The sequence below is a fragment of the Streptomyces sp. NPDC037421 genome (genome assembly GCF_055602105.1).
Genome location: NZ_JBVJWV010000011.1, coordinates 103567 through 149725, shown reverse-complemented (window position 1 = coordinate 149725; position 46159 = coordinate 103567). Strand labels below are relative to the sequence as shown.

The 46159-nt window shown below is 72.0% G+C and carries 37 protein-coding genes; 30 read left to right on the top strand and 7 right to left on the bottom strand.

Annotated features, from left to right (window positions below; translation table 11 throughout):
- Nucleotides 1-135 precede the first annotated feature (135 nt).
- Together ACZ7IF_RS18665 and ACZ7IF_RS18660 are read right to left on the bottom strand one after the other, a co-directional pair.
- Entirely contained in the window at nucleotides 136-1164 is a 1029-nt protein-coding gene (locus ACZ7IF_RS18665; RefSeq protein ID WP_470972395.1) for a hypothetical protein, read from the bottom strand.
- A gap of 93 nt (nucleotides 1165-1257) precedes the next feature.
- Nucleotides 1258-1674, bottom strand: a complete 417-nt coding sequence (locus tag ACZ7IF_RS18660) for a hypothetical protein (protein WP_470972393.1) — start codon at nucleotides 1672-1674, stop codon at nucleotides 1258-1260.
- A gap of 62 nt (nucleotides 1675-1736) precedes the next feature.
- Here ACZ7IF_RS18660 and ACZ7IF_RS18655 point away from each other — a divergent pair, with 62 nt between their 5' ends.
- Nucleotides 1737-4358, top strand: coding sequence for a valine--tRNA ligase (locus ACZ7IF_RS18655; protein ID WP_470972391.1), 2622 nt, complete (start codon nucleotides 1737-1739; stop codon nucleotides 4356-4358).
- 76 nt (nucleotides 4359-4434) lie between these two features.
- Here the strand turns inward: ACZ7IF_RS18655 and ACZ7IF_RS18650 are convergent, their stop codons facing one another.
- Nucleotides 4435-5007, bottom strand: a complete 573-nt coding sequence (locus tag ACZ7IF_RS18650; protein WP_470972389.1) for a vitamin K epoxide reductase family protein — start codon at nucleotides 5005-5007, stop codon at nucleotides 4435-4437.
- A gap of 161 nt (nucleotides 5008-5168) precedes the next feature.
- Between ACZ7IF_RS18650 and ACZ7IF_RS18645 the strand changes: the two genes are divergently transcribed.
- Complete coding sequence (locus ACZ7IF_RS18645; protein WP_470972386.1) at nucleotides 5169-6317, top strand: sensor histidine kinase; 1149 nt, start codon at nucleotides 5169-5171, stop codon at nucleotides 6315-6317.
- Here ACZ7IF_RS18645 and ACZ7IF_RS18640 read toward each other — a convergent pair whose 3' ends face one another.
- The gene (locus ACZ7IF_RS18640) at nucleotides 6318-7367 is read right to left on the bottom strand and encodes a rod shape-determining protein (protein ID WP_470972384.1); all 1050 of its coding nucleotides are present in this window, start codon (nucleotides 7365-7367) and stop codon (nucleotides 6318-6320) included.
- Nucleotides 7368-7484: 117 nt separating this feature from the next.
- On the opposite strand from ACZ7IF_RS18640, the gene folC reads away from it, so the two are divergent.
- From folC to galE, 18 genes are all read left to right on the top strand, one after another.
- Nucleotides 7485-9011 (top strand): bifunctional tetrahydrofolate synthase/dihydrofolate synthase, encoded by a 1527-nt coding sequence (gene folC / locus ACZ7IF_RS18635; RefSeq protein WP_470972382.1) that lies wholly within the window; start codon nucleotides 7485-7487, stop codon nucleotides 9009-9011.
- Nucleotides 9012-9018: 7 nt separating this feature from the next.
- A complete protein-coding gene (locus ACZ7IF_RS18630) occupies nucleotides 9019-9378 on the top strand; it encodes a DUF4233 domain-containing protein (protein WP_361601663.1) in 360 nt (119 codons plus the stop codon).
- A gap of 64 nt (nucleotides 9379-9442) precedes the next feature.
- Entirely contained in the window at nucleotides 9443-9853 is a 411-nt protein-coding gene (gene ndk / locus ACZ7IF_RS18625; protein WP_405980701.1) for a nucleoside-diphosphate kinase, read from the top strand.
- A gap of 316 nt (nucleotides 9854-10169) precedes the next feature.
- Nucleotides 10170-11189 (top strand): rod shape-determining protein, encoded by a 1020-nt coding sequence (locus ACZ7IF_RS18620; RefSeq protein WP_030008578.1) that lies wholly within the window; start codon nucleotides 10170-10172, stop codon nucleotides 11187-11189.
- Between the two features lie 167 nt (nucleotides 11190-11356).
- Nucleotides 11357-12307 carry a rod shape-determining protein MreC gene (mreC, locus tag ACZ7IF_RS18615; RefSeq protein ID WP_470972379.1) on the top strand — a complete coding sequence of 317 codons (951 nt, stop codon included), beginning with the start codon at nucleotides 11357-11359 and terminating at the stop codon, nucleotides 12305-12307.
- A gap of 3 nt (nucleotides 12308-12310) precedes the next feature.
- Complete coding sequence (mreD, locus tag ACZ7IF_RS18610) at nucleotides 12311-13006, top strand: rod shape-determining protein MreD (protein WP_470972377.1); 696 nt, start codon at nucleotides 12311-12313, stop codon at nucleotides 13004-13006.
- Nucleotides 13007-13022: 16 nt separating this feature from the next.
- Entirely contained in the window at nucleotides 13023-15185 is a 2163-nt protein-coding gene (mrdA, locus tag ACZ7IF_RS18605; protein ID WP_470972375.1) for a penicillin-binding protein 2, read from the top strand.
- A 9-nt stretch (nucleotides 15186-15194) separates the two neighbouring features.
- The gene (rodA, locus tag ACZ7IF_RS18600; protein ID WP_470972529.1) at nucleotides 15195-16394 is read left to right on the top strand and encodes a rod shape-determining protein RodA; all 1200 of its coding nucleotides are present in this window, start codon (nucleotides 15195-15197) and stop codon (nucleotides 16392-16394) included.
- 113 nt (nucleotides 16395-16507) lie between these two features.
- Complete coding sequence (locus ACZ7IF_RS18595; protein WP_470972373.1) at nucleotides 16508-18031, top strand: CYTH and CHAD domain-containing protein; 1524 nt, start codon at nucleotides 16508-16510, stop codon at nucleotides 18029-18031.
- A 73-nt stretch (nucleotides 18032-18104) separates the two neighbouring features.
- Complete coding sequence (locus ACZ7IF_RS18590) at nucleotides 18105-20030, top strand: TIGR03960 family B12-binding radical SAM protein (RefSeq protein ID WP_470972371.1); 1926 nt, start codon at nucleotides 18105-18107, stop codon at nucleotides 20028-20030.
- 152 nt (nucleotides 20031-20182) lie between these two features.
- Nucleotides 20183-21145 carry a hypothetical protein gene (locus ACZ7IF_RS18585; RefSeq protein ID WP_470972369.1) on the top strand — a complete coding sequence of 321 codons (963 nt, stop codon included), beginning with the start codon at nucleotides 20183-20185 and terminating at the stop codon, nucleotides 21143-21145.
- A gap of 109 nt (nucleotides 21146-21254) precedes the next feature.
- Nucleotides 21255-22034, top strand: a complete 780-nt coding sequence (locus ACZ7IF_RS18580; protein WP_470972367.1) for a TIGR03936 family radical SAM-associated protein — start codon at nucleotides 21255-21257, stop codon at nucleotides 22032-22034.
- Nucleotides 22035-22268: 234 nt separating this feature from the next.
- Nucleotides 22269-26048, top strand: coding sequence for an Rne/Rng family ribonuclease (locus ACZ7IF_RS18575; RefSeq protein ID WP_470972365.1), 3780 nt, complete (start codon nucleotides 22269-22271; stop codon nucleotides 26046-26048).
- Nucleotides 26049-26328: 280 nt separating this feature from the next.
- Complete coding sequence (rplU, locus tag ACZ7IF_RS18570; RefSeq protein WP_007264039.1) at nucleotides 26329-26649, top strand: 50S ribosomal protein L21; 321 nt, start codon at nucleotides 26329-26331, stop codon at nucleotides 26647-26649.
- 13 nt (nucleotides 26650-26662) lie between these two features.
- Entirely contained in the window at nucleotides 26663-26917 is a 255-nt protein-coding gene (gene rpmA, locus ACZ7IF_RS18565) for a 50S ribosomal protein L27 (RefSeq protein ID WP_007264038.1), read from the top strand.
- Between the two features lie 170 nt (nucleotides 26918-27087).
- Nucleotides 27088-28533, top strand: a complete 1446-nt coding sequence (gene obgE, locus ACZ7IF_RS18560) for a GTPase ObgE (RefSeq protein ID WP_470972363.1) — start codon at nucleotides 27088-27090, stop codon at nucleotides 28531-28533.
- A 58-nt stretch (nucleotides 28534-28591) separates the two neighbouring features.
- Entirely contained in the window at nucleotides 28592-30229 is a 1638-nt protein-coding gene (locus ACZ7IF_RS18555) for a glycosyltransferase (protein WP_470972361.1), read from the top strand.
- A gap of 16 nt (nucleotides 30230-30245) precedes the next feature.
- Nucleotides 30246-31265, top strand: coding sequence for a UDP-glucose 4-epimerase GalE (gene galE / locus ACZ7IF_RS18550; RefSeq protein WP_470972359.1), 1020 nt, complete (start codon nucleotides 30246-30248; stop codon nucleotides 31263-31265).
- A gap of 76 nt (nucleotides 31266-31341) precedes the next feature.
- Here galE and ACZ7IF_RS18545 read toward each other — a convergent pair whose 3' ends face one another.
- Together ACZ7IF_RS18545 and ACZ7IF_RS18540 are read right to left on the bottom strand one after the other, a co-directional pair.
- On the bottom strand, nucleotides 31342-32523 hold the full coding sequence (locus ACZ7IF_RS18545; protein ID WP_470972357.1) for a glycosyltransferase: 1182 nt from the start codon (nucleotides 32521-32523) through the stop codon (nucleotides 31342-31344).
- A complete protein-coding gene (locus tag ACZ7IF_RS18540) occupies nucleotides 32520-35390 on the bottom strand; it encodes a bifunctional glycosyltransferase/CDP-glycerol:glycerophosphate glycerophosphotransferase (protein WP_470972355.1) in 2871 nt (956 codons plus the stop codon). Before ACZ7IF_RS18540 ends, ACZ7IF_RS18545 begins: the two co-directional genes overlap by 4 nt.
- Before the next feature lie 159 nt (nucleotides 35391-35549).
- Here ACZ7IF_RS18540 and ACZ7IF_RS18535 point away from each other — a divergent pair, with 159 nt between their 5' ends.
- From ACZ7IF_RS18535 to ACZ7IF_RS18505, 7 genes are all read left to right on the top strand, one after another.
- A complete protein-coding gene (locus ACZ7IF_RS18535; RefSeq protein WP_470972353.1) occupies nucleotides 35550-36533 on the top strand; it encodes a glycosyltransferase family 2 protein in 984 nt (327 codons plus the stop codon).
- Nucleotides 36530-36976 carry a GtrA family protein gene (locus ACZ7IF_RS18530; protein WP_470972351.1) on the top strand — a complete coding sequence of 149 codons (447 nt, stop codon included), beginning with the start codon at nucleotides 36530-36532 and terminating at the stop codon, nucleotides 36974-36976. Before ACZ7IF_RS18535 ends, ACZ7IF_RS18530 begins: the two co-directional genes overlap by 4 nt.
- Nucleotides 36977-37053: 77 nt before the next feature.
- Nucleotides 37054-38181 (top strand): glutamate 5-kinase, encoded by a 1128-nt coding sequence (gene proB / locus ACZ7IF_RS18525; RefSeq protein WP_470972348.1) that lies wholly within the window; start codon nucleotides 37054-37056, stop codon nucleotides 38179-38181.
- The gene (locus ACZ7IF_RS18520) at nucleotides 38102-38659 is read left to right on the top strand and encodes a hypothetical protein (protein ID WP_470972346.1); all 558 of its coding nucleotides are present in this window, start codon (nucleotides 38102-38104) and stop codon (nucleotides 38657-38659) included. The genes proB and ACZ7IF_RS18520 overlap by 80 nt, the downstream gene beginning before the upstream one ends.
- Before the next feature lie 517 nt (nucleotides 38660-39176).
- Nucleotides 39177-40460, top strand: a complete 1284-nt coding sequence (locus tag ACZ7IF_RS18515) for a glutamate-5-semialdehyde dehydrogenase (protein WP_470972344.1) — start codon at nucleotides 39177-39179, stop codon at nucleotides 40458-40460.
- Nucleotides 40461-40537: 77 nt separating this feature from the next.
- Nucleotides 40538-41077: an SCO2584 family spore wall biosynthesis protein gene (locus tag ACZ7IF_RS18510; RefSeq protein ID WP_470972342.1), complete on the top strand. Its 540-nt coding sequence runs from the start codon at nucleotides 40538-40540 to the stop codon at nucleotides 41075-41077.
- Between the two features lie 67 nt (nucleotides 41078-41144).
- On the top strand, nucleotides 41145-42338 hold the full coding sequence (locus ACZ7IF_RS18505) for an SCO2583 family membrane protein (RefSeq protein ID WP_470972340.1): 1194 nt from the start codon (nucleotides 41145-41147) through the stop codon (nucleotides 42336-42338).
- Here ACZ7IF_RS18505 and ACZ7IF_RS18500 read toward each other — a convergent pair.
- On the bottom strand, nucleotides 42307-43425 hold the full coding sequence (locus tag ACZ7IF_RS18500) for a M48 family metallopeptidase (protein WP_470972338.1): 1119 nt from the start codon (nucleotides 43423-43425) through the stop codon (nucleotides 42307-42309). The genes ACZ7IF_RS18505 and ACZ7IF_RS18500 overlap by 32 nt on opposite strands.
- A 140-nt stretch (nucleotides 43426-43565) precedes the next feature.
- Here ACZ7IF_RS18500 and ACZ7IF_RS18495 point away from each other — a divergent pair, with 140 nt between their 5' ends.
- The 3 genes from ACZ7IF_RS18495 (at nucleotide 43566) to ACZ7IF_RS18485 (ending at nucleotide 46065) form a co-directional block, all read left to right on the top strand.
- Nucleotides 43566-43733, top strand: coding sequence for a hypothetical protein (locus tag ACZ7IF_RS18495; RefSeq protein ID WP_470972335.1), 168 nt, complete (start codon nucleotides 43566-43568; stop codon nucleotides 43731-43733).
- Between the two features lie 64 nt (nucleotides 43734-43797).
- Nucleotides 43798-44415 (top strand): nicotinate-nucleotide adenylyltransferase, encoded by a 618-nt coding sequence (gene nadD, locus ACZ7IF_RS18490; protein ID WP_007264023.1) that lies wholly within the window; start codon nucleotides 43798-43800, stop codon nucleotides 44413-44415.
- A gap of 24 nt (nucleotides 44416-44439) precedes the next feature.
- Nucleotides 44440-46065: an LCP family protein gene (locus ACZ7IF_RS18485; protein ID WP_470972332.1), complete on the top strand. Its 1626-nt coding sequence runs from the start codon at nucleotides 44440-44442 to the stop codon at nucleotides 46063-46065.
- Nucleotides 46066-46159 lie beyond the last annotated feature (94 nt).

Here is a 46159-nt window from a genome sequence, read left to right as displayed (position 1 = left end):
CCCAACCCGGCGTTGGTGCCCCGCCTTTTCCGGAAGGACCAGGCCCCGCACGGGAAGTCGGCGCACCCACACGACACCGACGAGAAGGCCCCCCCCCGCCCGCACCCCCCCCTTCTCGTACGTGCCTGCATGCGGTTACTTCTTGACGCGGGCGGTCTTGTAGAGCTTCGAGGTCAGGTCGGCGTCCTGCTCCAGGGTGTAGCCCGGCTTGCTCGCGAGGATGGCGGCGGCGTCGCTGGCGGTGACCGTTGCCAGGGTGCTGTAGTCGGCCCAGATGCACACCGGAAGCGTTATCTCCTTGGGGCCCTTGGTGTTCGGGTCCTTCGAAGTGGCCTTGATCTCCTGGCACTTCATGACGGCGCCCTCGAACCCGTCGGGGGTGAACTCCTTGGGGCTGCCGACGAACTGGGCGTCCGACTTGCCGTCCTTGGTGATCTTCGCCTGCACCATGGCGAAGGACCCGTCGACGGTCTTCTCCGGATCGGCGATGTCGCCGTAGTAGCCGCTGAAGGTGAGGCCCTTGAACGTGAGGGGGTTCTTCGGGTCGCCGACGAAGTAGTCCATCCCCACTTGGGTGGGGTTCTTGATGCCCGCGGCCTCGACCTGCTGCTTGTCGGCGTCGCTGAGCTGCTTGGTCTGGTACTTCGGGTCCTTCTGGAACTCGCCCACCGACTCCGGGGCGACCAGCTTGTAGCCCTTCGTCTCGTCGGAGACCGAGCCTCCGGAGCCGAGGAACCACCAGGCGCCTCCACCGATCACGGCCACCGCCACGACGGCCGCGATGACCGGGACGGCCTTCGACTTCTTCGGGGGCGCCGGCGGCGGGGGGACGTACGCGGGCGCCTGGGGCTGCTGCTGCGGCTGCTGGTAGCCGTACGAGGGCTGCGGTGCCGGCGGGGGCGGGGGAGGTGTCTGGTAGCCGCCCTGCTGGGGGTAGGACGGCGGCGCGGGCTGCTGGGGGTAGGCCGGGGGCGCGGGCTGCTGCGGGTAGGACGGCGCGGGGGGCTGCTGCGGGTAGGACGGCGCGGGGGGCTGCTGGGGGTAGCCGTAGCCGGGCTGCTGGGCGGGCTGGCCGTACGGGTTCGGCTGCTGCGGGGGCTGCTGGCCGTAGGGGCCCGGCTGCTGCGGCTGCTGGCCGTACGGCCCTGGCTGGTTGTAACTCATCCCGCGTCCCCCTGTGAGGTTTGCTTATCCGTTTCACACATCCTGGCGGAAGGGCTGGGCTGCGGGGGCATCGGGGTCCCGGCCGTTACCGAACTACGACCGCGCCGGTACTTCCATCGCGGCCCGCAGGGCGCGGGTCCGTTCCGCCAGGGCCTCGACCGTGACCGGGCCGTTCTCGACGGGGACGGTGACCGTCACCAGGGAGCTGCTGTGGTCGGCCCGCGTGCACAGCGTCACCGGCGCCGCCCCGGCCGCCAGGGTGCCGCAGCGCATCGCGCCGCCCGCGGGCGTGCCGGAATCCTGGGTGACGGCCCTGTCGGCGCCCATGGCGTGGAGCCCGCGGGTGAGTTCTTGCCCGGGGTCCCCGTCCGCGAAGGCGCCCGCCACCCCGCTGACCACCAGCCGCGCGGTCCCCGCCTGGTCGGCATGGACCACGGCCACCGGGTCGGTGCCCGGCGCGGGGGCGCCCTGGCCGGGCCGATGAGAAGGCCTGCGATCCGGGGCGGTCAACGGGAGTGCCCGCGGTGGAATGGATTCGTGACGCGGGCGGCACCCGCCGTATCCTGTGCCCCGTGACCGAGAACACGCAGACACCCAGTGCCCCCAACTCCGAACTGCCGACCCAGTACGCGCCGGCCGAGGTAGAGGGGAAGCTCTACGAGCGCTGGGTAGAGCGTGGCTACTTCACGGCCGACGCCGCGAGCGAGAAGCCCGCGTACACCATCGTCATCCCGCCGCCGAACGTCACCGGCTCGCTCCACCTGGGCCACGCCTTCCAGCACACCCTCATGGACGCCCTGACCCGCCGCAAGCGCATGCAGGGCTTCGAGTCCCTGTGGCTGCCCGGCATGGACCACGCCGGCATCGCCACCCAGAACAAGGTCGAGCAGCAGCTCGCCGAGGAGGGCAAGTCCCGCCACGACCTGGGCCGCGAGGAGTTCGTCGAGCGCGTCTGGCAGTGGAAGGAAGAGTACGGCGGCAAGATCCTCGGCCAGATGCGCCGCCTCGGCGACGGCGTCGACTGGAGCCGTGAGCGCTTCACCATGGACGAGGGCCTGTCCAAGGCCGTCCAGACCATCTTCAAGAAGCTCTACGACGACGAGCTGATCTACCGCGCCGAGCGCATCATCAACTGGTGCCCCCGCTGTCTGACGGCCATCTCCGACATCGAGGTGGAGTACCAGGAGGACGCGGGCGAGCTCGTCTCCATCCGGTACGGCGAGGGCGAGGACAGCCTCGTCGTCGCCACCACCCGCGCCGAGACGATGCTCGGTGACACCGCCATCGCCGTCCACCCCGACGACGAGCGCTACAAGCACCTGGTCGGCCGCCTCATCAAGCTGCCGCTCACCGACCGCTCGATCCCGGTCGTCGCGGACGCGCACGTCGACCCCGAGTTCGGCACCGGCTGCGTCAAGGTGACCCCGGCGCACGACCCGAACGACTTCGCCATCGGGCAGCGCCACAACCTGCCCAACATGACGATCATGGACGAGCACGGCGTCATCACCGTCCACGGCCCCTTCCTCGGCCTGGACCGCTACGAGGCCCGCTCCGCGGTCGTCGGCGCGCTGCGCCAGCAGGGCCGGATCGTCGCCGAGAAGCGCCCCTACCTGCACTCCGTCGGGCACTGCTCGCGCTGCAGCACCACCGTCGAGCCCCGCCTGTCCCTCCAGTGGTGGGTCAAGGTCGAGACCCTCGCCAAGAACGCCGGTGACGCGGTCCGCGACGGCCGGGTCGCGATCCACCCGGTGGAGATGGAGAAGCGGTACTTCGACTGGGTCGACAACCTCAACGACTGGTGCATCTCGCGCCAGCTGTGGTGGGGCCACCGCATCCCGGTCTGGTACGGCCCGGACGGCGAGGTCGTCTGCGTCGGCCCCGACGAGGAGGCGCCCACCGGCGAGGGCTGGACCCAGGACACCGACGTCCTGGACACCTGGTTCTCCTCCGGCCTGTGGCCGTTCTCCACGCTGGGCTGGCCGGAGAAGACCCCGGACCTGGCGAAGTTCTACTCCACCGACGTCCTCGTCACCGGCCACGACATCATCTTCTTCTGGGTCGCCCGGATGATGATGTTCGGCCTGTACGCCATGGACGGCGAGGTCCCCTTCAAGACGATCGCGCTGACCGGTCTGGTCCGCGACGAGCGCGGCAAGAAGATGTCGAAGTCCTTCGGCAACGTCGTCGACCCGCTCGACTGGATGGACAAGTACGGCTCCGACGCCGTCCGCTTCACCCTGGCCAAGGGCGCCAACCCCGGCACCGACGTGCCGATCGGCGAGGACTGGGTCCAGGCGTCCAGCAAGTTCGCCAACAAGATCTGGAACGCCACGCGCTTCGCGCTGATGAACGGCGCCACGATCGAGGGCGAGCTGCCGCCGGCCGAGCAGCTGTCGGCCACCGACCGCTGGATCCTGTCCCGTCTGAACAAGACGGTCGCGCAGGTCGACGGCTACTACGAGGACTTCCAGTTCTCGAAGCTCAGCGAGGCGCTCTACCACTTCGCGTGGGACGAGGTCTTCGACTGGTACGTCGAGCTGTCGAAGACGACCTTCTTCGCGGGCGGCGAGCAGGCGAAGGTCTCCAGCCGGGTCCTCGGCGAGGTCATCGACGTCATGCTGCGCCTGCTGCACCCGGTGGTCCCGTTCGTCACCGAGACCCTGTGGACCACGCTGACCGGCGGCGAGTCCCTCGTCATCGCCGACTGGCCCAAGGACAGCGGCTTCCGCGACGAGGCCGCCGAGACCGAGATCGAGAACGTCCAGAACCTCGTCCGTGAGGTCCGCCGGTTCCGCAAGGAGCAGGGCCTCGACGACAAGCAGAAGGTCCCGGCCCGCCTCGACCTGTCCGGTACGGCGCTCGCCGCCCACGAGGCGGCCATCCGCCAGGTGCTGCGCCTCCAGCCGGAGGGTGACGCCTTCAGCGCCTCCGCGACCCTCCCGGTCGCCGGGGCCACGGTCGCCCTCGACCTGTCGGGCACCATCGACGTCGAGGCCGAGCGCAAGCGCCTGACGAAGGACCTGGGCGCCGCCGAGAAGGAGAAGCAGCAGGCCGAGGCGAAGCTGGGGAACGAGGCGTTCATCGCCAAGGCCCCCGACAACGTCGTGGACAAGATCAAGGGCCGTCTCGCCAAGGCCGAGGCGGACATCGTCCGGATCCAGTCGCAGCTGGCCGGCCTGCCCGCCGCGTAGTCGCGCCGCGCAGTCGCGCAAGAAGTACGAAGGCCCCCGCACCGTCTCCGGACGGTGCGGGGGCCTTCGCGTGGGCTCAGAGGAGGCCGGTTCCGAAGCGGGTCACGACCAGCGCGGCCACCGCGAGGCAGAGGGCGGCCGGGACCAGCCAGTGGGGGAGGGCGCGCAGCGGGGAGCCGGGGCGGGCCAGGTGCCGGGTGACGTACCAGAACAGCGGGATCATCACCGCCCAGACGGCCGTGCACCACGGGCACAGCGCGCCGATCACGTACAGGCACTGGCCGATCAGCCACAGCGTGAGGGCGAAGCCGGCGGCGAGCGCCGCCCACAGCCCCTGCCAGAGCCGGCGCGGGAGCCGGGCCCCGGCGGCCGCCGCCAGGCCCAGGCCCGCGAGGGCGGCGAAGGCGGCGAGGCCGAGCAGGGCGTTGGGCGGGCCCAGCAGGTCGCTCTGCCAGGCGGTCATCACGTCGCCGCAGCTCAGCACCGCGTTGATGTTGCAGCCGGGGGTGAAGAGGGGGTCCTCCAGGGTGCGCAGGCGGTCGTGGAGGAGCGCGCCGGAGGCGAGGGCGCCGATCAGGCCGCCGGCGAGGAGGAGCAGCCCGGTCCGGCGGCCTTCGGCGGAGCGGGCGGGGGCGGCTTCGGTGGTCATTCCTCCGACGCTAGGGCGGCCCGGCGGGTGCGGGCAGGGCGGAAGGTCGCTGTGGGGAGGGGCTTTGGGCCCCTTTCCGGGGATAAGCGGAGTGCCGTATCTCACTTCATCCGCCCCACCCGCCGATCCGATCCCGTCCGCGGACCACGGATGATGGGGAGATGCACGTCAAGCCCGCCCTGTCGGCGTTCCACCGGCTCGTGGCCTCCGGCCGCCGGATGACCGAGGGCCGGGGCGCCTCCCCGCGGGCGCAGGACGTCCTCGCGGCGCTGAGCTGCCTGGCCCTGATGGCGCTGGACCTGCCCGGGCTGGCCGCCGCCGACAACTCCCTCAACGGGGCCGGCGCCGCCGTCGTGCTCACGGTGGGCTGCTCGACGCTGCTGCTGCGGCGCCGGATGCCGTGGGCGGCGTACCTCACGGCCCTGCTGTTCATCGGCTGGCTGCACGAGCTGACCCTGATCCAGTTCGCCCTGTACTCCGTCGGCCGCTACCGGGGGCGGCGCGCCGCGGTGCTGGCCACCGTCGGGTACGTGGCCTTCGCCGTCGCGGTGTTCTGCGTGCCGGGCTGGCCCGAGCCGAGGGCCGCGACGCTCAGCTCCTTCCTCGGCCTGGTGGTGCCCATCGGGGTGCTCGCCTCGGCCGTCGGGATCGCCGCCTGCCGGCACGACCTGGTGCGCGAGCTGGAGGCCAGACGGGCCGAGTCGGCGGTGCTGAACGCCGTGCAGGAGGAGCGGACCTCCGTCGCCCGCGACGTCCACGACTTCGTGGGGCGGGAGCTGACCCTGCTGACGGTGCGCTCGGAGGTGCTGTCGATGCGGGCGCGCGAGACTCCGTACGCGAAGGACTTCGAGGAGCTGTCGGACACCGCCCGGCGGGCGCACCTGGTGCTCAACGAGATCATCGTGCAGCGCGGGGAGCGGGCCGCGACGCCCGGCGTGGATGGGCTGGCGGCGCTGGCGGAGGAGAGCGGGCGGGCCGGTTCGCCGGTCCGCCTGGAGATGGACCCGCAGGCGCACGCGCTGTCGCCGCTGCGGCAGGCGGCGGTGTACCGGGTGGTGCAGGAGTGCCTGACCAATGCGGCCAAGCACGCGCGCGGCGAGACCATCGAGGTGTCGGTCCGGGAGGACGGCCCGCACGTGCGGATCGCCGTCAGCAACGGCCTGCCGGCCGGCGCCCCGGGCCGGGCCCCGGTCTCGGCGGGCTCGGGCACGGCGAGCATGGCCGAGCGGGTCCGCAGCCTGGGGGGCACGCTGACGGCGACGCGGACGCCGGACTCGTACGAGGTCGTGGCGGTGCTGCCGCGCGGCTGATCAGGCCTTCGCGGGGGCGAGCAGGCCGTTCAGGGTGTCGAGGTCCTCGACGCAGCGGCCGGAGCCGAGGGCCACGCAGTCCAGCGGGGCGTCCGCGACGAACACCGGGATGCCGGTGGCGGAGGCGATGCGCAGGTCCAGGCCGGGCAGCAGGGCGCCGCCGCCGGTCAGGACGATGCCGTGCTCCATGACGTCGCCGGAAAGCTCCGGCGGGCAGTCCTCCAGGGTGGTGCGGACGGCGGCGATGATCGCCTCGACGGGCTCGTCGAGGGCGGCCCGGACGTCGGGTGCGGTCAGCTCCAGGGTCTTGGGCATGCCGCCGACCTTCTCGCGGCCGCGCACGGTGAAGGTCCGGGTCTCCAGCTCGGGCCGGTCCGGGACGGGCCAGGCGGAGCCGATGGCGACCTTGACGTCCTCGGCGGTGCGCTCGCCGATGAGCAGCGCGTGCTCCTTGCGCACGTAGTCCATGATCGAGGCGTCCAGCCGGTCCCCGCCGACCCGCAGGGACTGCGAGGTGACGATCCCGCCGAGGGAGATGACGGCGACCTCCGAGGTGCCGCCGCCGATGTCCACCACCATGGAGCCGCGCGGCTCGGCCACCGGCAGGCCCGCCCCGATCGCGGCGGCCATCGGCTCCTCGATGAGGTGGACGGTCTTGGCGCCGGCCCGGGTGGAGGCGTGGATGATGGCCCGCCGCTCGACGGGGGTCACGCCGGACGGCACGCAGATCACCATCCGGGTGCGGGGGCGGCGGCCGGGCACCGCCTTGCGCACGAAGTGCCGGATCATCTCCTCGGCGGCCTCGTAGTCGCAGATCACCCCGCCCTTGAGGGGGCGGATGGCGGTGATGGAGCCCGGGGTGCGCCCGATGGTCTCCTTGGCCTCGGCCCCGACCGCCAGGGCGGTGGTGGTGCCGGCCTTGACCGCCACCACGGACGGCTCATTGAGGACGATCCCGTGGCCGCGGGCGTAGACGAGGGTGTTCGCGGTCCCCAGGTCCATCCCTATGTCGCGGCTGGAAGCGGTCGTGGTGGTGCTGGCCTGCGGCATTTGTTCCCCTATCTCCTGCCCGCAAGGCTTGCATAACGATCAGGTCGCTTTCGCGGCCGAAGGTCCTGAAACGGCCGGGCCGAAAGTCCTGCGGGGCCCCGTCCGTAGACTGGACCCGTGAGTGAGCAGCAGCCCGAGAGCCACGACCGCGACCGCGACCGTCCCTTCGACGAGTTCGACCAGATCGTGGTGGAAGAGTCCGACCGCGACCCCGACCTGGCGGTGATCGAGGCCGGCAGCCGTACCCTGCGCGCCCAGGCCGGGCCGCCCTCGGGCGACCCCGTGCCGTCCCGCCCCGAGGACCCGGAGGTGGCGAAGGCGCTGCTGGAGGTGGAGCAGGAGCTCGCCACCCGCTGGGGCGAGACCAAGCTGGAGCCGTCCGTCAGCCGGATCGCCGCGCTGATGGACGTGCTGGGCGAGCCGCAGCACGCGTACCCGTCCATCCACGTCACCGGCACCAACGGCAAGACCAGCACGGCCCGCATGATCGAGGCCCTGCTGAACGCCTTCGACCTGCGCACCGGCCGCTACACCAGCCCGCACGTGCAGTCGGTGACCGAGCGGATCAGCCTGGACGGGGCGCCGATCAGCGCCGAGCGCTTCATCGAGACCTACCACGACGTGAAGCCGTACGTGGAGATGGTCGACGCGGCCGAGGAGTACCGGCTGTCCTTCTTCGAGGTGCTCACCGGCATGGCGTACGCGGCCTTCGCGGACGCGCCGGTCGACGTGGCCGTCGTCGAGGTCGGCATGGGCGGCAGCTGGGACGCCACCAACGTGCTCGACGGGACGGTCGCGGTGATCACCCCGATCAGCCTGGACCACACGGACCGGCTCGGTTCCACGCCCGGCGAGATCGCCCAGGAGAAGGGCGGCATCATCAAGCAGGACGCCACCGTGATCCTGGCGCAGCAGCCGGTGGACGCGGCGCAGGTGCTGCTGAAGAAGGCCGTCGAGGTCGACGCGACGGTGGCCCGCGAGGGCATGGAGTTCGGCGTCGTCTCCCGCGAGGTGGCGGTCGGCGGCCAGATGCTGACCCTGCGCGGGATGGGCGGCGAGTACGACGGCATCTTCCTGCCGCTGTACGGCGCCCACATGGCGCACAACGCGGCGGTCGCGCTGGCCGCCGTCGAGGCCTTCTTCGGCGTCGGCGGGGAGCACGCGCGGGAGCTGGACGCGGACACGGTGCGGCAGGCCTTCGCCTCGGTGACCTCGCCGGGCCGAATGGAGGTCGTGCGCCGCAGCCCGACCGTGATCCTGGACGCCGCGCACAACCCGGCGGGCGCGCGGGTCACCGCGGAGGCCGTGACCGAGGCCTTCGGCTTCAGCCGGCTGATCGGTGTCGTGGCCGCGAGCGAGGGCAAGGACGTCAAGGGCGTCCTGGAGGCCTTCGAGCCGATCTTCGCGGAGGTCGTGGTCACCGAGAACACCAGCCACCGGGCCATGGGCGCCGATGAGCTGGCGGCGGTCGCGGTCGAGGTCTTCGGCCCGGACCGGGTGCAGGTGGAGCCCCGCCTGGACGACGCCCTGGAGGCGGCCGTCACCCTTGCGGAGGAAGAAGCCGAATACGGAGGGGCCGGCGTCCTGGTGACCGGTTCCGTGATCACGGTGGGCGAGGCCCGCCTGCTGTTCAAGAAGGGCTGAGGGATCGATGCGCACGCTCTGCGCGAGCACGCTGATCGGTGAATTCTTCATCGTCGGCTTCGCGGGCCTGGTGGCCATGAAGAACCCGGACCTGACCCAGGCCCAGGTGTGGACGGTCTGCGGTGTGACGATGCTGGTGTCGGTGCTGCTGTGCGGGATGCTGTCGCGTCCCGGCGCGGTGCAGCTCGGCTGGGCGCTGCAGATCGGGCTGATCGCGAGCGGCTTCGTGGTCCCGACGATGTTCTTCCTGGGTGCGGTCTTCGCGGGCCTGTGGTGGTGCTCGGTGCACTACGGCCGCAAGATCGACGCGATCAAGGCCAGCTGGGCCGCGCGTCAGGCGGAAGCGGCCGCTCCTGACGCTGCGTGACGGTTCACCGTTTCGGCCCTGTAGATTCGTCGCACCGCACCCGTATGCCGCAAGGAGTTAGACCATGACCCAGCGCACGCTCGTCATCCTCAAGCCCGACGCCGTCCGTCGCGGCCTGGTCGGCGAGATCATCGGCCGCATCGAGCGGAAGGCCGGCTGGACCATCCCCGCTCTGGAGCTGCGCACGCTGGACGCGGAGACCCTGGAGGCGCACTACGGTGAGCACAAGGGCAAGCCCTTCTACGAGCCCCTGATGGGCTTCATGGCGAGCGGTCCCGTCGTCGTCCTGGTCGTGGAAGGGGAACGCGCGATCGAGGGTGTCCGCCAGCTGGCCGGACCCACCGACCCGATCGCCGCGGCGCCCGGCTCCATCCGGGGGGACTTCGGCACCATCGTGCGCGAGAACCTGATCCACGCCTCGGATTCCGAGGAGTCCGCGGAGCGCGAGCTGAAGCTCTTCTTCCCGGCTCTCTGAGCGTAGCGGAGCATTTCCGAGAGCGCTTTCCTGACGAGACATCAGCCAAATAGCGCTCATGACCTGGGGCGACCGAAGTAATTTCGGTCGCCCTTCGGTATTGCGGGAACCGTGCGGGAACGCATGGCAAGGACACGACGTCACCACTAAGGGGGCGGGTTGCCCGTCCGGCGCCATCGCCGGAGTCCCGTCGCGCGGTACCGGTACTCGCGGCCTTACGATGGGGCCTCCACCCACACACCCACCTCGCCGACCTGACAGCAGCCGCTATCAACTGGAAGGCCAGACGCTCCTCATGGGGAACAAGGGGAACAACATGTCGTTCATCGGCCGTGACATGGCGATCGACCTCGGGACCGCCAACACGCTGGTGTACGTGAGGGGCCGGGGAATCGTTCTGAACGAGCCGTCCGTGGTCGCCATCAACACGAACACCGGTGGAATCCTGGCGGTCGGCTCCGAGGCGAAGAAGATGATCGGGCGCACGCCCGGCAACATCGTCGCCGTACGGCCCCTCAAGGACGGCGTGATCGCCGACTTCGAGATCACCGAGCGCATGCTCCGGTACTTCATCCTCAAGATCCACAAGCGCCGCTACCTGGCGCGCCCGCGCGTCGTGGTCTGCGTGCCCTCCGGCATCACCGGAGTGGAGCGGCGCGCCGTCATCGAGGCGTCCACGCAGGCCGGCGCCCGCCAGGTGCACATCATCGAGGAGCCCATGGCCGCCGCCATCGGCTCGGGCCTGCCCGTCCACGAGGCCACCGGCAACATGGTCGTGGACATCGGCGGCGGCACCACCGAGGTCGCCGTCATCTCCCTCGGCGGAATCGTCACGGCGCAGTCCATCCGGGTGGCCGGCGACGAACTGGACAACGCGATCATCCAGCACATCAAGAAGGAGTACTCGCTCCTCCTCGGCGAGCGCACCGCCGAGCAGATCAAGATCACCATCGGGTCGGCGTACGACCTCGACAAGGACGAGCACACCGAGATCCGCGGCCGCGACCTGGTCTCCGGCCTCCCGAAGACCGTCGTCATCTCCGCCGCCGAGGTGCGCAAGGCCATCGAGGAGCCGGTCAACTCCATCGTCGACGCCGTCAAGACCACCCTCGACAAGTGCCCCCCGGAACTCTCCGGCGACATCATGGACCGCGGCATCGTCCTCACCGGCGGCGGCGCCCTCCTGCGCGGCCTCGACGAGCGGCTGCGCCGCGAGACGGGCATGCCGATCCACATCGCCGAGGACCCCCTCGACTCCGTGGCCCTCGGCTCCGGCAAGTGCGTCGAGGAGTTCGAAGCCCTCCAGCAGGTCCTGGACGCCCAGCCCCGGCGGTGATCAAACCCCCTCCAACGGGGCATGCGGAACACAAGGATCCGCCGTACGGGTGCTACCGCGCCCGTGCGGCGGATCGTTGATATACAGGCACAGTCCGGTGCAGCCCCGGCTCCGCCGGAGCGGCTCCGCCGCACGGGTTTTCTACGAGGAAGGCACGGCCGCCGCACGTGAGGGACACACGAGAGAGCCGGCTGCTCCTGGTGCTGCTGATCGCCATCGCGTTCGCATTGATCACGGTGGACATCAGAGCGGGCGAGGAGTCACCGGTCGACGGTGCCCGCAAGGCCGCCGCAGCGGTCTTCGGCCCGGTCGAGAAGGGCGTCGCGACCGCCGTGGACCCGGTCGCCAACGCCATAGGGGCCGTACGCGACTCCGACGAGCGCCACAACCGCATCACCCGGCTGGAGCGCGAGAACACCCTCCTGAAGACCAGGATGGGCAGCGACGAACGGGCCAAGAGCCGCATCCGCGAACTCGACGAGATGCTCAAGCGGGCCGGCGCCGGACAGTACGGCATCAAGGGCGCCGAGGTCATCGCCATAGGAGCGGCCCAGGGCTTCTCCTGGACCGTCACCATCGACGCCGGCAGCAAGGACGGCATCGAGCGCGACATGACCGTCCTCAACGGCGACGGACTCGTCGGCCGCGTCACCACCGTCGGCCCCGACACCTCCACCGTGCTGCTCGCCAACGACCCCGACTTCACCGTCGGCACCCGCCTGGAGCAGAGCGGCGAACTCGGCTTCGCCACCGGCCAGGGCGACCGCGCCCTGTCCGTCCAGATGCTCAACGGCCGTGCCAGGGTCAGCCCCGGCGACCGCCTCGTCACCTTCGGCTCCCGCGCCAACAAGCCCTTCGTGCCCGGCGTCCCGCTCGGCGAGGTCGTCCGCGTCGACCCCTCCAACGGCGGCCTCACCCGCACCATCCACGTCCGCCCCTTCGTCGGCTTCTCCCGCCTCGACATCGTCGGAGTGGTCGTCATGCCGCCCCGCGACGACCCGCGCGACGCCGTCCTGCCCCCCAAGCCCGAACCCCCCAAGCCCACGCCGACGGTCACCGTCACGGTCACGCCCTCCCCGAGCGTCTCCGGCCGGCCCGCGGACGAGGAGGAACGCTGAGCCATGCGCTTCAACCGGATCCTGCTCTCCGCCACCCTCGTCGTGGTCGCCCTCGTCATCCAGGTCACCATCCTGGGAAGGCTCCAGCTCCCCGGCGCCGTCCCCGACCTGATGCTGCTCACGGTCGTCGCGCTGTCCCTGGTGTACGGGCCCACCTCAGGCGCCCTCCTCGGCTTCGGCGCCGGACTCCTCGCCGACCTGGCCCCGCCCGCCGACCACGCGGCCGGCCGCTACGCCCTCGTCCTGTGCATCATCGGCTACCTCGTGGGCCTGGCCCGCCCCGACAGCGGCCGGTTCCGCTCCGCCTGGGGCCCCATGCTCACCGTCCTCGCCGCCGCCGCCGGCTCGATCATGCTCTACGTCGGGGTCGGCGCCCTGGTCGGGGACACCGCCGAACGCCACGTGGGCCTCGGCGGCCTGCTGTTCACCGCCGTCCTCTACGACCTCCTGCTCGCCCCCTTCACGGTGCCGTGGATCATGGCCCTGGCCCGCCGCGCCGAGAACGACCCCATGGCCGTCGAGGCCAACGGCGGCCCGCCACAGGGCGCCGACGTGTCCACCGGCTGGCTCGCCGGCGGCACCGGCCTCAGGATCGGCAGCCAGCGCGGCGGCCTGCGGCTGCGCACCGCCCGCGGCCGCGCGAACCGGGCCGGCCGGATAAAGGGCGTCAAAGGCGTGAAGAACGTCAAGAAGCTGTGACGGGGGAGCACCAGGCATGACCAACATTCCCGAGACCGGCCGCACCCCCCGGGTGCAGATCCGGCTCGCCATCATCCAGATCCTCGTCTTCTCCCTGCTCATCACCCTCGGCGGCCGGCTCTGGTACCTCCAGATCCGCAACGGCCACGAGTACGCCGACGAGGCCCGCAGCAACCACGTCCAGCGCGTCGTACAGCCCGCGGTGCGCGGCGACGTCCTGGACGCCCGCGGCGTCCCCCTCGCCGACAACGAGACCCGCCTGGTCGTCTCAGCGTCCCGCACCGAGCTGATGCGGATAAAGGACCGGGGCAAGGCCGTCCTGACCCGCCTCGCCGGAGTCCTGGACATGAAGCCGCAGGACGTCATGGACAAGATCCGGCTCTGCGACTCCCAGACCCCCAAGCCCTGCTGGAACGGCTCCCCGTACCAGCCGATCCCGGTCACCATGGAGGCCACCACCCAGCAGGCCCTCCAGATCCGCGAACGCCCCGAGGACTTCCCCGGCATCACCGCCGAACCCACCGCCGTACGCCGCTACCCCGCGGTCGGCGGGGGCCGCGCCGCGCAGGTCCTCGGCTACCTCTCGCCCGTCACCGACGACGAGATCCAGAAGGCCAAGGACACCGACTCGCCGCACCTGCGCTCCGACCAGGTCGGCCGCTCGGGCATCGAGCGCACGTACGACAAGGAGCTGCGCGGCAAGGCGCAGGTGACCTCGTACGAGGTCGACAACCTCGGCCGCGTCATGGGCGAGACGAAGTCCGACCCCGGCATCGCCGGATCCACCCTCATCACCAGCATCGACGCCCGCGTCCAGGCCGTCGCCGAGTACGAGCTCGCCGAGGCGATGAAGGTCGTCCGCAACGAGACCGACAACATCACCGGCCGCAAGTACGAGGCCGACTCCGGTGCCGTGGTCGTCATGGAGACCAAGACCGGACGCGTCGTCGCCATGGCCTCCCAGCCCGACTACGACCCCAACGTCTGGGTGGGCGGCATCTCCGGCCAGGACTACGCGAAGTTCACCAGCAAGGACTCCAACTACCCGCTGCTCAACCGGGCCATCCAGGGCCAGGCCCCCGCCGGCTCCATCTTCAAGGTCGTCTCCGCGAGCGCCGCCGTCCGCGCCGGCTACGCCTTCGAGGACAAGTACAACTGCAGCGCCTCCTACAACATGGGCGGCCGCAGCTTCGCGAACTTCGAGTCCAAGGGCCACGGCCCCATCACCCTCGGCGAAGCCCTCAAGTTCTCCTGCAACACCGTCTTCTACGCCCTCGGCCACAAGGAATGGCAGCGCGACGGCGGCCTCGAACCCAAGAACCCCCACGACTGGTTCTACAAGACCGCCCGCGAGTTCGGACTCGGCTCCGAGACCCATATCGACCTGCCCAACGAGGTCACCGGCCGCATCCCCGACCGCCACTGGAAGCAGAGCTTCTGGGAGGCCAACAAGGACTCCTGGTGCAAGCAGGGCAAGAAGGGCGGCACCTACGTCGAGCAGATCGCCTATGAGAGCTGCCTCGAAGGCAACCAGCTCAAGGCCTACGACAGCATCAACTTCGCCATCGGCCAGGGCGACGTCCTCGTCACCCCCATCCAGATGGCCACCGCCTACGCCGCCATCAGCAACGGCGGCACCCTCTACAACCCCACCGTCGGCAAGGCCGTGATCAGCCCCCAGGGCAAGGCCGAGGAGATCAAGCCCCAGGCCCACGGCAAGCTGCCCGTCGACGCCAAGACCATCGCCGACCTCGACAAGGGCCTGCGCATGGTCGTCGAGCCCGGCGGCACCGCCGCCTGGCGGTTCATCGGCTGGCCCCTGGACAAGATCCCGCTGCGCGCCAAGACCGGCACCGCCCAGGTCTACGGCAAGCAGACCACCTCGTGGCTCGCGACCTACACCGACGACTTCACCATCGTGATGACGATCTCCCAGGGCGGCACCGGCTCCGGCGCCTCCGGCCCCGCCGTCCGCAACATCTACAACGCGATGTACGGGCTCACCATGGACGGCAAGGAGACCGGCAAGGCCCTCCTGCCCAAGCCGCAGGCGCAGCTGCCCACCGTCCACCCCGACGGCACCATCGACTCCCCCGAGATCAAGCCGTACGTGCCCCCGTCCCCGGAGGAGCTGGCGCCGCCCGCGCTCGCCGGCCCGCCGCCCCTGCGGCATGACTGAGACGTGATGATGCAGACCGCCAACAACTTCTCCGTATCCCGGTACGCGCCCCAGAAGGGCACGCTCGCCCGGCTGACGGCCCGCGACTCGGTCCTGCGCCGGCTCGACTGGCCGATACTGCTGTCGGCGCTCGCCCTGTCCCTCATCGGCGCCCTGCTCGTCTGGTCCGCGACCCGCCACCGCGACACCCTCAACCAGGGCGACCCGCAGTACTTCCTCTGGCGCCACCTGCTCAACACCGGCATCGGCCTCGTACTGATGATCGGGACGGTCCTCCTCGGCCACCGCAACCTGCGCGGCGCCGTCCCGGTCCTCTACGGCCTCTCGCTCGTGCTCGTCACTGCTGTGCTCACCCCGCTCGGCGCCACCATCAACGGCGCCCACGCCTGGATCGTCATCGGCGGCGGCTTCTCGCTCCAGCCCTCGGAATTCGTGAAGGTCACGATCATCCTGGTGATGGCGATGCTGCTGGCGGCCCGGGTCGACGCGGGCGACCTGGAACATCCCGAGCACCGCACCGTGGTCAAGGCCCTGTGCCTGGCCGCCGCGCCCATGGGCATCGTCATGCTGATGCCCGACCTCGGATCCGTCATGGTGATGGTCGTCATCGTGCTCGGGGTACTGCTGGCCTCCGGCGCCTCCAACCGCTGGGTGCTCGGCCTGATCGGCACCGGCACGGCCGGAGCCGTCCTGATCTGGCAGCTGGGCGTCCTCGACCAGTACCAGATCAACCGCTTCGCCGCCTTCGCCAACCCCGAGCTCGACCCCTCCGGCGCCGGCTACAACACCAACCAGGCCCGCATCGCCATCGGCGGCGGCGGCCTGACGGGCTCCGGCCTGTTCAAGGGCCCGCAGACCACCGGACAGTTCGTCCCCGAACAGCAGACCGACTTCGTGTTCACGGTCGCGGGCGAGGAGCTCGGCTTCGTCGGCGGGATCCTGATCCTCGGCCTCCTCGGCGTCGTCCTGTGGCGCGCCTGCATGATCGCCCGCGCCACCACCGAGCTCTACGGCACCATCGTGGCCGCCGGGATCATCGCCTGGTTCGCCTTCCAGGCCTTCGAGAACATCGGGATGAACCTCGGCATCATGCCGGTCGCCGGCCTGCCCCTGCCCTTCGTCTCCTACGGGGGATCGTCGATGTTCGCCGTCTGGGTGGCCGTCGGACTACTCCAGTCGATCAAGGTGCAACGGCCCCTGTCGGCGTAGCCCCGGCCCTGGTGCCGCCAGGCCGGGCCGCACCGGGGCGGTGCCGGGCAGAATCGCGCCGAATCCGCGGTTCCACCCCCACGCCGTGGACCGTTCGGGACTAGATTCGATCCATGGCGGACACGAAGCGCGAAGTCGAGCGGAAATTCGAGTTCACGAAGCCCAAGGCGGAGCGGCGCGGGGTCCCGGACCTCACCGGCACGGCCGGCATCGCCTCCGTGGTCGACCGCGGCACCGCCGACCTCGACGCCGTCTACTACGACACCCCCGACCAGCGGCTCGCCGCCGACGGCCTCACCCTGCGCCGCCGCACCGGCGGCCACGACGCCGGCTGGCACCTCAAACTCCCCGTCGCCCCCGGCATCCGCGACGAGGTCACCGCCCCCCTCGGCGACACCGTGCCCGGCCGGCTCGCCGCCCTCGTCCGCTCCCGGGTCCGGGACGGCCGCCTGGAACCCCAGGTCCGGCTGGTCTCCTCCCGCCGGATCAGCCACCTCCTCGACGCCGACGGCAGACTCCTCGCCGAACTCAGCACCGACGCGGTCACCGCCGAACACGAGGACACCACCGCCACCTGGACCGAGGTCGAGGTCGAACTCGCCGACGGCACCGACCCCGGCCTCCTCGACGCCGTCGAGGAAGCCTTCACGAAGGCCGGACTGAAGGTCTCCGACGCCCCCTCCAAACTCGCCCGCGCCCTCGCCGAGACCGGCAACGAGCCCCCCGCCCGCCCCCGGACCGACCCGGCCGCCGAGGGAACCGCCGGCGCCTGCGTCCTGGCGTACCTGCGCCGGCAGGTCGACGCCCTGATCGCCTACGACCCCGCCGTGCGGCGCGACCAGCCCGACTCCGTGCACCAGATGCGGGTGGCCTCCCGCCGGCTGCGCAGCGCCTTCAAGACCTACCGCAAGGTCCTCGACCGCGAGGTCACCGACCCCATCGGCGAAGAACTGCGCTGGCTCGGCGGAGAACTCGGCGTCGACCGCGACCGGGAGGTCCTCCACGACCACTTCCGGACCGCCGTCGCCGGCCTCCCCCGCACCCTCCTCGCCGGACCCGTCCGCAAGCGCCTGCGCACCTGGAACAACACCCGCCGCTCCGCGTCGCGCCGCCTCGCCCTCGGGGCCCTCGACAGCCAGCGCCACCTCGCCCTCCTCGACACCCTGGAAGGCCTCCTCGCCGACCCGCCGCTGCTGCCCGGCGCCTGGAAGCCCGCCGGCGATGCCCTGCCGAAGGCGATGCTCCGCGACTACGGCCGGCTCGCCTCCCGCGTCGACCACGCCCTCTCCCTGGGCCCCGGGGAGGAGACCGACCGCGCCCTGCACGCCGCCCGCAAGGCCGCCAAACGCGCCCGCTACGCCGGGGAGGCCGCGGAAGCCGCCCTCGGGAAGCCCGCCAAGAAGTTCGCCAAGGCCATGCAGGCGGTCCAGAACCTGCTCGGCGAGCACCAGGACAGCGTGGTCGCCCGCAGCGCCCTGCGCGCCCTGGCCCACGAGGCCCACGCCGCCGGCGAACCCTCCTTCACCTGGGGCCTGCTCCACGGCCGCGAGGAGGCGCGGGCGGAACGCACCGAACGCGACCTGGCGGACACCTGGGCCAAGGCCGCCGACCCCGGGCTGCGGGCCGCCCTGAAGTGATCATGTGGGCGGAGGGCGTCCGGGCCTCAAGGTACGCTTGAGAGTCGCCCCCTGCCCGCTTCACGAAAGTCGCGTGATGTCCGAGTCGGTCTTCCCACAGCTCGAAGCTCTGCTCCCGCATGTGCAGAAGCCCATCCAGTACGTCGGTGGTGAGCTCAATTCCACCGTGAAGCCGTGGGAGTCCTGTGACGTCCGCTGGGCGCTCATGTACCCGGACGCCTACGAGGTGGGCCTGCCCAACCAGGGCGTCATGATCCTCTACGAGGTGCTGAACGAGCGCGAGGGCGTCCTCGCCGAGCGCACGTACTCGGTGTGGCCGGACCTGGAAGCCCTGATGCGCGAGCACCAGGTGCCCCAGTTCACCGTCGACAGCCACCGCCCCGTCTCGGCCTTCGACGTGTTCGGCCTGTCCTTCTCCACGGAGCTGGGCTACACGAACATGCTCACGGCGCTGGACCTCGCGGGCATCCCGCTGGAGGCGAAGAACCGTACGGTCGACCACCCCATCGTGCTCGCCGGCGGCCACGCGGCCTTCAACCCCGAGCCGATCGCGGAGTTCATCGACTGCGCGGTCATCGGCGACGGCGAGCAGGCCGTCCTCGACATGACCGAGATCATCCGCACCTGGAAGGCCGAGGGCCGCCCGGGCGGACGCGAAGAGGTCCTGCTGCGCCTCGCGAAGACCGGCAACGTCTACGTGCCGGGCTTCTACGACGTCGAGTACCTGGAGGACGGCCGCATCGGCCGTGTCGTCCCGAACCGCTCCGGCGTTCCGTGGCGCGTCTCCAAGCACACCGTCATGGACCTCGACGAGTGGCCCTACCCCAAGCAGCCCCTGGTCCCGCTCGCCGAGACCGTCCACGAGCGCATGTCCGTGGAGATCTTCCGCGGCTGCACCCGCGGATGCCGTTTCTGCCAGGCCGGCATGATCACGCGCCCCGTGCGGGAGCGAAGCATCACCGGCATCGGCGAAATGGTCGAGAAGGGCCTCAAGGCGACGGGCTTCGAGGAGGTCGGCCTCCTCTCCCTGTCCTCCGCGGACCACACGGAGATCGCCGACATCGCCAAGGGCCTCGCGGACCGCTACTCGGACGACAAGGTGGGCCTGTCCCTCCCGTCGACCCGCGTGGACGCGTTCAACGTGGACCTGGCGAACGAGCTGACCCGCAACGGCCGCCGGTCGGGCCTGACCTTCGCCCCCGAGGGCGGCTCCGAGCGCATGCGCAAGGTCATCAACAAGATGGTCTCGGAAGAGGACCTGATCCGCACCGTCGCCACCGCGTACGGCAACGGCTGGCGCCAGGTGAAGCTGTACTTCATGTGCGGCCTGCCGACCGAGACCGACGAGGACGTCCTCCAGATCGGCGACATGGCGGTCAACGTCATCGCCAAGGGCCGCGAGGTCTCCGGCCAGAACGACATCCGCTGCACGGTGTCGATCGGCGGGTTCGTGCCGAAGCCGCACACCCCCTTCCAGTGGGCCCCGCAGCTCTCGGCCGAGGAGACGGACGCCCGCCTCGGCAAGCTCCGCGACAAGATCCGCGGCGACAAGAAGTACGGCCGCTCCATCGGCTTCCGCTACCACGACGGCAAGCCGGGCATCGTCGAGGGCCTCCTCTCGCGCGGCGACCGCCGCGTCGGCGACGTCATCCGCGCGGTCTACGAGTCCGGCGGCCGCTTCGACGGCTGGCGCGAGCACTTCTCGTACGACCGCTGGATGCAGGCGGCGGAGAAGACGCTGCCGGCGTACGGCGTGGACGTGGCCTGGTACACGACCCGCGAGCGCACGTACGAGGAGGTCCTGCCCTGGGACCACCTGGACTCGGGCCTGGACAAGGACTGGCTCTGGGAGGACTGGCAGGACGCCCTCGACGAGACCGAGGTCGAGGACTGCCGCTGGACCCCGTGCTTCGACTGCGGCGTGTGCCCGCAGATGCAGACGGAGATCCAGATCGGCCCCACCGGCAAGAAGCTCCTGCCGCTGTCGGTCGTGAAGTGACCTCGGCCTCCGGCTGAGCCGTGCCGGACATGCCCCCCACCGCCTCTGGCGGTGGGGGGCATGTCCGTTCGGTACGCCGGCAGGTGTTCGCCGGGCACTGACCGGCAGGGCACCGGCGCAACGGATGCGCCGGTTCTGGTGTCCTTAGCGGCATGCAGATCGAGAAGTCGCAGGCCGCGCCGGGTGGGGACGGGTGTCTGACCGGGGTGGTCAGGGTGCCCGTGAAGGTCGTGGCCGTGCTGGTGGTGCTGCCGGTGCGGGCGCTGTGGGACCTGCTCGTGCTGGGGGCGCGGGCCGCGCGGCGGCACGTGCTGGCGCCGCTGGGGCGTGCCGCCGGATGGGTTCTCCTCCAGCTGTGGCTCTACGTCCTGCGGCCGCTGCTGCTCGTCGTCTTCTACTGGCCCTGGGCCGGGTTGTGGCGGTACCTCGTCGTGCCCGTCGCCACGGTGCTGTACCGGTACCTGCTGCGGCCCCTCGGGCTGGGCACCGCCTGGCTGTGCGTGGCCTTCGGGCGGTACGTGCTGGTGCCGCTCGGGACCGGGACCGCGTGGGTGCTGCGGCACCTGGTGGTGCTGCCGGCGGGGTGGCTGTACCGGGAGGTGCTGACGCCGGCCGGGCACGGGCTGCGGTGGCTGGTGCGCGGGCTCTGCACCCTGCTGTTCGTATGGCCCTGGGTGGGGCTGTGGAGGTTCGTGCTCGTGCCGCTCGGACACGGGCTGCTCTGGGTGGGGCGTCACGTGCTCCTGCCGCCGCTCTCCCTGCTGTACCGGTACGTCCTGCTGCCGCTCGGGGAGCTCCTCGCCGGCGCCTGGCACATCGCCGGCCGGATCCTGCGCGCCCTCGGCCGCGGCCTGCGCCGGCTGTGGCGCGGCTGGGTCGCCCGGCCCGCCGCGTGGGTGTACCGGCAGGTCGCCACACCCGTCGGGCACGCCGTGCGCGAGGTGTGGCGCACATCCCGCGCCGCGGTGCGCGAGGCGCGGGCCGAGGTGCGTCGCGTGCTGTTCGGAGGGCCGCCGGGGGAACCGGCGAGGTCACGGGCGCGTACTCTGGGTAGTACGACAGCCGCCGACGCGGCACCCGCTGCCGAGATCTCCCCGCGCAAACGGCGGGGGTGAGCCGGACGGGTCGACAGACCTCAGGGCGGCGCGCGAGCCGCGACGCCCCGCACAAGGAGAAGAACCACTGGGCAAGCGACAGCCCGAAGGCCCGCCTCCCGCACCGGTGGTGCAGCGCATCCGACTGCGCTACACCAAGCGTGGCCGCCTCCGGTTCACCAGCCACCGAGACTTCCAGCGCGCCTTCGAGCGTGCCCTGCGCCGCGCCGAGGTGCCCATGGCGTACTCGGCCGGCTTCACCCCGCACCCCCGTGTCTCGTACGCGAACGCCGCTCCCACCGGGACCGGCAGCGAGGCCGAGTACCTGGAGATCGGCCTCGCCCAGGCCCGTGACCCCGAGAAGCTCCGCGAGCTCCTCGACGAGTCGATGCCGGCCGGCCTGGACATCGTCGACGCCGTCGAGGCCCGGACCTCCGGGCTCGCGGACCGGCTGACGGCCTCCGTCTGGGAGCTGCGCCTGGAGGGCGTGGAGCCCGCCGACGCCGCGCGGGCGGTGGAGGTCTTCCTCGCCGCCGAGACGGTCGAGGTGCAGCGCCGGACCAAGAACGGCATGCGGACCTTCGACACCCGCGGCGCCGTCGTCAGTCTCGAAGCCCTTCCTGCCCAGGCTGATAGGCCGCTGGACAAAGCCTGTGCGATACTGCGGCTGGTTGTTCGGCATTTGACACCTGCCGTGCGACCCGACGACGTCCTGTCCGGTCTCCAAGCTGTGGCCGACCTGGCGCCGCCGGTCCCCGCAGCGGTGACCAGGCTGGCGCAGGGGCTCTTCGACGAGGAGTCCGGCACGGTGACCGACCCGCTCGCGCCCGACCGCGAGGCTGTCACGGCCGCCCCACCCACGGCCGCCGTGAACGCCGACGCGAAGGCGCCGGAAGGTCCCGCCGCGTAGGGATCGTCGTCGTCGCGCCGCCCTGGCACTCGGGAGCCACCTGGGTCGGGCAGCGCACTGACCTGAAGACTTCCGCCAGGCCGTACGGACAAGACGTACGGAACCGGCGGCCATGGACTACAGCTCCCGTGTGGCGAACGCGCCCCGGAGGCCGGCCCCGCGCCCCGTGCGCGGAGCCGTGCCGGACCGGATGTCAGCCGCGGCGCCCGGGAGCGTGACGGGAGAACCGCCCGCATGCTCAACAACGAAACCGAGAACACCCCCGCCGCCGACAGTGGCAGCCCCAGCGACAACCTGCCTCCGCGCAGGCGTCGCCGCGCTGCTTCCCGGCCGGCCGGCCCGCCCGGCGGCGTCGCCGCCGAGGTGCCCGTAGAGGCCGCCCCCGAGGCCGCCCCGGTCGCCGAGGAGGCTCCGGCCGCTCCGGCGCCGCGTGCCCGTCGCCGTGCCACCCGTGCCGTCGCCGCCCCGGCCGCCGAGGCGGCTGCCGCCGAGGTCGTGGTGGAGTCCGCGTCCGCTCCGGCTCCGGTAGCGGAGGAGGCTCCGGCCGCTCCGCCGCGTGCCCGTCGCCGTGCCACCCGTGCCGTCACCGCTCCGGCCGCCGTGGCCGAGGCCGCCCCGGCCGTCGTGGAGGCCGCTCCGGCTCCCGTGGTCGCCGAGGAGGCTCCGGCCGCTCCGGCGCCGCGTGCCCGTCGCCGTGCGACCCGTGCCGTCGCCGCCCCGGCCGCCGTGGCCGAGGCCGCCCCGGTCGTGGAGGAAGAGGAAGAGGCCGAGGAAGAGGTCCAGGCCGTCGCGGAGGAGGCCCCCAAGGCCGCCACCCGCGCCGTCACCGTCGCCGACGCCGTGGACGCCCCCAAGCGCGGCCGCCGCCGCGTCACCCGTTCCTCCGCTCCGGCCGCTCCGGCCGCCACCGCCGCTCCCGCCGCCGCGCAGCCCGCCGCCGCCGAGCCGGAGGCCGCCCCGGCCGGCCGCCGCCGCGCCGCGCGTCCCGCCGTGGCCGTCTTCCAGGCCCCGGTCTTCGCCGAGCCGATGTTCCAGACCCCGGAGACCGCGGCCATGGCCGCCGCGGCCGCTGCCGCCGCCGCTTCGGTGGAGGAGGCCGAGGAGGAAGAGGCCGAGGCCGCCGCCGAGGTCGAGGCCCCCGCCGCCCAGCCGGCCGGCCGTCGCCGCCGCCGTCGCGGTGCCGCCGAGCCCGTGGCCCCGGCCGAGCCGGAGCTCGTGGAGGAGGAGCCGGAGGCCGAGGCCGACGGGTTCGACGAGGACGAGTCCGACGAGTCGGGCGAGCGCCCCTCGCGCCGCCGCCGTCGCGGTGGCCGTCGCCGCCGCCGCGGTGAGGCCGCGGACCTGGACGAGTCCGCGTACGAGGAGACCGAGGGCGAGGCCGCCGCGCAGGAGGCCGAGCCGCAGGAAGCCGACCAGGAGGAAGAGGACGAGGAGTCCGAGGAGGCCCTCGGTTCCACCTCCAGCCGCCGCCGCCGCCGTCGTCGCCGCCGCAGCGGTGACGGTGCCGTCGAAGTCGAGGCGGGCGAGGAGGACGGTGTCCGCACCGTGCTCAAGGTCCGCGAGCCGCGCCCGGCGCGCGAGAAGGCCGAGCCGTCCGACGAGGTGCAGTCCATCAAGGGCTCGACCCGTCTGGAGGCGAAGAAGCAGCGCCGCCGCGAGGGCCGCGAGCAGGGCCGCCGCCGTGTGCCGATCATCACCGAGGCCGAGTTCCTGGCCCGCCGTGAGGCCGTCGAGCGCGTGATGGTCGTCCGCCAGTCCGGTGAGCGCACCCAGATCGGCGTCCTCGAGGACAACGTGCTCGTCGAGCACTACGTCAACAAGGAAGAGGCCACCTCGTACGTCGGCAACGTCTACCTGGGCAAGGTCCAGAACGTGCTGCCGTCGATGGAGGCCGCCTTCATCGACATCGGCAAGGGCCGCAACGCCGTCCTGTACGCCGGTGAGGTCAACTTCGAGGCGCTCGGCATGGCCAACGGGCCGCGCCGCATCGAGTCCGCCCTGAAGTCCGGCCAGTCGGTCCTGGTGCAGGTCACCAAGGACCCGATCGGCCACAAGGGCGCCCGCCTGACCAGCCAGGTCTCGCTGCCCGGCCGCTACCTGGTCTACGTGCCCGAGGGCTCGATGACCGGTATCAGCCGCAAGCTGCCCGACACCGAGCGTGCGCGTCTGAAGACCATCCTCAAGAAGATCGTCCCCGAGGACGCGGGCGTCATCGTGCGCACCGCCGCCGAGGGTGCGAGCGAGGACGAGCTGCGCCGCGACGTCGAGCGTCTGCAGGCGCAGTGGGAGGACATCCAGAAGAAGTCGAAGCAGATCACGACCTCGTCGCCGAGCCTGCTGTACGGCGAGCCGGACATGACGGTCCGCGTCGTGCGCGACATCTTCAACGAGGACTTCTCCAAGGTCATCATCAGTGGTGACAGTGCCTGGGAGACCATCCACGGCTACGTGAACCACGTGGCCCCGGACCTGGCCGACCGGCTCTCCCGCTGGACCTCCGAGGTCGACGTCTTCGCGACGTACCGGATCGACGAGCAGCTCGCCAAGGCGCTCGACCGCAAGGTGTGGCTGCCCTCGGGCGGCTCCCTCGTGATCGACAAGACCGAGGCGATGATCGTCATCGACGTCAACACCGGCAAGTTCACCGGTCAGGGCGGCAACCTGGAGGAGACCGTCACCAGGAACAACCTGGAGGCGGCCGAGGAGATCGTGCGCCAGCTGCGGCTGCGCGACCTGGGCGGCATCGTCGTCATCGACTTCATCGACATGGTCCTGGAGTCCAACCGCGACCTGGTGCTGCGGCGCATGCTGGAGTGCCTGGGCCGTGACCGGACGAAGCACCAGGTGGCCGAGGTCACCTCGCTGGGCCTGGTCCAGATGACCCGCAAGCGGGTGGGCCAGGGTCTGCTGGAGTCCTTCTCCGAGACCTGCGTCCACTGCAACGGCCGCGGTGTGATCGTGCACATGGAGACCCCGACCGCGGTCGGCGGCGGTGGCAACGGCAAGCGCGCCAAGCGCCGCGGTGGCCGCGCCCAGGAGCACGAGCACGAGCTGGAGACGGTCGAGACCGTCGACGCCGAGGTGCTGGAGGCCGAGACCGAGGCCGAGGTGGCCGCGGAGCTCGCCGCGCCGCGGGCCCTTCCGGAGCCGGCGTTCGTGCCGGACGAGGAGCTGTACAGCAGCCCGGCCGAGGCCGAGGCCGCCGCGGGCATCAGCGGCCGCCGCAACCGTCGCCGTGCCACCCGTAAGGCGACCGCTCCGGCGGGCGCCCCGCGCGGTGCGGAGCGGTTCGCCGCCCCGGCGCCGGCGGCCCCCGCGCCGGTGGCCCCGGTGGTGGAGGCGGAGCCGGTCACCGAGCCCGCGGACACGGTGCTGGAGCCGGCCGCCGAGGCCGTGGAGGCCGTGGAGACGGTCGAGGCCGCCCCGGCCGCGCCGGTGGACGAGGCCGCGCCGAAGGGCCGTACCCGTCGCCGGGCGACCCGCAAGGCGACCGCCCCGGAGCCGGAGCCCGTCGTGGCCCCGGAGCCCGTGGTCGTGGCCGAGCCGGAGCCGGTCGTGGAGGCCGCCGCCGAGCCGGTGGCCCCGGAGCCGGTCGTCGAGCCCGAGCCCGTGGTCGCCGAGACCCCGGCCGAGCCCGTCGTGGAGGCAGCTCCGGCCCGTCCGCGCCGTCGCGCAGTACGCAAGGCCACCGCGCCCGCGGGTGCGGCGGAGGCCGCGGTCGTGGTCGTCGAGGCCCCTGCCGCCGAGCCCGTCGCGGAGGCCGCTGCGGCCGAGGCACCGGCCGCCGAGGCCGAGGCCGAGGCGCCGGCTCCCGCCAAGAAGGCCGCCCGCAAGGCTCCGGCCAAGAAGGCGGCCACCACGGCGAAGAAGGCCCCGGCCAAGAAGGCGGCGGCCGCCAAGAAGACCGTCGCGAAGAAGGCGACGGCCAAGAAGACCACGGCGAAGCGGGCCACGAAGAAGACCGCGGCGGCGGAGCAGAGCGCTCCGTCCGTCACGGCTCCGACCGAGGCCTGATCCGTTCCGTGACCGTGGACCCCGCCTCCGGGCGGGGTCCACGGCGCCACGGGGCCCGGTTTGACCCTCCGGAACCAGCCCCGTAACCTAGACCGTCGGCGTGTCTTGAACGATTACCCGTTCAGCGTGCGTCGCGCTCCTGAGCACCCTCCTCCCGCACGACCGCGCAAGCGGCCGGGTCACGGGAGAGGCCGCTCGTCCAATCCGGATCACCGTGGGCCCCGGCCCGTGTGAGCGGCTGGCTTCAGGAGCATCCGTCCCGAGTGAGAGAGAGATCCGCGTGTACGCCATCGTGCGCAGCGGTGGTCGCCAGCACAAGGTTGCTGTCGGCGACATCGTTGAGGTTGACAAGATTTCCACTGCCAAGGCTGGCGACACGGTCGAGCTCTCGACCCTGCTCGTTGTCGACGGCGACGCCGTGACCAGCGACCCGTGGGTGCTGGCCGGGATCAAGGTCACGGCCGAGGTCGTGGACCACACCAAGGGCGCCAAGATCGACATCCTGCGCTACAAGAACAAGACCGGCTACCGCCGTCGCCAGGGTCACCGCCAGCAGTACACGGCGATCAAGGTCACCGGTATCCCCACGGCTGCGAAGTAAGAGGGACTGAGACATGGCACACAAGAAGGGCGCATCGTCCACCCGGAACGGGCGCGATTCCAACGCTCAGCGGCTCGGCGTGAAGCGCTTCGGCGGTCAGGTCGTTTCCGCCGGCGAGATCCTCGTCCGCCAGCGCGGCACCCACTTCCACCCGGGTGCGGGTGTCGGTCGCGGTGGCGACGACACGCTGTTCGCGCTGCTGCCGGGTGCGGTGCAGTTCGGTACGCACCGTGGCCGCAAGGTCGTCAACATCGTTCCGGCCGCCTGATCCAGCTCCTGCTGAATCACAAGCGTTCGTAACACCCCGAGGGCGGATCTCAGCTCTTCCCGGCGCAAGCCGGGAAGAGAGGTCCGCCCTCGGCGCGTTGTCACATAGACACGTTTAATGGGCAGCAAGGCCTGCCCGGGACATTCCCGTATGTATCTGGAGGAACACCCATGACCACCTTCGTGGACCGCGTCGAGCTGCACGTCGCCGCGGGTAACGGGGGCCACGGCTGCGCCTCCGTTCACCGGGAGAAGTTCAAGCCGCTCGGCGGCCCCGACGGCGGCAACGGCGGCCGTGGCGGTGACGTCATCCTGGTGGTGGAGCAGGCGATCACCACCCTGCTGGACTACCACCACAGCCCGCACCGCAAGGCCACCAACGGCAAGCCCGGCGAGGGCGGCAACCGCTCCGGCAAGGACGGCCAGGACCTGATCCTGCCCGTGCCGGACGGCACCGTCGTCCTCGACAAGGAGGGCAACGTCCTCGCCGACCTCGTCGGCCAGGGCACCACCTACGTCGCCGCCGAGGGCGGCCGCGGCGGCCTCGGCAACGCGGCGCTCTCCTCCGCCCGCCGCAAGGCCCCCGGCTTCGCGCTCCTCGGCGTCCCCGGCACCACCGGGGACATCGTCCTGGAGCTGAAGACCGTCGCCGACGTGGCGCTCGTCGGCTTCCCGAGCGCCGGCAAGTCCTCGCTGATCTCGGTGCTCTCCGCCGCCAAGCCGAAGATCGCGGACTACCCCTTCACCACCCTCGTCCCGAACCTGGGCGTGGTCACGGCCGGCTCGACCGTCTACACCATCGCCGACGTCCCGGGTCTGATCCCGGGCGCCAGCCAGGGCAAGGGCCTCGGCCTGGAGTTCCTGCGCCACGTCGAGCGCTGCTCGGTGCTCGTGCACGTGCTGGACACCGCCACCCTGGAGTCCGACCGCGACCCGGTGGGCGACCTCGACCTGATCGAGGAGGAGCTCAAGCTCTACGGCGGCGGCCTGGAGAAGCGTCCGCGCCTCGTCGTCCTGAACAAGGTCGACATCCCCGACGGCCAGGACCTCGCCGAGATGGTCCGCCCGGACCTGGAGGCACGCGGTTACAAGGTGTTCGAGGTCTCCGCGGTCGCCCGTACGGGTCTGAAGGAGCTCTCCTACTTCCTCGCCGAGGTCGTCGCCAAGGCGCGCGCCCGCAAGCCCAAGCAGGAGGCGACCCGTATCGTCATCCGCCCGAAGGCCGTGGACGACGCCGGCTTCACCGTCGCCTACGACGAGGTCGAGGACGTGTACCGCGTGCGCGGCGAGAAGCCGGAGCGCTGGGTGCGCCAGACCGACTTCAACAACGACGAGGCCGTCGGCTACCTCGCCGACCGGCTCAACCGCCTCGGTGTCGAGGACGCGCTGCGCAAGGCCGGTGCCAAGGCGGGCGACGGCGTCGCGATCGGCTCCGAGGAGAACGCGGTCGTCTTCGACTGGGAGCCGACCATGATGGCCGGCGCCGAGATGCTGGGCCGCCGCGGTGAGGACCACCGCCTGGAGGCCCCGCGTCCGGCCACCACGCGCCGCAAGGAGAAGGAAGCCAAGCGCGGCGACGCCGCACAGCAGGAGTACGACGAGTTCCGTCCCTTCTGACCGGTCGTGCCGGTCCGATTTGAAGTCGGCTTTACGCCGTTCGCCTAGGATCCTGCGGGTGAGCAGCAGCCATTCCAGCAGTGACACCGCCACGGGCCCCTCGGTCTCGGTGGTGGTCATCGCGTACAACGACGCCGGGCTCGTGGGCGAGGCCGTTTCCTCGGCCCTCGCCCAGGGCCCGGTGGTCGCCGAGGTCATCGCGGTCGACGACGCCTCCTCGGACGGCACCGCGGGCGTGCTGGACGCTCTGGCGGCGGCCCACCCGCGCCTGCGGGTCCTGCACCGCACGGAGAACAGCGGCGGCTGCGGTACCCCCCGCAACGACGGGATCGCCGCCGCGACCTCCCCGTACGTCCTCTTCCTCGACAGTGACGACGTCCTGCCGCCGGGCGCCGCCGAGGCGCTGCTGCGGGCGGCCGAGGAGCACCACGCCCCCGTCACCGTCGGCGCGTGCGTGCGCCGCGAGCTGCCCGAGGGCCGCGAAGTGCCCTGGATGCCCGGCCTGTACACGCCGGGCGACGTCATCGAGCGGCCCGCCGACCGGCCCGAGCTGGTCCGCGACACGCTCTGCGTCAACAAGCTGTACGACCGCGCCTTCCTGGAGAAGCACCGGATCCGCTTCCCCGACGGCCGGTTCGTGTACGAGGACTTCGTCTTCACCTCCCGCGTCCTGGCCGCCGCGCCCCGGATGGCGGTCGTCGGCGACCTCGTCTACGTGTGGCACGTGCGCCGCAGCGCCGCCCAGGTGTCCATCTCCCTGGACCGCAAGGACGTCGGCAACTGGCGTTCCCGCGTCGAGGCCCACCGCACCGCTTCCCGCACCCTCGCCGCCGCCTCCCCGGAGCTGGGCCGCGCCTGCCAGGTGAAGTTCCTCGACTACGACCTGCGCATGTACCTGCGCGAGCTCGGCGAGGACCCGGAGTACCGGGCCGCCTGGTGGACGCTGACCCGCGAGTACCTGGCCGGCTTCGACCCCGCCGACATCGACGCCGCGCCCGCCCGCGCCCGCTGGGCCGCCCGGGTGCTGGCGGCCGCCGAGACCCCGCCCGGGGACGTGGAGCGGCTGACGCGGTTCGCCGCCGAGCCGGCCCGGCTGCTGCCCCCGTACGCGCGTGACGCGGCCGGGGCGCCGGTGTGGAGCGCGGAGCTGCCCGTGCCGCTGGACGGGCTCGACGCCCTGCCGGTGGCGGAGCTGCCCGTCACCGTCGACGCCGAGCCCGCCGGGGCGGGGGCCGTCCGGATCCGGGTGCGCGACCTGTACGGGCGGCTCGCCGAGGCCGGTCCGCAGACCGTCCAGCTGGGCTTCCCGCCCCGGGCGGGGGGCGATCCCGTCCTGCTGCGCCCGGTGGAGCTGCGGGCCGCCGCCGACGGGGACGGGTGGAGCGCCGAGGTGCCCTTCCGGCTCGCCGCGCTGGCCGCCGAGGGGCGCCGCCGGGGGCTGCGCGGGATGCAGGCGTGGGACGTCCGGGTGGGCGTGCGCTGCGCCGACGGGAGCTCCCTGCACACCTCCCTGCGCCCCCTGGGCGGTCTGCTCCGCCGCAGGGCCCTGCCCAGCAGCCGGTACGGTGTTCTGCTGGCGCAGCCCTACCGCACGGCCGCGGGGGCGCTGGCCGTGCGTCTCGCGCCCGGTGCCGGGGGCGCGCTGACCTTCGTACGCAATCGCCTCGACCGCGCCCGCACGCGCAGGTCACGCTAGAGCTCGGGAGACACGCATGACATTTCTGATCACCGGTGGCGCCGGATACATCGGTGCGCACGTCGTCCGGGCGATGCTGCTCGCGGGTGAGAAGGTCGTGGTCTTCGACGACCTCTCCACGGGCCGGGAGGACCGCGTGCCGGAGGGCGTCCCGCTGGTGACGGCCTCGGTGCTGGACCGCCTCGCCCTGGACGAGGCCATCGCCGAGCACAAGATCACCGGCGTGGTGCACCTGGCGGGCAAGAAGCAGGTCGGCGAGTCCGTCGAGAAGCCGCTGTACTACTACCGCGAGAACGTGCAGGGCCTCACGGTGCTGCTGGAGGCCGTGGCGGCGGCGGGCATCCGCAACTTCCTGTTCTCCTCCTCCGCCTCCGTGTACGGCATGCCCGACGTGGACTCCGTCACCGAGGAGACCCCGTGCAAGCCGCTGAGCCCGTACGGCGAGACCAAGCTGGCCGGTGAGTGGCTGGTCCGTGCCGCGGGCAAGGCGCACGGCATCTCCACCGCCTGCCTGCGCTACTTCAACGTGGCCGGCGCGGCCGCCCCCGAGCTCGCGGACACCGGGGTCTTCAACCTGGTCCCGATGGTCTTCGAGCGCTACGACGCCGGCGAGGGCGCCCGGATCTTCGGTGACGACTACCCGACCCCGGACGGCACCTGCATCCGCGACTACATCCACGTGGAGGACCTCGCGGACGCCCATGTGGTGGCGGCCCGCCGGCTCGCCGAGTGGGGTGCGGCGGGGGACCACAAGGACCTCACCGTCAACATCGGGCGCGGCGAGGGCGTCTCCGTCAAGGAGATGGTCGAGCTGCTGAACGCGGGCACCGGGCACACCTACGCGCCGGTCGTCACCCCGCGGCGTCCCGGTGACCCGGCGAAGGTGGTGGCCTCGGCCGACCGGATCGCCTCGGAGCTGGGCTGGAAGGCGCGGCACGACGTCCGCGAGATGATCACCTCGGCGTGGGCCGGCTGGGAGGCCAACCGCAAGGGCGCGGGCCACCCGGACCACCACAGGGACGTCCACACGGTCTGAGCACCGCGTACACGAAGAGCCGCCCGCCCCGGACCAGGTCCGGGGCGGGCGGCTCCGTACGTGCGCGGGGGCGGGGTCAGCGCTCCAGGAAGGCGAACAGCTCTTCCCACCGGTCGGTGATCTCCGCGGGGGAGTAGCGCCGTACGTGGCGGAACGCCTCGTCGCCGAGCGCCTCGCGGGTCTCGCGGTCCGACATCAGGGTGTCCAGGTGTCCGGCCAGCTCCATCGTGTTGCCCAGGCGGGCCAGCAGCCCGTCCTCGCCGTGCCGCACGATCTCGCGCACCCCCGGCGCGCAGTCGAACGCGGCGACGGGCAGGCCCGCGGCCATCGCCTCCAGCAGGGTGATCGGGAAGCCCTCGGCCCGGGAGGCCTGTGCGAAGACGGAGGCCCCGCGCAGCGCGCCCAGGACGTCGGCGGTGCTGCCCATCCACTCCACGGAGTCGTCCAGGCCCAGCGAGGTGCAGTGCGCCCGCAGCGTCGCCTCCTCGGTGCCCGCGCCGTAGATCCGCAGGGTCCAGTCGGGGTGGTGCGGGGCCGCGTCCGCCCACGCGTCGAGCAGCAGGTCCACGCCCTTCTCGAAGGCGAGGCGGCCGACGCTCGCGACGACCTTCGCGGTGCGCGGGGCGGGGGAGTCCGGCACGAACGGCAGCGGGTTCGGCATGCTGGCGACGTTCTCCATGCCGGCCCGGATCCACAGGTCCGCGTCCTCCGGGGTGAGCACGAGCATCCGGTCCACCTCCGGGTAGAAGCGGCGGACCCGCGCACCCCGGGTGGAGGTCTGGCTGGCCTCGAAGGACTCGTGGCTCATGCCGATGACCGACAGCCCCTTGGTGTCGGCGAGGGCCACCCACTCCATCGCCCACACCTGGGTGACGATGACGACGGCGCCGGGCCGGGCCGCCCGGAACAGGGCGCTCAGCGTCTCCGCCCTGGCCCGCATGCCCGCCCGGCGGGCCGCCTGGCGGCGCCGCTCCGGGGCGTTGAGGCGGCCCTTGATGCCGCGCAGTCGGCGGGCCCTCGGCGGGTGGGTCTCGTACAGGGTGGTCATCTCGTACGGGAGGCCGTCCGGCAGCTGCTGGCGGATCTCCTCGGCGACGGGCGCGATGCCCAGGATGTGCACCCGGTGGCCCCGGTCGGTGAATAGCCGGGCCATCTGGTGCGACCAGGTGGTCACGCCGCCGAGCTCGTCCACGCTGTTGGAGACGATGAAGACGTCGCGGCCGCCCTGCGCCGCGGGCTCGTGGGGCTGCTGGCTCACTTGCCGCTCCTGGTGAAGAACTTCTCGACGATCCGGCGCGCGGCGTCCCCGCGGTCGTACTCGCCGAACTCGGCGAGGAATCGCTGGCGGGCCTCCGCGTACTTGGCGTCGGCCTCGTCGAACGCGGAGACGGCCTGCATCAGCTCGTCGGCCGTGGCCACCACGGGACCGGGCGCCTTCTCCTTCAGGTCGAAGTAGGTGCCGCGGATGTCGGTGGAGTACTTCTCGTAGTCGTACGCGAAGAACAGCATCGGCCGGTCCAGCACCGCGTAGTCGAACATCACGGACGAGTAGTCGGTGATCAGCCCGTCGGCGAGCGCCAGCAGCGGGGTGATGTCGTGGTGCCGGGACACGTCGACCACCCGCCCCGCCACCGACGGCGGCAGCGAGACGCTGTTGAGGTAGTGCGTGCGCACCAGCAGCGTGAAGCGGTCGCCGAGCCGGTCCGCGAACTCCTCCACGTCGAAGGGGAACTCGAAGCCCTCCACCGTGCCGTCCGCGCTCGCCCGGAAGGTCGGCGCGTACAGCAGCACCCGCTTGTCCGGGTCGATGCCCAGTTCGGCGGCGAGCGGGCCGCGCACGCGCTCCCCGCTGTCCGCCTCGGCGCGGTGGGCCTCGACCAGGGCGTCGTTGCGGGGGTAGCCGGTGCGCAGCAGCACCTCGTCGCGCAGCCGGAAGCCCTTGGCGAGGGTGCGCGCGTCGTGCTCGGAGCGGATCAGGAAGTGGTCGAAGCGGTTGACGGCCGCCTGGAATCGGTCCTGTGCGGCCCGGCCCTGTGCCTTGGTGCGGGGCTCGTGGAAGCCCATCCGCTTGAGCGCGGAGCCGTGCCAGGTCTGGATGTACGTGGTCCCGGGGCGCTTCGCCAGCGCCAGCGGGAAGCCCTGGTTGTCGACCCAGTACTCGGCCTGGGCCAGGGCCCGCAGGTACTGCCAGCTCCAGCGCTTGACCAGGGTGGCCTGCTCGGGGAAGCCCGTGGGCTTGGCGCCGGCGTAGGACCAGATCGCCTCGAAGGGGGCGCCCTGGCGGACCAGCTCCTCGTAGATCGCCTTCGGGCTGTCGCTGTACTGCTTGCCCATGTGGCTCTCGAAGACGACCGTGCCCTTCTTGACCGGCAGCTTCGAGAAGACCTCGTGGTAGACCTTCACCTTCTGCTCGCCCGAGCCGATGTTGCGGCGGGCCTTCAGGGCCCGGCGCAGGCTGCGCTTGACCAGGCCGGCGGCCTTGCCGTGCATGGCGCTGCCGAGCAGCGTCTGGGTGCGCACGGCGGCGGCGCCCTCGGCGGCCAGGACGTAGGAGAGGTTGCCCTTCTTGGTCACCTCGGGCTCGAAGCGGTCCGAGACCAGCCGGGTCAGGCGCGGGCGCACCCGCAGGCGGGCCGCCGATTCCAGGTCGACGCCGCCGACCGAGACGCGGGTGGTGAGCCGGTCGCCGCCGGCCGTCAGCTTCAGGCGCACGTCCCAGACGGCGTCGATGATGCCGAGGGGGCGGACGGTGCTGCCGACGTCGGCGGTGGCGGTCCACTCGATCGTGTTACCGGCGTGGCGCACGGTTGCCACCGGGAAGCTGAAGGAGCGCACCCCGATCTGCCGGCGGGCCCGGAACTCCAGGGAGGCCTTGAGCTCGGCGCCCTCCTGGATGCGGCCCAGGGGGTTCACGACGGCGCCGGACAGGGTGACGGTGCCGCGCCCGTCGTCCTCGTACGAGGTCAGGCGGTTGCCCAGAACCAGGGAGGACAGCGGGGCCGTGTGGAAGCCCTGGCCGGTGACGTCCAGTATCCGGCGGCCCTCCGCGTCGTCGAGGTGCTCGGCGCACCAGTAGACCCGCCCGTCACGCTCGGCCAGCGGGGAGGACAGCCGGCCCTTGTTGGTCATCGAGTCGGCGGCCGGGAGGAGGTTCTTCCAGTCCTCCTTGCCGAGCAGGTAGGCGCAGATGGCCTGGAGGTACGTGACGTTCTCGTACGCGGCCGGGTCGATGCCGGCGAGGTAGCCGTTGGCGAGCCGGGCGAACTCCTGGCGGTACGCGTCGCCCAGCAGCGGCAGGTCGCGCAGGTGCAGCACGAGGTCGTGCTTGAGGAACTTGGCGTCCTTCGCGGTCTTGATGGCGGTGTGGCCCTTGGCGGCCAGCAGCTCGTCGACCCGGCGGTGGATCTCCATCCGGTGGACGAAGTTCGCGATCTCGTGGCGCCGGTTGCTGATCGACTTGGCGGAGGCCTTCTCGACCACGTTCCAGTAGTAGACGTGGTTCGGGATCAGCGTGATGCGGCGGGCGGCGACGTAGGCCTGCGCCGAGAACAGCAGGTCCTCGTAGTGGATGCCGACCGGGAACTCCAGGCCCTGCTCCAGCAGGAAGGCGCGCCGGTAGCACTTGTTCGTGGAGAGGGTGTCGTAGACCAGCAGGTCCGGGTACTCGGTGATCGACTCCAGGGTGCGGGTGCGGGAGTAGATCCACGGGTACCACTCGGTGGTCTTGCCCCACCGGTTGTCGAGGTGGACGCGCACGCACATGCCCGAGACCAGGTCGGATCCGGTGCTCTCGGCGGCGGCCAGCATGTTCCGGCAGGCGTTGCGCTCCAGGACGTCGTCACTGTCCAGGAACATGACGTAGGTGCCGGTGGCCTGCTTGATGCCGTGGTTGCGCGGGGCGCCGCAGCCCCCGCTGTTCTCGGGCAGCTGGAAGGCGCGCACCCGCCCCGGGTTCGCCGCTTCCAGCTCCCGGGCGACCGCGTGGGAACGGTCCTTGCTGCAGTCGTCCACGATCACGACTTCGACCCCGTGCAGGGTCTGGTCCAAAACCGACTGGACGGCCGCCGGCAGACGCTCTGCGTCGTTGTAGACGATGACGACCACGGAGACGTCAGGCACGTGCACCTCGATCCCTTCGTTCCATTCCGCTTATTCAGTCAAAGCTACCGTGTGCCGCACGCGACGCGGGCAGGCCGACCACCGGCGTGCATACTTCTAAGGAAGAGGTGAGTGGCGGGTCCGGTCGCCGACAATCACCCGTAAGGACGCCAGCAGGAAGTGCTCATGACCAAGCTGTCGGTAGTTGTCCCCTGTTACAACGAAGAAGCCGTCATCGACCGGTTCGACGCCGAGATCCGCAGGGTGCTGGACGGTCTGCCCGTCGAGTACGAGGTCTGCTACGTCGACGACGGCAGCCGAGACGGGACCCTCGGCAAGCTCCGCAAGATCGCCGCCGAGCACGGGGACCAGACGCGCTACGTCTCCTTCAGCCGGAACTTCGGCAAGGAGGCGGGCATGCTCGCCGGGCTCCGCGAGGCCACCGGCGACGCCGTGGTCATCATGGACGCCGACCTCCAGCACCCGCCGGAGCTGATCGCCACCATGCTGGAGCACTACCGGCAGGGCCACGACCAGATCATCGCCCGGCGCACCCGCGAGGGCGACAAGAAGGTCCGCTCCGCGCTCAGCCGCCTCTACTACCGCGGGGTCAACCGCTGGGTCGACGTCGAGCTCACGGACGGCGTCGGCGACTTCCGCATGCTCTCGCGCCCCGCCGTCGACGCCCTGCTCGCGCTCCCCGAGTACAACCGCTTCTCCAAGGGCCTCTTCTCCTGGATCGGCTTCGACACCGTCCACTTCGACTACCAGAACGCCCAGCGCGAGGCGGGCGAGACCAAGTGGAAGTTCGGGTCCCTGCTGAACTACGGCATGGACGGGCTGATCTCCTTCAACAACAAGCCGCTGCGCCTCGGCATCTGGCTCGGCGTGTCGCTCGTCGCGCTGACCGGCCTGTACGCGCTGTGGATCACCATCATGGCGATCACCAACGGCATCGACTCGCCCGGTTACGTCACGATCGTCGCGATGATCGCCGGTATCGGCGGCATGCAGATGATCATGCTGGGGCTGATCGGCGAGTACATCGGCCGCATCTACTACGAGACCAAGCGCCGCCCGCACTTCCTGGTCAAGGAGGCCCACGGAGCCGACGCCGAGCGGATGCCCGGGATCTCCGAAGCCGTGATCGCGGAGCGCAGCCGCGGATGAGCGGCCCCAGCCGACGCGACCAGCTCGGCCAGATCTTCCGGTTCGCCCTGGTGGGCGGCGTGAACACCGGCACCTTCTTCGGCATCTACCTGCTGCTGCACCCGTGGATGCCCTACTTCGCCGCGTACACGCTCGCCTTCGTGCTGTCGATGATCGGGTCGTTCTTCATGAACACCTACTTCACCTACCGCACCCGCCCCACCTGGAAGAAGTTCCTCCTCTTCCCGCTGACGAACGTCACCAACTACGTCATCCAGTCCGCCGGGCTCTACGCCCTGGTCAGCTGGGCCGGAACGGACACCCGCATCGCGCCGCTGGTCGCGGCCGTCGTCGCCATCCCGTTCACCTTCCTGCTCTCGCGCAAGATCCTGATCCCCGGCACCGGGACCGTCGCCGGGCCCGCCGACGGCCCGGCGCGGGAACGCTCCTCGTCCACGGTCTGAAACCGGCGGGCGGGCCCGCCGCCCCACCCCGTAGATTGGGCCGGTCGGTCAGTGGGTTCTGCGGTGAGGGGAAAGACGTGTCAACGGCTAGGCAAGGTGTCGTGGACGCCCGCAGGATCGTGGTCAAGGTCGGCTCCTCCTCCCTGACCACCGCGGCGGGCGGGCTCGACGCCGACCGGGTGGACGCCCTGGTCGACGTACTCGCCAAGGCGCGCAGCGGCGGCGAGAAGGAGATCGTCCTGGTCTCCTCCGGAGCCATCGCGGCCGGCCTCTCCCCGCTCGGCCTGGCCCGCCGCCCCAAGGACCTCGCCCGGCAGCAGGCCGCCGCCAGCGTCGGCCAGGGCCTGCTCGTCGCCCGCTACACCGCCTCCTTCGCCCGCTACGGCGTCCGCGTCGGCCAGGTCCTGCTGACCACCGACGACACCAGCCGGCGCGCCCACTACCGCAACGCCTACCGGACCCTGGACCAGCTCCTGGCCATGGGCGCCCTGCCGGTCGTCAACGAGAACGACACCGTCGCCACCGACGAGATCCGCTTCGGCGACAACGACCGGCTGGCGGCCCTCGTGGCCCACCTGGTCCGCGCCGACCTCCTCGTCCTCCTCTCCGACGTCGACGGGCTCTACGACGGCGACCCGTCCCTGCCCGGCACCACCCGCATCGAAGAGGTGCGCGGTCCCGAGGACATCGCCCACGTCTCCATCGGCAGCGCCGGCAAGGCGGGCGTCGGCACCGGCGGCATGGTCACCAAGGTCGAGGCCGCGCGGATCGCCGCCGCCGCCGGGATCCCGGTGGTCCTGACCTCCGCCAGCCACGCCGCCAACGCACTGGCCGGCCGCGAGACCGGTACGCACTTCCACGCCACCGGCCGCCGCTCCGCCGACCGGCTGCTCTGGCTCCAGCACGCCTCCACCCCGCAGGGGCACCTGGTCCTGGACGACGGCGCCGTACGCGCCGTCACCGAACGCGGCAGCTCGCTGCTCGCCGCCGGCATCGCCGCCGTCGAAGGCGACTTCAGCGCCGGCGACCCCGTCGAACTGCGCGCCGCCGACGGCCGGGCCGTGGCCCGGGGCCTGGTCAACTTCGACGCGAAGGAACTCCCGCAGCTCCTCGGCCGCTCCACCCGTGAGCTTGCGCGGGAGCTCGGACCCGCGTACGAGCGGGAGGTCGTCCACCGCGACGATCTGGTGCTGCTCCAGGGCTGAGGTTCTGCAAAACCGCCGCGCGGCGGGCCGGGGACTGGTCAACTGTGGGGGGCGGACACGCGTAGCGCAGACAGGAGGCGGGCTGGTGAGACGAGCGCTGACCAGCGTGGGCGGCGGCGGGGACGAGCAGGCCGAGACCTCCCGCCTGTGGCACATCACCCTCAGCGTCTCCGGCAAGCCGGCGCCGCTGTCCGAGGTGCGGCGCGGGCTGGAGCAGCTCGCGCACGACCACCCCTTCCTGCTGACCAGCCGGTACGCCGACGACCACGCGGAGATCCGGTACTGGGAGGAGGCCCGCGACCTCCACGACGCGGCGGCCGTCGCTCTGAGGCTCTGGGGCGAACACCGCTCCTCGGCGCAGCTGCCGCCGTGGGAGATCGTCGGCCTGGAGGTCATCGACCGCCCCACGTACCACCAACGCGTCGCGGAGGGCTACGGCCCACCCCCGGCCCACCCGGTGGGCGTGCACCCTTATTAGACGCGCGCCTCGCGCGGCTCGGCCGCGGGCGGCCTCCCCGGCTTCGGCCCGCTGCGCCGGACTCCGTCCGCCGGACCTGGGGCGGGGCCGGTTCGCGTGGCCGGTGCCGGTGGGTCGTGCGCGGGTGGTGTGCCGCTGCGCGGGTTCGCCCCACCCCGCCCTTCCACCGTTCCCGCCTCAACGCCGGCGCGGCTCCAAAGCCCCGGGGCTCCGCCCCGGACCCCGTACGGGCGCTGCGCGCCCTGCGCCTCAAACGCCGCCGGGGCTGGATTTTCCAGCCCCGGCCGGCAATTCCAGCCTCGCCGGCGTTTGAGGCGCAGGGGGTCCGGGGGCGGAGCCCCCGGAAGGGGGTCCGGGCGCAGCCCGGGGAAGGGCGAAGGGCGGGTAGGGGACAAGTCCCGCGCAGCGGCGACCGGGACACGGCTCGGGCCGGCTCCGGCAGGTCGGGCGGGCCCGGCCCGTCTCGGGGGATGGAAGGCCCGGCGGAGCCCCCGGCGGCGGGGATTACCCTGGCCGCATGACCTCGCTCGACGACGCCACCGCCACCTCTCCCGTCACCGCCACCGCGCACGCGGCCCGCACCGCCGCCGCCGCCATCGCGCCACTCCCGCGGTCCGCCAAGGACACCGCCCTGCTGGCCATCGCGGACGCGCTGGAGGCCCGTACGGCCGAGATCGTCGCCGCCAACGCCGTCGACACCGACAAGGCTCGCGCCGCCGGCACCAGCGAGACCGTCATCGACCGCCTCACCCTCACCCCGGAGCGCGTCCGCGCCATCGCCTCCGACGTGCGCGACGTCGCGGCCCTGCCCGACCCCGTCGGCGAGGTCGTCCGCGGCTCCACCCTCCCCAACGGCATCGACCTCCGCCAGATCCGCGTCCCCCTCGGGGTCGTCGGCATCATCTACGAGGCCCGCCCCAACGTCACCGTCGACGCCGCCGCGCTCTGCCTGAAGTCCGGCAACGCCGTCCTCCTGCGCGGCAGCTCCTCCGCCTACGCCTCGAACACCGCCCTCGTCGGCATCCTGCGCGACGCCATCGAGGGCGCCGGCCTGCCCGCCGACGCGATCCAGCTCGTCCCCGGCGAGTCCCGCGACTCCGTCCGCGAGCTGATGCGCGCCCGCGGCCTCGTCGACGTGCTCATCCCGCGCGGCGGTGCCTCGCTCATCAAGACCGTCGTCGAAGAGTCCATCGTTCCGGTCATCGAGACCGGTACCGGCAACTGCCACGTCTACGTCGACGCCCAGGCCGACCTCGACATGGCCGTGGACATCCTCATCAACTCCAAGGCCCAGCGGCCCTCCGTCTGCAACGCCGCCGAGACCCTCCTCGTGCACCGCGACATCGCCGCCGCCTTCCTGCCGCGCGCCCTCGACGCGCTCGCCGACGCCGGCGTGACCGTCCACGGGGACGGCCGGGTGCTGGCCGCCGCCGAGGGGAGCAAGGTCACCGCCGTACCCGCCACCGACGAGGACTGGGCCGCCGAGTACCTGTCGTACGACATCGCCGCCGCCGTCGTGGACTCCCTCGACGACGCCGTCGCCCACATCCGCCGCTGGACCTCCGGCCACACCGAGGCGATCGTCACCACCTCGCAGGCCGCCGCCCGCCGCTTCACCCAGCTGGTCGACTCGACCACCGTCGCCGTGAACGCCTCCACCCGGTTCACGGACGGTGGCCAGTTCGGCTTCGGTGCCGAGATCGGGATCTCCACCCAGAAGCTGCACGCCCGGGGCCCGATGGGCCTTCCCGAGCTCACCTCCACCAAGTACATCGTCACCGGCGACGGTCACGTTCGGTAATCGCTGGTCGGACACGGCGTGGCCGGAATCAGGCTTACACCCTGCCCAAAGCAGCCCCCCAGGTCTACGCTGGTCCCGTGCCGGACGACGTGGGGGGCAAGCCGTTCCCGGACGACGGGGAGCCCGACGACGACCGCGGAGGCGCGGATCACGACTTCGCCTCCGTGGTGTTCGACGAGGACTTCGTCCGGAACGCCGAGATCCATGAACCGAGCGCGGCCGAGCGCCAGCGTGCGGCCGACCGGGCGCGCGCCGAGGCCGAGGCCGCCCGCGTCGCCGGAGGCTGGGCGGCCGACGACGACTACGGATACCCCGACGGGTACGGCCTGGACGACCCCGGATGGGAGCCCGGCCAGTACGGCCACGGCTACGCCGAAGGCCCGTACGGGGCCTACGGCGGAGCCATGCGCCCCTACCGCGGCCGCGCGCCCTGGCTGCGCCCCGTCGCGTGGGTGCTCGCCGTCGTGATGGGGCTCGGCATGGTCGCGCTGGCCTTCAGCGCCGTCTACCGCAGCGCCGCCGACGACCAGGACCCCGCACCCGCCCCGGCCAGTACGCCGCTCAGGGAAGTCACGGGCGTCGGCGCGTTTACGTACCCCGTCGGCCGCCAACCCTGAAGGTACGACCCCACTCGTTCGCTCCGGAGCTGGGGGCTTCTCTGAAGCGGGGACAGCGGGAGAAGCGATGGCCGTTCCAGGAGATCCGCCCAACGGCACCCCCGAAGGCATCGGCGGGGGTGACGACGAACTACGCCCGGACGAGTACCGCTCGGTGGTGTTCGACGAGGACTTCGTCCGTGCTGCCCGGCTCCAGGAGTTCTCCGCCCAGGAACGCATGGGCGAGCACGCCCGGGCCGTCCGCAGCCGCTCCATCTGGTCCGGCGGCGGCTCCGGCGGCCCCCGCACCGGCACCCCGGGCCGCGGCGCCCGTCAGGGCATGCTGCTCGTGCTGCTCATCGCATCGGCCTTCGCGATCGCCGTGTACATGGGCATGCGCAACCCGTACGTGCCCCCGCCCGGCGGCAACGCCGAGCCGCTGAGCAGCACCGTCGTCCCCCTGGCCCCGGCCGTCCCGGTGTCCGGCGGCCGCCCGGCCGACCTCTACGCGAACAGCCCGGCGGCCGAGTACCGGGTCGGGGCGGCCGGGATCACCCTCCCGGCCGTGCGCCGCACGCACCACTTCACCGAGAGCCAGGTCGTCGCCGCCCTCTCCATCGCCAAGGACTACCTGGTGCAGTCCTCGCTGGACCCGGACGTCCTCTCCGGCGCCGCCTCCCGGCCCGTGCGGGTGCTCCTGGACCCCGGGCAGCTGGCGCAGTTCGACGAGAGCGTGGCCTCGCCCTCCGGCGACGGCCGGCACGCCGTCACCGGCTGGCTGGTCCGCTTCGACCCCGCCACCGCCGCCGTCGCCGACAGCCGCGTCCGGGTGAGCGGGACCCTCGCCTTCCAGGAGCTGAACCCCGAGGTGCTGGAGGTGAGCACCGACCACACTTTCGTGTACGCCGTCCGGCCGGCGTCCGGGCCGCCCGCCGCCGCCGACGGGGCCTCGCTCTTCACCGTCCGCCGCGAGCTGCGCCTGCGCTTCGACCGGGAGGACCTCACGGCCCGCCGGGCGGAGGTGTCCTCGGCCTACGTGATGGCCGGGCCGCAGGACTGCGCCACCGAGCCCGCCGTGGGCTTCCGCCCCCTCCTGGCCGGCGCCGGGCCCACCACCGTGGGCCCGCCCGCGAGCGACCCGTACGCCAGCGGCCACCCCCGGCGCACGGCCGGGCTGTGCGGCGTGCTGGCACCGGCCGGGGCGCCGAGCAGCCCGCCGGCCCAGCCCCAGCAGCCCCCGCCGGCCTCCGTCAGTCCCGCTCGCCCGAGCCCGAGCCCGTAGAGCCGGTGGGACCCGCGGAGCCCTTGGCGTCGCCGGAGCCGCCGGAGTCCCGGGTGGCGCCGCCGCCCGATCCGGTGAACCTGTCGCGCAGCTTCCCGCCCAGGTCGCCCGCGCCGCCGGCGATGTCGCCGACCAGCTTCATCAGCGGATCCTTGCTGGTGCGCACGGACTCCGCGTAGTGCGAGGCGGACTGGCGGAAGGAGTCGGTCACCGAGGTGTCCTTGTCCTCCTCCCGACGCGGGTAGTGCCCGTCCATGATCCGCTGGTGGTCCCGGCTCTGGGACCACTTCTTCAGCTCGGCCGCCCGCACCGTCGTGAAGGGGTGGGTGCGCGGCAGCACGTTGAGGATCTTCAGGACGGAGTCGCGCAGGTCGCCGCTCTCCTCGTACTCCTCGGCCTGGGCGAGGAAGGCGTCGACGTTCATCTCGTGGAGGTGGTTGCCGCCCGCGATCTTCATCAGGCCGCGCATCGAGGCGTTCACGTCCTGCCCGACCAGCAGTCCCGCCCGGTCCGCCGACAGCTCCGACTTGCGGAACCACTCGCGCAGCGCGGTGACGATCGCCATGATCGCCACATTGCCCAGCGGGATCCACGCCACCTTCAGCGCCAGGTTCGTCAGGAACAGCAGCACCGTGCGGTACACGGAGTGCCCCGACAGCGCGTGGCCCACCTCGTGGCCCACGACCGCCCGCATCTCCTCCTCGTCGAGCAGCTCGACCAGCCCCGTGGTCACCACGATGATCGGCTCGTCCAGCCCGATGCACATCGCGTTGGGCTTCGGGTCCTGCTGCACGTACATCTGGGGGACCTTCTCCAGGTCCAGGATGTAACAGGCGTCGCGCAGCATCTCGTGCAGGTGCGGGAACTGGGTCTCGCCCACCCGCACCGAGTCCGACAGGAACAGCAGCCGCAGGCTGCGCTCCGGGAGCAGCCCGCTGAGGGCCTTGAACACCGTGTCGAATCCGGCGAGTTTGCGTAGCGCGACCAGCGCCGAGCGGTCCGCCGGATGCTCGTAGGCCCGCGAGGAAATTCCCGGGAACCTCTTGCGATTGCGTGCCGGTGACGTCTCGGAACCGGTGTCCGTCATGGCGCCCTCCCCCTGGGTCGGCTGTGGTGACGTGCGTCCATCCTCTCCAACGCCTGAGTCGGCGTGAGCGTGCCCGGGGCCCCCGCATACGATGTGAGGGAAGTCTCCGCTCGCTCCCCGACTCGATAGGTACCTGCCTGATGAGCCTCTCCACCACCGCCCACAACCTGGTCCTGCTCGCTGCGGAGGAAGGCGGGCAGCACGGCGGCAACCACGACAGCCTGAACCCGTACCTGACCGGTGGCGCTGCGCTCGTCATCCTGCTGCTCATGCTCTGGGTGACCACCCGCCTGAACCGCGACCGCTAGGCCGGGCTCCTCGTACGCACCGGGCCGCCGCACGCGCGTCACCGGGCCAGTAGGCTCTGCGCTCATGGGAGAGCAGGAAATGCCTACGGGCCCGGTCAAGCGCCGGCTCGGAGTGATGGGCGGGACGTTCGACCCGATCCACCACGGACACCTGGTGGCCGCCAGTGAGGTGGCCGCCCTGTTCCACCTCGACGAGGTGGTCTTCGTACCCACGGGCGAACCGTGGCAGAAGTCGCAGCGGGCCGTGTCACCCGCCGAGGACCGCTACCTCATGACGGTCATCGCGACCGCCTCCAACCCGCAGTTCTCCGTGAGCCGCATCGACATCGACCGCGGCGGCCCGACGTACACCATCGACACCCTGCGGGACCTGAGCGCGCTCAACGCCGACGCCGACCTGTTCTTCATCACCGGTGCCGATGCCCTCGCCCAGATCCTGACCTGGCGCAACGCGGACGAGCTGTTCTCCCTCGCCCACTTCATCGGAGTGACCCGGCCCGGCCACGTCCTCACCGACGACGGACTGCCCGAGGGCGGGGTCTCGCTGGTCGAGGTCCCCGCGCTCGCGATCTCCTCCACGGACTGCCGCACGCGGGTCGCCCAGGGCGACCCGGTCTGGTATCTGGTTCCGGACGGTGTGGTGCGCTACATCGACAAGCGCGAGCTGTACCGGGGAGCCTGAGCTTCCGGAGAGAGGGGCCCCGCGGTGAACGACCCACAGGATCCGTACGACCCGTACGCCGCCCAGCAGCAGCTCATCGGCTACGACGCGTACGGCAGACCCGTGTACGGCCGGGTGACCGCGCAGCCCGTACAGCCCGCCCCGCCCCCGTACGGGCAGCAGTACCAGCAGTACGCGCAGTACCCCCAGTACGAGCAGCCGTACCAGGAACCGCAGGGATACGACCCGTACCCGGGGCAGCAGGAGCACCAGCAGTGGATCCCGCAGCAGAGCGCCCCCCAGCAGCAGCCGGCCCCGGCACCGGCCCCCGCGGCAGCGCAGGTGCCCGAGCCGCGCCGGGCGGCGCCCGCCGAGTCGGCCGCCGGTGTCACGGACGCCCCCGGCGGCCGTGACTACCGCACGGAGCAGTTCGCCTTCATCGACCAGCCCGACGAGGACTCCGAGGACGTCATCGACTGGCTCGCCTTCACCGAGAGCCGGACCGAGCGCCGCGAGGAGGCCCGCCGCCGGGGCCGCAACCGGGTCGTGGCGCTGGTCGTCGTCCTCGCCCTGTCCGCCGTGGGCGGGCTGGGCTACCTCTGGTACGCGGGCAGGCTGCCCTTCCTCGACGGCCCCGGGCAGAAGAAGGGCGCCGCGGCCGCCGCGGGCGCGCAGAAGCGCGACATGATCGTCGTCCACCTGCACAACACCAAGCGGGGCGGCAGCTCCACCGCCCTCCTCGTGGACAACGTCACGACCGAACGGGGCGCCACCGTCCTGATCCCCAACACCCTGGCCGTCCCCAAGCAGGACGGCACCGGCACCTTCCTCGGCAAGGCCGTCGAGGAAGGCGGCCTCGGCACCCGCGAGTCCCTCGACACCGTCCTCGGCACCCGCATCGGCGGCACCTGGCGCCTGGACACCCCGTTCCTGGAGCGCCTCGTCGAGCTGGTCGGGGGCATCGAGGTGGACACCGACGCCGCCGTCCCGGCCGACGAGCAGGCCAAGACCCCGGCCGTGGCGCAGGGGCGCGGGCAGAGCCTGACCGGGGCGATGGCCGTCGCGTACGCCACGTACCGGGGCCGGGGCGAACCGGAGGCCAGGCAGCTGGAGCGCACCGGCAAGGTGCTCTACGCCGTCCTCCGCAAGATCCCGGGCGACCCGAAGGCGGCGGCCACGACCGTCGAGAGCATGGGCCAGATCCTCGACCCGGGGCTCGACGCGCAGAGCCTCGGGGGGCTGCTGTCGCGGATCGGCGAGCACGCCAAGGTGGCGGCGTACCGCACCGAGGTGCTCACCGTGAAGCCGGACGGCGGTCTGACCGACGAGGCCAACCGGAAGGTGGTCAAGGAGATCCTCGGCGGTTCCTTCAGCGCGGCCCAGCCCGGCGCCGCCCCGCGGGTCGGCCTCAAGGACGCCACCGGGGACGAGAAGGCGCAGGTCGCGGCGAAGGCGGCGCTGCTCAACGGCGGCTACGGCTTCGTGGACGGCGGCAAGGCCGACCGGACGGCGGCCGCCACGCAGATCACGTACCAGGACGAGGCCCAGCGGGACCGGGCGGTCGACGTCGCCAAGACGCTGGGGCTGCCGGAGACGGCCGTGAAGAAGGCCGAGAACCCGGTGAACGCGGACGTCGTGGTGGTGCTGGGCAGGGACTACAAGCCGTCCTGACGGGCGGGCCGGGGGGGGGGGGGGGGGGGCCCCCCCCGCCCCGACCCCCCCCCCCCCCCCCCCCCCCCCCCCCGGCTCGCCGGGCACAAGAGGG

What these genes read in the sequence shown, in the direction of transcription:
- ACZ7IF_RS18645 (WP_470972386.1), top strand. Translation starts at nt 5,169, where the DNA reads ATGCACGTCAAGCCCGCCCTGTCGGCGTTCCACCGGCTCGTGGCCTCC.
- mreD (WP_470972377.1), top strand. Translation starts at nt 12,311, where the DNA reads ATGCGCTTCAACCGGATCCTGCTCTCCGCCACCCTCGTCGTGGTCGCC.
- ACZ7IF_RS18575 (WP_470972365.1), top strand. Translation starts at nt 22,269, where the DNA reads ATGCTCAACAACGAAACCGAGAACACCCCCGCCGCCGACAGTGGCAGC.
- rpmA (WP_007264038.1), top strand. Translation starts at nt 26,663, where the DNA reads ATGGCACACAAGAAGGGCGCATCGTCCACCCGGAACGGGCGCGATTCC.
- rodA (WP_470972529.1), top strand. Translation starts at nt 15,195, where the DNA reads ATGCAGACCGCCAACAACTTCTCCGTATCCCGGTACGCGCCCCAGAAG.
- ACZ7IF_RS18650 (WP_470972389.1), bottom strand. Translation starts at nt 5,007, where the DNA reads ATGACCACCGAAGCCGCCCCCGCCCGCTCCGCCGAAGGCCGCCGGACC.
- ACZ7IF_RS18630 (WP_361601663.1), top strand. Translation starts at nt 9,019, where the DNA reads ATGCGCACGCTCTGCGCGAGCACGCTGATCGGTGAATTCTTCATCGTC.
- ACZ7IF_RS18530 (WP_470972351.1), top strand. Translation starts at nt 36,530, where the DNA reads ATGAGCGGCCCCAGCCGACGCGACCAGCTCGGCCAGATCTTCCGGTTC.
- nadD (WP_007264023.1), top strand. Translation starts at nt 43,798, where the DNA reads ATGGGAGAGCAGGAAATGCCTACGGGCCCGGTCAAGCGCCGGCTCGGA.
- ACZ7IF_RS18620 (WP_030008578.1), top strand. Translation starts at nt 10,170, where the DNA reads ATGTCGTTCATCGGCCGTGACATGGCGATCGACCTCGGGACCGCCAAC.
- ACZ7IF_RS18535 (WP_470972353.1), top strand. Translation starts at nt 35,550, where the DNA reads ATGACCAAGCTGTCGGTAGTTGTCCCCTGTTACAACGAAGAAGCCGTC.
- ACZ7IF_RS18640 (WP_470972384.1), bottom strand. Translation starts at nt 7,367, where the DNA reads ATGCCGCAGGCCAGCACCACCACGACCGCTTCCAGCCGCGACATAGGG.
- ACZ7IF_RS18500 (WP_470972338.1), bottom strand. Translation starts at nt 43,425, where the DNA reads ATGACGGACACCGGTTCCGAGACGTCACCGGCACGCAATCGCAAGAGG.
- ACZ7IF_RS18515 (WP_470972344.1), top strand. Translation starts at nt 39,177, where the DNA reads ATGACCTCGCTCGACGACGCCACCGCCACCTCTCCCGTCACCGCCACC.
- ACZ7IF_RS18585 (WP_470972369.1), top strand. Translation starts at nt 20,183, where the DNA reads ATGCAGATCGAGAAGTCGCAGGCCGCGCCGGGTGGGGACGGGTGTCTG.
- galE (WP_470972359.1), top strand. Translation starts at nt 30,246, where the DNA reads ATGACATTTCTGATCACCGGTGGCGCCGGATACATCGGTGCGCACGTC.
- ACZ7IF_RS18505 (WP_470972340.1), top strand. Translation starts at nt 41,145, where the DNA reads ATGGCCGTTCCAGGAGATCCGCCCAACGGCACCCCCGAAGGCATCGGC.
- ndk (WP_405980701.1), top strand. Translation starts at nt 9,443, where the DNA reads ATGACCCAGCGCACGCTCGTCATCCTCAAGCCCGACGCCGTCCGTCGC.
- obgE (WP_470972363.1), top strand. Translation starts at nt 27,088, where the DNA reads ATGACCACCTTCGTGGACCGCGTCGAGCTGCACGTCGCCGCGGGTAAC.
- mrdA (WP_470972375.1), top strand. Translation starts at nt 13,023, where the DNA reads ATGACCAACATTCCCGAGACCGGCCGCACCCCCCGGGTGCAGATCCGG.
- ACZ7IF_RS18495 (WP_470972335.1), top strand. Translation starts at nt 43,566, where the DNA reads ATGAGCCTCTCCACCACCGCCCACAACCTGGTCCTGCTCGCTGCGGAG.
- ACZ7IF_RS18595 (WP_470972373.1), top strand. Translation starts at nt 16,508, where the DNA reads ATGGCGGACACGAAGCGCGAAGTCGAGCGGAAATTCGAGTTCACGAAG.
- ACZ7IF_RS18665 (WP_470972395.1), bottom strand. Translation starts at nt 1,164, where the DNA reads ATGAGTTACAACCAGCCAGGGCCGTACGGCCAGCAGCCGCAGCAGCCG.